This is a genomic window from Arthrobacter sp. 08Y14 (assembly GCF_002929455.1).
Classification (GTDB): Bacteria; Actinomycetota; Actinomycetes; order Actinomycetales; family Micrococcaceae; genus Arthrobacter_B; species Arthrobacter_B sunyaminii.
Genome location: NZ_PJIX01000001.1, coordinates 1,271,192 through 1,325,753 on the forward strand (window position 1 = coordinate 1,271,192; position 54,562 = coordinate 1,325,753).

The 54,562-nt window shown below is 65.1% G+C and carries 58 protein-coding genes and 4 tRNA genes (2 of these 62 cut by a window edge); 34 read left to right on the forward strand and 28 right to left on the reverse strand.

The genetic code is table 11. From position 1 onward, the window contains the following. Positions 1–603, reverse strand: partial view of an A/G-specific adenine glycosylase gene (locus CXR03_RS06085; protein WP_104102595.1) — the 5' portion only. Its footprint begins 387 nt before the window's first position; 603 of the gene's 990 nt are visible here — the first part of the coding sequence; the start codon lies at positions 601–603; its stop codon lies off the left edge, out of view. An 87-nt stretch (positions 604–690) separates the two neighbouring features. On the opposite strand from CXR03_RS06085, the gene CXR03_RS06090 reads away from it, so the two are divergent. After that, positions 691–1,377, forward strand: coding sequence for a hypothetical protein (locus tag CXR03_RS06090; protein WP_104102597.1), 687 nt, complete (start codon positions 691–693; stop codon positions 1,375–1,377). Between the two features lie 33 nt (positions 1,378–1,410). Here the strand turns inward: CXR03_RS06090 and disA are convergent, their stop codons facing one another. The 3 genes from disA to CXR03_RS06105 all read right to left on the reverse strand — a co-directional run bounded on the left by disA (position 1,411) and on the right by CXR03_RS06105 (position 5,184). After that, positions 1,411–2,487 carry a DNA integrity scanning diadenylate cyclase DisA gene (disA, locus tag CXR03_RS06095; RefSeq protein WP_104053770.1) on the reverse strand — a complete coding sequence of 359 codons (1,077 nt, stop codon included), beginning with the start codon at positions 2,485–2,487 and terminating at the stop codon, positions 1,411–1,413. A gap of 130 nt (positions 2,488–2,617) precedes the next feature. Continuing rightward, positions 2,618–3,985 (reverse strand): DNA repair protein RadA, encoded by a 1,368-nt coding sequence (gene radA, locus CXR03_RS06100; RefSeq protein ID WP_104102599.1) that lies wholly within the window; start codon positions 3,983–3,985, stop codon positions 2,618–2,620. A 68-nt stretch (positions 3,986–4,053) separates the two neighbouring features. Continuing rightward, the gene (locus tag CXR03_RS06105) at positions 4,054–5,184 is read right to left on the reverse strand and encodes an aromatic acid exporter family protein (protein WP_258073509.1); all 1,131 of its coding nucleotides are present in this window, start codon (positions 5,182–5,184) and stop codon (positions 4,054–4,056) included. 266 nt (positions 5,185–5,450) lie between these two features. Between CXR03_RS06105 and pstS the strand changes: the two genes are divergently transcribed. The 4 genes from pstS to pstB all read left to right on the forward strand — a co-directional run bounded on the left by pstS (position 5,451) and on the right by pstB (position 9,646). Further along, complete coding sequence (gene pstS / locus CXR03_RS06110; RefSeq protein WP_104102600.1) at positions 5,451–6,575, forward strand: phosphate ABC transporter substrate-binding protein PstS; 1,125 nt, start codon at positions 5,451–5,453, stop codon at positions 6,573–6,575. Positions 6,576–6,764: 189 nt separating this feature from the next. Next, positions 6,765–7,697: a phosphate ABC transporter permease subunit PstC gene (gene pstC, locus CXR03_RS06115; RefSeq protein ID WP_104102602.1), complete on the forward strand. Its 933-nt coding sequence runs from the start codon at positions 6,765–6,767 to the stop codon at positions 7,695–7,697. Beyond that, positions 7,697–8,800, forward strand: a complete 1,104-nt coding sequence (gene pstA / locus CXR03_RS06120; protein WP_104102603.1) for a phosphate ABC transporter permease PstA — start codon at positions 7,697–7,699, stop codon at positions 8,798–8,800. Before pstC ends, pstA begins: the two co-directional genes overlap by 1 nt. A gap of 66 nt (positions 8,801–8,866) precedes the next feature. Further along, complete coding sequence (gene pstB / locus CXR03_RS06125) at positions 8,867–9,646, forward strand: phosphate ABC transporter ATP-binding protein PstB (RefSeq protein WP_104053574.1); 780 nt, start codon at positions 8,867–8,869, stop codon at positions 9,644–9,646. Positions 9,647–9,686: 40 nt separating this feature from the next. Here the strand turns inward: pstB and CXR03_RS06130 are convergent, their stop codons facing one another. The 3 genes from CXR03_RS06130 to CXR03_RS06140 all read right to left on the reverse strand — a co-directional run bounded on the left by CXR03_RS06130 (position 9,687) and on the right by CXR03_RS06140 (position 12,188). Beyond that, on the reverse strand, positions 9,687–10,697 hold the full coding sequence (locus CXR03_RS06130) for an inorganic phosphate transporter (protein WP_104102605.1): 1,011 nt from the start codon (positions 10,695–10,697) through the stop codon (positions 9,687–9,689). Then, entirely contained in the window at positions 10,698–11,315 is a 618-nt protein-coding gene (locus CXR03_RS06135) for a DUF47 domain-containing protein (protein WP_104102606.1), read from the reverse strand. 228 nt (positions 11,316–11,543) lie between these two features. Continuing rightward, positions 11,544–12,188 (reverse strand): hypothetical protein, encoded by a 645-nt coding sequence (locus tag CXR03_RS06140; protein ID WP_104053577.1) that lies wholly within the window; start codon positions 12,186–12,188, stop codon positions 11,544–11,546. Positions 12,189–12,403: 215 nt separating this feature from the next. On the opposite strand from CXR03_RS06140, the gene CXR03_RS06145 reads away from it, so the two are divergent. Further along, positions 12,404–12,479: transfer RNA gene (locus CXR03_RS06145), tRNA-Lys, on the forward strand. Positions 12,480–12,606: 127 nt separating this feature from the next. Here CXR03_RS06145 and CXR03_RS18785 read toward each other — a convergent pair. Together CXR03_RS18785 and CXR03_RS06155 are read right to left on the reverse strand one after the other, a co-directional pair. Then, complete coding sequence (locus tag CXR03_RS18785; protein WP_104102608.1) at positions 12,607–12,990, reverse strand: CDGSH iron-sulfur domain-containing protein; 384 nt, start codon at positions 12,988–12,990, stop codon at positions 12,607–12,609. Next, a complete protein-coding gene (locus CXR03_RS06155) occupies positions 12,987–14,069 on the reverse strand; it encodes an iron-containing redox enzyme family protein (RefSeq protein WP_104102609.1) in 1,083 nt (360 codons plus the stop codon). Before CXR03_RS06155 ends, CXR03_RS18785 begins: the two co-directional genes overlap by 4 nt. Positions 14,070–14,337: 268 nt before the next feature. Here CXR03_RS06155 and CXR03_RS06160 point away from each other — a divergent pair, with 268 nt between their 5' ends. The 4 genes from CXR03_RS06160 (at position 14,338) to CXR03_RS06175 (ending at position 16,937) form a co-directional block, all read left to right on the forward strand. Beyond that, positions 14,338–14,907, forward strand: a complete 570-nt coding sequence (locus CXR03_RS06160) for a hypothetical protein (RefSeq protein ID WP_146070463.1) — start codon at positions 14,338–14,340, stop codon at positions 14,905–14,907. A gap of 48 nt (positions 14,908–14,955) precedes the next feature. Next, a complete protein-coding gene (locus CXR03_RS06165) occupies positions 14,956–15,270 on the forward strand; it encodes a GNAT family N-acetyltransferase (RefSeq protein WP_104102612.1) in 315 nt (104 codons plus the stop codon). 282 nt (positions 15,271–15,552) lie between these two features. After that, complete coding sequence (locus CXR03_RS06170) at positions 15,553–16,206, forward strand: hypothetical protein (RefSeq protein ID WP_308470577.1); 654 nt, start codon at positions 15,553–15,555, stop codon at positions 16,204–16,206. Then, positions 16,203–16,937 (forward strand): hypothetical protein, encoded by a 735-nt coding sequence (locus CXR03_RS06175; RefSeq protein WP_104102614.1) that lies wholly within the window; start codon positions 16,203–16,205, stop codon positions 16,935–16,937. The genes CXR03_RS06170 and CXR03_RS06175 overlap by 4 nt, the downstream gene beginning before the upstream one ends. Before the next feature lie 146 nt (positions 16,938–17,083). On the opposite strand, the gene CXR03_RS06180 is transcribed toward CXR03_RS06175, so the two are convergent. Genes CXR03_RS06180 through CXR03_RS06195 form a run of 4 tightly spaced genes read right to left on the reverse strand, consistent with a single transcriptional unit; the run spans position 17,084 to position 22,355 of the window. Further along, positions 17,084–17,359: an HPr family phosphocarrier protein gene (locus tag CXR03_RS06180; protein ID WP_104053585.1), complete on the reverse strand. Its 276-nt coding sequence runs from the start codon at positions 17,357–17,359 to the stop codon at positions 17,084–17,086. A 59-nt stretch (positions 17,360–17,418) separates the two neighbouring features. Then, on the reverse strand, positions 17,419–19,131 hold the full coding sequence (ptsP, locus tag CXR03_RS06185; protein ID WP_104102616.1) for a phosphoenolpyruvate--protein phosphotransferase: 1,713 nt from the start codon (positions 19,129–19,131) through the stop codon (positions 17,419–17,421). Positions 19,132–19,164: 33 nt separating this feature from the next. Next, positions 19,165–21,327 carry a fructose-specific PTS transporter subunit EIIC gene (locus CXR03_RS06190; RefSeq protein ID WP_104102617.1) on the reverse strand — a complete coding sequence of 721 codons (2,163 nt, stop codon included), beginning with the start codon at positions 21,325–21,327 and terminating at the stop codon, positions 19,165–19,167. Continuing rightward, positions 21,327–22,355: a 1-phosphofructokinase family hexose kinase gene (locus tag CXR03_RS06195; protein ID WP_104102618.1), complete on the reverse strand. Its 1,029-nt coding sequence runs from the start codon at positions 22,353–22,355 to the stop codon at positions 21,327–21,329. The genes CXR03_RS06190 and CXR03_RS06195 overlap by 1 nt, the downstream gene beginning before the upstream one ends. A gap of 168 nt (positions 22,356–22,523) precedes the next feature. Here CXR03_RS06195 and CXR03_RS06200 point away from each other — a divergent pair, with 168 nt between their 5' ends. The 3 genes from CXR03_RS06200 (at position 22,524) to CXR03_RS06210 (ending at position 24,497) form a co-directional block, all read left to right on the forward strand. Then, entirely contained in the window at positions 22,524–23,180 is a 657-nt protein-coding gene (locus tag CXR03_RS06200) for an alpha/beta hydrolase (protein ID WP_104102620.1), read from the forward strand. Positions 23,181–23,321: 141 nt separating this feature from the next. Continuing rightward, positions 23,322–23,588, forward strand: a complete 267-nt coding sequence (locus CXR03_RS06205; protein WP_104102621.1) for a GlsB/YeaQ/YmgE family stress response membrane protein — start codon at positions 23,322–23,324, stop codon at positions 23,586–23,588. Between the two features lie 186 nt (positions 23,589–23,774). After that, on the forward strand, positions 23,775–24,497 hold the full coding sequence (locus CXR03_RS06210; RefSeq protein WP_104102623.1) for a hypothetical protein: 723 nt from the start codon (positions 23,775–23,777) through the stop codon (positions 24,495–24,497). A gap of 40 nt (positions 24,498–24,537) precedes the next feature. Here CXR03_RS06210 and CXR03_RS06215 read toward each other — a convergent pair whose 3' ends face one another. Next, positions 24,538–25,794 carry a DUF445 domain-containing protein gene (locus tag CXR03_RS06215; protein ID WP_104102624.1) on the reverse strand — a complete coding sequence of 419 codons (1,257 nt, stop codon included), beginning with the start codon at positions 25,792–25,794 and terminating at the stop codon, positions 24,538–24,540. 243 nt (positions 25,795–26,037) lie between these two features. Here CXR03_RS06215 and CXR03_RS06220 point away from each other — a divergent pair, with 243 nt between their 5' ends. From CXR03_RS06220 to CXR03_RS06230, 3 genes are read left to right on the forward strand one after another with little or no spacing between them, the layout of a single operon-like run. After that, a complete protein-coding gene (locus tag CXR03_RS06220; protein ID WP_104102626.1) occupies positions 26,038–27,873 on the forward strand; it encodes a glycoside hydrolase family 15 protein in 1,836 nt (611 codons plus the stop codon). Further along, positions 27,873–28,268, forward strand: a complete 396-nt coding sequence (locus tag CXR03_RS06225) for a hypothetical protein (protein ID WP_104102627.1) — start codon at positions 27,873–27,875, stop codon at positions 28,266–28,268. Before CXR03_RS06220 ends, CXR03_RS06225 begins: the two co-directional genes overlap by 1 nt. A gap of 9 nt (positions 28,269–28,277) precedes the next feature. Continuing rightward, positions 28,278–28,787: a metallophosphoesterase gene (locus CXR03_RS06230; RefSeq protein ID WP_104102629.1), complete on the forward strand. Its 510-nt coding sequence runs from the start codon at positions 28,278–28,280 to the stop codon at positions 28,785–28,787. A gap of 11 nt (positions 28,788–28,798) precedes the next feature. Here the strand turns inward: CXR03_RS06230 and CXR03_RS06235 are convergent, their stop codons facing one another. From CXR03_RS06235 to pta, 4 genes are all read right to left on the reverse strand, one after another. Next, the gene (locus tag CXR03_RS06235) at positions 28,799–29,983 is read right to left on the reverse strand and encodes a zinc-dependent alcohol dehydrogenase (protein WP_104053596.1); all 1,185 of its coding nucleotides are present in this window, start codon (positions 29,981–29,983) and stop codon (positions 28,799–28,801) included. A gap of 187 nt (positions 29,984–30,170) precedes the next feature. Next, on the reverse strand, positions 30,171–30,683 hold the full coding sequence (locus CXR03_RS06240) for a hypothetical protein (protein WP_104102631.1): 513 nt from the start codon (positions 30,681–30,683) through the stop codon (positions 30,171–30,173). A 94-nt stretch (positions 30,684–30,777) separates the two neighbouring features. Next, complete coding sequence (locus CXR03_RS06245) at positions 30,778–31,953, reverse strand: acetate/propionate family kinase (RefSeq protein WP_104102632.1); 1,176 nt, start codon at positions 31,951–31,953, stop codon at positions 30,778–30,780. Continuing rightward, positions 31,953–34,025 (reverse strand): phosphate acetyltransferase, encoded by a 2,073-nt coding sequence (gene pta / locus CXR03_RS06250; protein WP_104102634.1) that lies wholly within the window; start codon positions 34,023–34,025, stop codon positions 31,953–31,955. The genes CXR03_RS06245 and pta overlap by 1 nt, the downstream gene beginning before the upstream one ends. A gap of 267 nt (positions 34,026–34,292) precedes the next feature. Here pta and CXR03_RS06255 point away from each other — a divergent pair, with 267 nt between their 5' ends. The 3 genes from CXR03_RS06255 (at position 34,293) to CXR03_RS06265 (ending at position 37,300) form a co-directional block, all read left to right on the forward strand. After that, positions 34,293–35,843 (forward strand): APC family permease, encoded by a 1,551-nt coding sequence (locus CXR03_RS06255; RefSeq protein ID WP_104102636.1) that lies wholly within the window; start codon positions 34,293–34,295, stop codon positions 35,841–35,843. A gap of 102 nt (positions 35,844–35,945) precedes the next feature. Next, complete coding sequence (locus tag CXR03_RS06260) at positions 35,946–36,311, forward strand: thiamine-binding protein (protein WP_104102637.1); 366 nt, start codon at positions 35,946–35,948, stop codon at positions 36,309–36,311. Between the two features lie 119 nt (positions 36,312–36,430). Continuing rightward, entirely contained in the window at positions 36,431–37,300 is an 870-nt protein-coding gene (locus CXR03_RS06265) for a spermidine synthase (protein WP_104102639.1), read from the forward strand. A 98-nt stretch (positions 37,301–37,398) separates the two neighbouring features. Here the strand turns inward: CXR03_RS06265 and CXR03_RS06270 are convergent, their stop codons facing one another. Both CXR03_RS06270 and CXR03_RS06275 read right to left on the reverse strand, forming a co-directional pair. Further along, a complete protein-coding gene (locus CXR03_RS06270) occupies positions 37,399–38,829 on the reverse strand; it encodes an NCS2 family permease (RefSeq protein ID WP_104102640.1) in 1,431 nt (476 codons plus the stop codon). A 143-nt stretch (positions 38,830–38,972) separates the two neighbouring features. Further along, positions 38,973–39,614: an FAD-binding protein gene (locus tag CXR03_RS06275; protein WP_104102642.1), complete on the reverse strand. Its 642-nt coding sequence runs from the start codon at positions 39,612–39,614 to the stop codon at positions 38,973–38,975. Between the two features lie 297 nt (positions 39,615–39,911). Between CXR03_RS06275 and CXR03_RS06280 the strand changes: the two genes are divergently transcribed. After that, positions 39,912–40,904, forward strand: a complete 993-nt coding sequence (locus CXR03_RS06280; protein WP_104102643.1) for a universal stress protein — start codon at positions 39,912–39,914, stop codon at positions 40,902–40,904. 22 nt (positions 40,905–40,926) lie between these two features. On the opposite strand, the gene CXR03_RS06285 is transcribed toward CXR03_RS06280, so the two are convergent. Beyond that, positions 40,927–41,856, reverse strand: coding sequence for a cation diffusion facilitator family transporter (locus tag CXR03_RS06285; protein ID WP_104102645.1), 930 nt, complete (start codon positions 41,854–41,856; stop codon positions 40,927–40,929). A 33-nt stretch (positions 41,857–41,889) separates the two neighbouring features. Continuing rightward, the gene (locus CXR03_RS06290; RefSeq protein WP_104102646.1) at positions 41,890–42,249 is read right to left on the reverse strand and encodes a metallopeptidase family protein; all 360 of its coding nucleotides are present in this window, start codon (positions 42,247–42,249) and stop codon (positions 41,890–41,892) included. A gap of 158 nt (positions 42,250–42,407) precedes the next feature. Between CXR03_RS06290 and CXR03_RS06295 the strand changes: the two genes are divergently transcribed. From CXR03_RS06295 to CXR03_RS06335, 9 genes are all read left to right on the forward strand, one after another. Beyond that, a tRNA-Glu gene (locus CXR03_RS06295) sits at positions 42,408–42,480 on the forward strand. Between the two features lie 59 nt (positions 42,481–42,539). Then, positions 42,540–42,613: transfer RNA gene (locus CXR03_RS06300), tRNA-Asp, on the forward strand. A 58-nt stretch (positions 42,614–42,671) separates the two neighbouring features. After that, positions 42,672–42,747 (forward strand) — tRNA-Phe (locus tag CXR03_RS06305). Between the two features lie 261 nt (positions 42,748–43,008). After that, on the forward strand, positions 43,009–43,455 hold the full coding sequence (locus tag CXR03_RS06310; RefSeq protein ID WP_181034504.1) for a pyridoxamine 5'-phosphate oxidase family protein: 447 nt from the start codon (positions 43,009–43,011) through the stop codon (positions 43,453–43,455). A 56-nt stretch (positions 43,456–43,511) separates the two neighbouring features. Beyond that, positions 43,512–44,066, forward strand: coding sequence for an Asp23/Gls24 family envelope stress response protein (locus CXR03_RS06315; RefSeq protein WP_258073510.1), 555 nt, complete (start codon positions 43,512–43,514; stop codon positions 44,064–44,066). A 71-nt stretch (positions 44,067–44,137) separates the two neighbouring features. Further along, positions 44,138–44,329 (forward strand): DUF2273 domain-containing protein, encoded by a 192-nt coding sequence (locus tag CXR03_RS06320; RefSeq protein ID WP_104053608.1) that lies wholly within the window; start codon positions 44,138–44,140, stop codon positions 44,327–44,329. Beyond that, positions 44,326–44,721 (forward strand): hypothetical protein, encoded by a 396-nt coding sequence (locus CXR03_RS06325; protein WP_258073511.1) that lies wholly within the window; start codon positions 44,326–44,328, stop codon positions 44,719–44,721. Before CXR03_RS06320 ends, CXR03_RS06325 begins: the two co-directional genes overlap by 4 nt. Next, positions 44,718–45,302 (forward strand): DUF6286 domain-containing protein, encoded by a 585-nt coding sequence (locus CXR03_RS06330; protein WP_104102649.1) that lies wholly within the window; start codon positions 44,718–44,720, stop codon positions 45,300–45,302. Before CXR03_RS06325 ends, CXR03_RS06330 begins: the two co-directional genes overlap by 4 nt. Beyond that, complete coding sequence (locus tag CXR03_RS06335; RefSeq protein WP_104102651.1) at positions 45,299–45,910, forward strand: hypothetical protein; 612 nt, start codon at positions 45,299–45,301, stop codon at positions 45,908–45,910. Before CXR03_RS06330 ends, CXR03_RS06335 begins: the two co-directional genes overlap by 4 nt. Before the next feature lie 27 nt (positions 45,911–45,937). Here CXR03_RS06335 and CXR03_RS06340 read toward each other — a convergent pair whose 3' ends face one another. From CXR03_RS06340 to nadE, 3 genes are read right to left on the reverse strand one after another with little or no spacing between them, the layout of a single operon-like run. Beyond that, positions 45,938–46,792 (reverse strand): hypothetical protein, encoded by an 855-nt coding sequence (locus tag CXR03_RS06340; protein WP_258073512.1) that lies wholly within the window; start codon positions 46,790–46,792, stop codon positions 45,938–45,940. A gap of 2 nt (positions 46,793–46,794) precedes the next feature. After that, on the reverse strand, positions 46,795–47,598 hold the full coding sequence (locus CXR03_RS06345; protein ID WP_104102652.1) for an exodeoxyribonuclease III: 804 nt from the start codon (positions 47,596–47,598) through the stop codon (positions 46,795–46,797). Positions 47,599–47,640: 42 nt separating this feature from the next. Continuing rightward, complete coding sequence (nadE, locus tag CXR03_RS06350) at positions 47,641–48,465, reverse strand: ammonia-dependent NAD(+) synthetase (RefSeq protein ID WP_104102654.1); 825 nt, start codon at positions 48,463–48,465, stop codon at positions 47,641–47,643. Positions 48,466–48,532: 67 nt separating this feature from the next. Between nadE and pyrE the strand changes: the two genes are divergently transcribed. Next, positions 48,533–49,102 carry an orotate phosphoribosyltransferase gene (gene pyrE, locus CXR03_RS06355; protein WP_104102655.1) on the forward strand — a complete coding sequence of 190 codons (570 nt, stop codon included), beginning with the start codon at positions 48,533–48,535 and terminating at the stop codon, positions 49,100–49,102. A 54-nt stretch (positions 49,103–49,156) separates the two neighbouring features. Further along, complete coding sequence (locus CXR03_RS06360) at positions 49,157–50,158, forward strand: alpha/beta fold hydrolase (RefSeq protein WP_104102657.1); 1,002 nt, start codon at positions 49,157–49,159, stop codon at positions 50,156–50,158. Between the two features lie 28 nt (positions 50,159–50,186). On the opposite strand, the gene CXR03_RS06365 is transcribed toward CXR03_RS06360, so the two are convergent. Beyond that, positions 50,187–50,939 carry an HAD-IIA family hydrolase gene (locus CXR03_RS06365; RefSeq protein ID WP_104102880.1) on the reverse strand — a complete coding sequence of 251 codons (753 nt, stop codon included), beginning with the start codon at positions 50,937–50,939 and terminating at the stop codon, positions 50,187–50,189. A gap of 156 nt (positions 50,940–51,095) precedes the next feature. On the opposite strand from CXR03_RS06365, the gene CXR03_RS06370 reads away from it, so the two are divergent. The 3 genes from CXR03_RS06370 to CXR03_RS06380 all read left to right on the forward strand — a co-directional run bounded on the left by CXR03_RS06370 (position 51,096) and on the right by CXR03_RS06380 (position 53,360). Beyond that, a complete protein-coding gene (locus CXR03_RS06370; RefSeq protein WP_258073536.1) occupies positions 51,096–51,749 on the forward strand; it encodes an RNA methyltransferase in 654 nt (217 codons plus the stop codon). A 163-nt stretch (positions 51,750–51,912) separates the two neighbouring features. Next, on the forward strand, positions 51,913–52,932 hold the full coding sequence (gene fbaA / locus CXR03_RS06375) for a class II fructose-bisphosphate aldolase (RefSeq protein WP_104053615.1): 1,020 nt from the start codon (positions 51,913–51,915) through the stop codon (positions 52,930–52,932). Continuing rightward, positions 52,932–53,360 (forward strand): DUF3151 domain-containing protein, encoded by a 429-nt coding sequence (locus CXR03_RS06380; RefSeq protein ID WP_104102660.1) that lies wholly within the window; start codon positions 52,932–52,934, stop codon positions 53,358–53,360. The genes fbaA and CXR03_RS06380 overlap by 1 nt, the downstream gene beginning before the upstream one ends. An 89-nt stretch (positions 53,361–53,449) precedes the next feature. Here the strand turns inward: CXR03_RS06380 and CXR03_RS06385 are convergent, their stop codons facing one another. Next, positions 53,450–53,950, reverse strand: coding sequence for a DUF427 domain-containing protein (locus CXR03_RS06385; RefSeq protein ID WP_104102662.1), 501 nt, complete (start codon positions 53,948–53,950; stop codon positions 53,450–53,452). 119 nt (positions 53,951–54,069) lie between these two features. Then, on the reverse strand, positions 54,070–54,562 hold the 3' portion of the coding sequence (locus tag CXR03_RS06390; protein ID WP_104102663.1) for a hypothetical protein. 101 nt of this gene lie beyond the right edge of the window; only the last 493 of its 594 coding nucleotides appear in the window; its start codon lies beyond the right edge, outside the window; its stop codon occupies positions 54,070–54,072.

A 54,562-nucleotide genomic window follows, 5' to 3' on the forward strand; every position in this document is an offset into this window, starting at 1 on the left:
CCGGGCAGTGCACACAAGAGCGCCCAGCTCCATGACGGACGCATTCCAGGCGACGGAGGCGGCGTCGTCGTCGGGCAGCAGCGCCACGGCCAGGCGCATTTCAGCGGCATTCAGCGCCGGCGCAGGCAGCGCTTTGCCCGAAAGTGCCCGGGCATGGACCCGGCGGATATTGGTGTCCACCACTGTTTCCCTGCGGCCGAAGGCAAAAGAGGCAACCGCCGCAGCGGTGTAGGTGCCCACGCCGGGCAGAGTAAGGAGTTCCTCCCGGGTTGCGGGAACGGAACCGTTGAAGCGGTCCGTCATGGCGGCGGCAGCGGCATGCAGTCGAAGCGCACGCCGGGGGTACCCCAGCCGGCCCCAGGCGCGAACCGCTTCCCCGCTCGGCTCGGCGGCCAGGGCGGACGGTTCCGGCCAGCGCTTCATCCATTGCTCCCACACCGGCAATACCCGGACCACGGGGGTCTGCTGCAGCATGATCTCACTGACGAACACACCCCACGGGCTGCACCCGGGACGCCGCCACGGCAGATCGCGTGCATTGGCCGTGAACCAGCTGATGATTTCCGTATGCAGCTGCGGTGCCTGCTGCAGGCCCGGTTCCATGCATTCTCCCTTGGTTATGACCAGCAATACTCTACTAACCGGCGTGGTGCGGCAGGTAATCCGGGGCCGGGTACCTAGCCTTAAGGCATGGTTGGGAACGAAACATCTAACAGGGCTCCAGAGCGGCCCAGCGCGGCTGTCTACCGGCGGCGCAGGATCGTCGCAGGAATCCTGGTGCTCCTGGTCCTGATAGGCCTTGTCGCAGGCATCAGCGCAGTGGCCAACATGCTGCGGGGAGACGACAGCGCTTCCGCCACGCAGACAACTGAGGAAGCCACTTTGCCCGGGCCGGACAGCCAGCAGTCCGGAGCCATGCCCGCCGGCACTGCTGCTCCGACAGCTCCGGCCGCGAGCCCGGCAGCCACAGCGAGCGCAACCGCCGCACCGGCGCTGTGTCCGCCGGCCTCCGTGGGAGTCAGCGCCACCACCGACGCTTTGAGCTACGCCGCCGGCGTTGCCCCCATGCTGACCATGACGGTCACCAACACCGGGGCTGAGGCGTGCGACGTCAACGTGGGCACCAGCCAAATGGAGTTCATCATCACCAGCGGCTCAGACCGGATCTTTTCCTCCGCCGACTGCCAGCAGGCCGGTGAGGATCTGTTCAAGACCATTAAGCCCAACACCGTGGAAACGGCAAAGTTCAGCTGGGACCGCCAGCGCTCCGCCCCCGGGTGTTCGGAAGTTGCCAGCAATCCCAACCCGGGAACCTACTCGTTCACCGCGCGTCTGGGGAACATCAGCAGCGAACGGACCACTTTCGAACTCGAGTGACCGGACCGCTGGATAATAAAGCCGGCCGAAGCGCTACATGAAACGGTCGAGCAGGCTGGTCTCGGCAATGCGGGAGAGTCCCTCGCGCACGGTGCGGGCGCGCTGCTCGCCGATGCCGTCCACCGTCATTAGGTCATCAATGTTGGCGGCCATCAGGTTCTGCAGGCCGCCGAAATGGTCCACCAGCCGGTTGGAGACCGCCGGCGGCACGGACTTGATGTTGCTGAGCAGCCGGTAGCCGCGGGGCTGCACCACGGCCTCCAATGAATCCTGGCCGGGTTGGAAGCCCACAACGGCGGCAATCTTGCTCAGGTCCACCATGTCGGAGGAACTGAGGTTCTGCAGCGTGGCCACCTGGTCTTCGGGCCGCTGGCTGCCGTCCTGCAGGTCCGCGTAGTCGCGGACGATCATCTCACTGCCCGGACCCAAGCCGGCGGTGAGTTCCTCGAGCTGCAGCGACAGCAGGCGGCCGTCCACCCCGAGTTCGAGGACATACTGGGAGATTTCCTCGGAAATGCGGCGCACCATTTCCTGGCGCTGCAGGGTGACGGCAACATCCCGGACCGTGACCATGGCTTCGATTTCCAGAGCGGAGAGGGAGTTGGTGACCTGGTCCAGGCGCGCCCGGTAGCGTTCCAGAGTGGCCAGGGCCTGGTTGGCGCGGGCCAGCACCGGCTCGGAACCCTCCAGTACGTGCCGCAGTCCGCCGACGTAGAGCTGGATGATCTGCATGGACTGGCTGACTGAGATGACGGGGAAACCGGTTTCGATGGCTACCCGCTCCGCTGTGCGGTGCCGGGTTCCGGATTCGTGCGTCTCGATAGTGTGGTCCGGCACCAGCTGCACTGCTGCGCGCAGAATGGTCTTGGCGTCCTTGTCGCAGACAATGGCGCCGTCCATTTTGGCCAGTTCCCGCAGGCGGGTGGGCGAAAAATCGATGCCGATGTCGAAGCCGCCGGAGCAGATGGAGTCAACGGTGCGGTCAAATCCCATGACGATCAGCGCGCCGGTGCGGCCGCGGAGAATGCGCTCCAGGCCATCGCGGAGTTCGGTTCCCGGCGCAACCCGTGCCAGGGTGGCCTTCAATGAATCTTCGGGACTTCGTGCCACGGTCACTTCCTTCCGGCCGTCGGGCCCACGGGCGTTCTGGGCGGACATTGCACAGACACTTTCCCTATAGTAGTGGTCCCGCACGGGACAATGACCACCTTTGTGCCGTCCGCCGCAGGTGCGCGCCGTCCTAGAACAGGAGCTTGAGTGCCTCCGTCAGGGTGGAAACCTCCCGGACGTGGAAACCGGCCGGAACCGCGCCGGGGCCGTTGGGTGAAGCCGGAACCACCGCGTGCGTGAAACCGAGGCGTTCTGCTTCCTGGATCCGCCGGGCTATGCCGGGGATGGGCCGCACTTCTCCGGCGAGGCCAACCTCCCCAAAGGCAATCAGCTGGGCGGGAAGGGGTTTGTTCATCTTGGCGGAGGCAACGGCAAGGGCCACTGCCAGATCAGTGGCCGGCTCGCTGAGCTTGACCCCGCCCACGGTGGCTACGTAACTGTCATCCTTGGCCAGATTCATGGACGCCCGCTGCTGCAGCACGGCCAGGAGCATGGCGACCCGGGACGAATCCAGTCCACTGGTGGCACGCCGGGCCTGCGCGTTGCTGGTTTCGGCCAACAATGCCTGGACCTCGGCCACCAGGGGCCGCTTTCCTTCCAGCGTGACGGTAATGCAGGTGCCGGACACGGGTTCCTTGGTCCGGGACACAAACAGCCCGGACGGATCCGCGAGGCCCACAATGCCTTCCTCCGTCAGGTCGAAGCAGCCCACTTCATCGGTGGGACCGTAGCGGTTTTTCACGGCCCGCAGCAGGCGCAGGCGGGAGTGACGGTCGCCGTCGAACTGGCAGACCACATCCACGAGGTGTTCCAGCAGCCGGGGCCCGGCGATGGAGCCGTCCTTGGTCACGTGCCCCACGAGCAGGGTGGTCATGTTCCGTTCCTTGGCCGCCGCAATCAGGGAGGCTGCCACTTCGCGGACCTGGCTGACCCCGCCGGCGCTGCCGTCCACTGCGGAGCTGCTCAGGGTTTGCACGGAGTCGACGATCAGCAGGGCGGGCTTGACCTGTTCCACCTGGCCAAGCGCCTGGCCCAGATCGGTTTCAGCGCTCAGGTACAGAAAATCCGACACCGCACCGATACGCTCGGCACGCAGTTTTACCTGTGCCGTGGATTCTTCACCGGTGACGTACAGGACCTCCCGTCCGAGGTTCCCCACTTTGGCTGCCACATCCAGCAGCAGCGTGGACTTTCCCACACCCGGTTCACCGGCAAGCAGGATAACGGCACCCGGGACCAGCCCGCCGCCCAGAACGCGGTCCAGCTCATCCACTCCCGTGGCCTGATAAGCGGCAGTGGTGGAGTCCACGTCCGCAATGCGCTGCGCCGGGCGGGCAACGGTGGCTGCCGCCGTGGTGCGGGCAATGACTTCCCCGGCTTCCTCCACAGTGCCCCAGGCCTGGCATTCACCGCAGCGGCCCACCCACTTGGCGGTGGTCCAGCCGCACTCGGCGCATCGGTAGTTGGCGGTTTTTGCGCGGGTTGTCTTCGTGGCCATAAAAACAGGCTATCCCGCCGCACTGACACTTCCGCGCCGGACCCCCGCGGCCTGGGGACCACACCGGATCACACCTCGGACAGGCAGCTCACTGCTTCCTCGTGGCTGAGTCCCGTGGACTCGAGCAGATCCACCACAAGCGGCCGGAATAACATGATCAGCGCGTCTCCCTGGATGTTGGTGATGCCCAGCGAGCCGGGGTTCAGCTGCGCACCCACGGCGGAGAGTTCGTTGCGCGCCTGGCGAAGATGCCGCTCCCTCGCACCCGCCGACTCACCGCCGGCCAGCGCGCGGGCGAGGATGTCGACGGCGTCGGCCGTGTCGTTGACAACTTCGGTGACGCGCTCAATAGCCTCGTCATCAAGGGATGCGTGGTTGATGACCGACGTGGTGCGGCGGGCGAAGACCCGGCTGTTGCGCACTGCGAGGTCCAGGTAGCCGATGGATCCGCGCAGGTCACCGAGCTCGGCCAGATGCCGCCGGTAGGCCGGGGAGATTCGGGCAATCTCCCGGGCGTCACGCACGCTGCGCGTGAGCAGATCCAGCTGGGGCTGCGTGTTGCGGGCACGCACCAGGGCGTGCCAGGCAATGGTGGAATCACTCTTTGCCACAGCTTCGGCGCACTGCCGCAGCACCGCGGAGAGCTCGTGCAGCAGATCGCGGACATTGGACTTTGGCTCCCGCCGGGGATCGCGGGGAGCCAGCATAGTGACCAGTAGGGCAAACAATCCGCCCACGAGGGCATCTGCGCTGCGCGTAAACACGCCGCCGTCGGGAGCGGGAAGGAGTACCACCAGCAGCGACTGAAGGCCCAGCTGAGTGGTGAAAATGACGCCCCGGTCCAGGAAGCGGGCCAGCATGACGGAGAGAAAGAGTACGACGGCGGCCTGCCACAGTCCGGTGCCCAGTGTGTGCAGCAGAAGTTCACCGATGGTGATTCCCAGGGTGCAGCCAATGCCAACCTCCAGTACCCGGCGGGTACGCGGTTCCCGGGAAAAGCCCAGCGATATGAGCGCGGCAGTGGCCGCGAAGAGCGGTCCCTCATGGCCGAGCACATACTCGGCAAAGCCGTACGCCCCGACGGCGCAGATGGTCATCTGCAGTGCGGGGATGATCGAATCGCGGCTTCGGCGCAGCCCAACCTTTACCCGGTTGCGCAGGAACCCCCGGCTTTGGGCAATGCGGTCACGTGGGGGCATGCCAACAGTCTAGGGGCAGAGCAGTGCGCCCTCCATCCGAAGAGCACTGCGGCGTACTTCGGTGACGGGGCAAATCCGGCGGGACAACACCTGCACCTTATGGACGCGGGTGTGCCGGCCAGAGTTTCCTCCGCCGCTTGGCCCCGTTCACCTTTCGTTAACCTTCTCCGTCCACCATCGATGGAGGGGCGGCAGAACGTCCCGGTGTGACGGCGCGTGCCGGGACACCTGCTCTACGGAAAACGAGCCCTTGAAAGGGGCCAGACGTGTCGGTAATTCGCATAGTTCGTTCCGCAGCACTGCTGTCAGCCGCCGCGCTCGCCTTGTCGGCGTGCGGCAGCGACAGCGCCATCGCCCCGGCCGGCGGCAGCACGCCGTCGTCCTCATCGGAAAGCACCCTTACCGGGACGCTTTCCGGGTCCGGCGCCTCCTCCCAGGACTCTGCCATGCAGGCCTGGATCGCGGGGTTCACCGCAGCGAACCCGGACACAGCAGTGCAGTACTCTCCGGACGGATCGGGAGCCGGCCGCAAGGCGCTGCTGGCCGGCGGTGTGCAGTTTGCCGGTTCGGATGCCCATTTGAAGGACGAGGAAGTGGAAGCCTCCATCGAGGCGTGCGGCCCGGACGGTGCGCTGCACATTCCCGCCTACATCTCGCCCATCGCCATCGCCTTCAACTTGGACGGCGTGGATGAACTCAACCTGGATGCCGAGACGATTGCGGGTATCTTCCGCGGTGAAATCAGCACCTGGAATGACCCGGCGATCGCGGGCCAGAATGAGGGTGCGCAGTTGCCCGATACGCCCATCACGGTTATTCACCGCTCTGACGAGTCGGGAACCACCGAGAATTTCACCGAGTACCTCGCGGCTGCAGCGCCGGCCGTGTGGAACACCGAGGCCAGCGGTGAATGGCCGGCCGAGCTGGGCGGCCAGGAGAATGCCCAGGGCACCAGCGGCGTCGTGTCTGCTGCCGGCGCCACTGACGGAGCCATCACGTACGCGGACGCCTCAGCCGTCGAGGGCATGGGGACGGTAGCGGTAAAGGTTGGCGCAGAGTACGTCCCCTACAGTTCCGAGGCCGCGGCGAAGGCGGTGGAAGCCTCCACTCCGGTGACCGGCGAGGGCCGCCCCGACGGCGACATGGCCATGGATTTGGTCCGCGACACCACCGAATCCGGTGCCTACCCTGTGGTCCTGGTCTCCTACCACATCTACTGCACCACCTACCCGGACTCTGAAACCGCAGATTTGTTGAAGGCCTTCGGCTCCTACGTGGTCAGTGAGGAGGGCCAGGCAGCTGCGGCGGACGCAGCAGGCAACGCGGAACTTTCCCAGCCGCTTCGCGAGAAGGCCGAAGCCGCACTGGCAAGCATCAGCGTCGCGAAGTAGCCCGTGCCTCCGGTGGCGGCGGAGCTTCCGCCGCCACCGGGGGGAACGCTTCCTGTTCGCACCGTCCGCCGGGCCGTGGGACAGTAAATGGGGGGATTGCGGAGGCAGACTGTGGCCCCGCGTCATAGGGATCAGTGCAGGGTCAGTAGAGTTTAAGAAGTTGCCAGTGAAGAACCGAAGGGTTGTGCAGTGTCCAGCAAGTCCATAGAAGGCACCGGTGGTGCCGGCCGTGCCGGAGACAAGGTGTTCTCAGGAATCACGCTCCTGGCCGGTTGCCTCATCCTTCTTGTCCTGTTTTCCGTGGCTGTGTTCCTGCTCTGGCAGGCGCTGCCCACGTTTACCGCCGATTCCGCGGACATCAGCGGCGGCGAGGGTTTCTTCACCTACATCTGGCCGCTGGTCATCGGCACCGTCATCGCTGCAGCCATCGCCCTGCTGATCGCGACGCCGGTGGGCATCGGCGTCGCGCTGTTCATCTCGCACTACGCGCCGCGCCGCATGGCTCAGGGCCTGGGTTACCTCATTGACCTGCTGGCGGCCATCCCGTCAGTTGTGTACGGAGCCTGGGGGATGATGGTGCTGGCACCGGCCCTGGTGGGTCCCTACACCTGGCTGGCTGACAATGCCGGCTGGATCCCGATCTTCTCCGGTCCGGCCAGCCAGACCGGCAAGACCATGCTGACGGCGGGGATCGTGCTGTCCGTCATGGTGCTGCCGATCATCACCTCGCTGACCCGTGAAATCTTCCTGCAAACCCCGAAACTGCATGAGGAAGCAGCCCTGGCCATGGGTGCCACCCGCTGGGAAATGGTCCGCATGGCGGTGTTCCCCTTCGCCCGCCCTGGTGTCATCAGCGCCGTCATGCTGGGTCTGGGACGCGCCCTGGGTGAAACCATGGCCGTGGCCCTGGTTCTCTCCTCCGGCGGCCTGATTGCCAGCCTGATCCGTCCGGGCAACCAGACGATCGCCGCGGAAATTGCCCTGAACTTCCCCGAGGCGTACGGGCTGCGCCTGTCCGAGCTGATCGCCGCCGGCCTGGTGCTGTTCCTGATCACCCTGGCCGTGAACGTGATTGCGCGCTGGATCATCAGCCGCCATAAAGAATTCTCCGGAGCCAACTGATGCAGACACAAACACTCAGCCGCCGTCCGGCGACACTGACCAAAAACCAGCTCCCGCCGTACGCCGTATGGGTGGTGCTGGGTGCGGCAGTCATCCTGGGCGCGGCCCTGTCGGCCCTGATCGGCTTCGGCATCGCAAGCTTCACCATCTTCACAGCGGTGATCTTTGTGCTCGGCGCCACCGTCATGACCTGGATCGTCGAGGGGCGCCGGCGCGCGGTGGACCGCTTTGCCACCTACCTGATCTGCGGCTCCTTCCTGCTGGCACTGGTTCCCCTGGTCTCCGTGATCTTTACTGTGCTGTCCAAGGGCCTGGCCGGACTGAGCCCGGACTTCCTGTTCACCTCCATGGGCGGAATGACCGGCGCCGTGGACAACAACAGTGCCGAAACGGGCGGTCCGGTGCTGGGCGGGGCATACCACGGCATTGTGGGCACCCTGCTGATCACCCTCTGGGCCACCATCATTTCCGTGCCGATCGGCCTGCTGACCGCCGTTTACCTCGTGGAATACAGCAACGGCGGCCCGCTGTCCCGTGCCATCACCTTCTTTGTGGACGTCATGACCGGAATCCCGTCCATTGTTGCCGGCCTGTTCGCCGCAGCCTTCTTCGCCCTGGTGTTCGGACCGGGCGTGCGTACCGGCTTTGTGGCCGCCGTCGCCCTCTCCGTCCTGATGATCCCCGTGGTGGTGCGATCCACCGAGGAAATGCTCAAGATCGTGCCGAATGAGCTGCGGGAGGCCTCGTACGCCCTGGGCGTGCGCAAGTGGCGCACCATCCTCAAGGTGGTGGTGCCGACGGCGATTTCCGGCATCGCCTCGGGTGTCACCCTGGCCATTGCCCGCGTCATCGGCGAGACAGCCCCGCTGCTGGTCACCGCAGGGTTTGTGAACACCATCAACATGAACGTGTTTGCGGGCTGGATGAGCACCCTGCCCACCTACATTTACCGGCAGCTAATGAGTCCCACTTCACCCACCAACACCGATCCCAGCACACAGCGTGCCTGGGCGGCGGCACTGCTGCTGATCATCATGGTGATGCTGTTGAATCTGGGTGCCCGTCTGATCGCCCGGATGTTTGCTCCCAAGACCGGACGCTGACCGGAACCACCCCCTGCGGAGGCACCGCTGCCCCGCCCCCGAAGAACCTCGAACAAAAGGAATCACATGTCCAAGCGAATCGACGTCAAGGACCTCAACGTCTACTACGGCGACTTCCTGGCCGTAGAAAACGTCAATATCAACATTGAGGCCCGCTCCGTCACGGCGTTCATCGGACCCTCGGGCTGCGGAAAGTCCACTTTCCTGCGGACCCTGAACCGCATGCATGAAGTCCTTCCCGGTGCCCGCGTGGAGGGCGAAGTCCTGCTGGACGGGGAGAACCTCTACGGTCCCGGCGTGGACCCTGTTACCGTGCGCAGCCACATCGGCATGGTGTTCCAGCGCCCCAACCCGTTCCCCACCATGTCCATCCGGGACAACGTCCTGGCCGGCGTGAAGCTGAACAACAAGCGCATCTCCAAATCCGATGCGGACAACCTCGTGGAGAAGTCACTCACCGGGGCCAACCTGTGGAAGGAGGTCCGGGACCGCCTGGACAAGCCCGGCTCCGGCCTCTCCGGCGGCCAGCAGCAGCGCCTGTGCATCGCCCGCGCCATCGCCGTCTCACCCGAGGTCATCCTCATGGACGAGCCGTGCTCGGCCCTGGACCCGATCTCCACTCTCGCCATCGAGGACCTCATCGAGGAACTCAAGAGTGACTACACCGTGGTGATCGTGACCCACAATATGCAGCAGGCAGCCCGGGTCTCGGACAAGACCGCGTTCTTTAACATTGCCGGCACCGGCAAGCCGGGCAAGCTCATCGAGTATGACGACACCACGGTCATCTTCAACAACCCGTCCCAGAAGGCCACGGAGGACTACGTCTCCGGACGCTTCGGATAGAGGCCGTTCCCGGCTCCCCGGCGCTTTCCCGCCCGGCAGGTCAGAGCAGCGGGCTGATGGCCAGGAAAAGAATCCCGGCCAGCAGTGCGGTGACCGGTGCTGTGACCAGCCACGTCACCAGGATTTCCCGCAGCGGAATGAAGCGGACAGTGGAGAACCGCTGGTTGGCGCCGGCGCCCACAATCGCCGAAGTCATGGTCTGCGTGCTGGAGAGCGGGATCTGAAGCCATACGGCGCCCAGGAAAAGCATGGAGGAGCTGACCGCCGTCGCGCTCATGCCGCGCAGCGGGTCAATGCGCACCAGACGGCTGCCGAGTGTGCGGCTGATCCGCCAGCCGCCGAACAGGCTGCCCGCGGCCAGTGCCACGCCGGAAAAGATTTGTACCCAGAGTGGAATGCCGGTGGTGCCGGAGAATCCGGCGGCCACCAGCGCCAGGACAATCACCGCCATTGTCCGCTGCCCGTCCTGCATGCCGTGCCCCAGGGAAAACGCCGAGGTGAACACTGACTGGGCAATCCGGTTCCCCGCGTCTCCGCGCCGCGGCGAGCTGTAGCGCATGAGCCATGTGGTCGGAAAAACCAGCAGGTAGGCCAGCACAAAGGCAATAACGGGGGAGAGCAGCAGCGGCAGGACAATCTGCTGCAGGAGCACCTGATAGGACTCGGCGATGTTGGGGCCTCCCACCAGGGTGGACGCGGCTCCCGAGCCGACTATGCCGCCCACCAGGGCGTGCGTTGAGGACGAGGGCATGCGCCGCCACCAGGTCCACAGCCCCCAGCCGCACGCCGCCAGCAAACCCGCGATGAGGATGCCCAGGCCGGGGGTTCCCGCCGGCAGCTGGATGAACCGATCCGCCAGAACCAGGGCCAGCGCTGTGCTCAGCAGCGCGCCGGTCAGGTTGAAAACGGAGGCAAGCACGACGGCGACGGTGGGAGTCAGTGCGCGGGTGCGCACCGAGGTGGCTACGGAGTTTGAAACGTCATGGAACCCGTTGATGAAGGCGTAGGCACCTGCAAAGAGAACCACGGCGGCCAGCAGAACCGGCTCCACCTAGGATTCCCGCACCAGGATGCCGCCCACGGCGGTGGCGCACTGCCGCAGTGAAGCGGTGGTTCCGGCCAACTGGTCGGCGAGGTCCCTGTGCCGGGCATACGTGAGCGGCTTGTGGTCGCGCAGGAGTTCGGACACCCAGATGCGGTGGGTGCGCTCGGAGCGCTTGGACAGGCGCAGCATCTCAATCCAGTAGTCGTCGAGGTCTTCCAGTGAAGCCAGGCGGCGCATGGCACTTGCCGTCAGCTCGGCCTGCCGGCCAATGACTTCAAGCTGTTCGGCAGCACGTTTTGAAATGCCTGTCAGCCGGTACAGCGAGATGATTTCGGCTGCGGCGTCGAGGTTTTCCATTGCTGACATCAGCATGAGGGAAAGGTCGTAGAGGTCCTCGCGGGGGAGCGGGTTGATGAAGCTTGACCTCATCTGCGTCATAAGCGCGAAATGCAGGTCAGTGGATTCAGCCTCCAGCTGATGCATGTGCTCGGCGAGGCGTTCATAGTCAGCCGGTTCTGCGCCGAGGACCTCCGAGAGGGTCCCTGCGCCGCGGATCAGGACGCCGCCCATCTGGGAAAGGAGCTCGAGCCCCGCGTTTTCCTGGGGAAAGAGCCGCAGCCTCACAGGGCAACCCGGGGTTGCCGGCCAGAGTGGGGGTCCTGCGCGAAGTAGGTCACGAGCCCAAGATTATCGGCTGTGAAGGAAGATCCAAAAGCGGTGCCGGACCGGGAGCGCCTCTCGGCGGAAGGCCGCTCGAAGCGGCTCTAAGTTGAAGCCCGGGGGTTCCGCGGTCCAGCACCACTTTTAGTTTTCTACTCTTCGCCGACGTTGTCAACATGAGCTCCGGGCGGCCTAATCCAGCTCTCCCCGGCGCCACGCAGCCGCTGAATACTCCAGATCTTCGGCTGTGCGCATCAACTGGCGGGCATTGCGGGTGAGCTGCGTCGCCTTGTCCGTGCTGCCTGCTTCCGCTGAATCTGCATGATGGGTCTGGCCCAGAGCCACCACGCGGCAGAATGCCGCGAAGCGCTCCAGGGCTACGTCAAACTCTCCTTCGAAAGCCCCGGAGAGGATGGTGTCAGCCATGGCCTTGACCTCATCAGCGCCCAGGGGTTCCGCCACTCCGGCCACCACCTTGGACACCTGGGCAACGTCTTTGCCTGCGGCGTAGTAGGCGGCGACCCGTTCCGGATTCTGCTGAGTGGCTGCGCGGAGGGCGTAGAGGCGCCACAGGGCACCCGGCAGCGAGCGGGCGGGGCTTTCCGCCCACATCTCCGCTATGGATTCCAGGCCCTGCCGGTCCGCCAGTTTCACCAGGCGGCGGGTGATCTCCGGATCGGAGCTCTCCCTGCCGTGGTGGACCAGTGCCTGGGCTGCCAGGTGGGCCGCCTCGGATACTCGGGCCGGATCCGCGCCTCCGGGGATGTTGGCGAAGTCCAGCGGAGCGTACAGCTTGGGTTTGTGATGCCGTGGGGGCATTTCATTGGACTCACTCATAATTTGAGAATACTCCGCCCCGGGAACGGGCGTCGAGGAGCACCTCCGCCGCCGGGAGCGGGGCCGGCGCGGCTGCTCCCGGGGCGAAACGCAAAGTGTGCGCCACGATGTTTCGTGAGATACGTCCCCCGTGCGATAAAGTGGAGAAGTCGATTCGTCGACGGCTGGATTGCCAGGGGAAACCCGGGCGGTAACAGTTGTCCCGATACGACTGGGGGCCTTTAGCTCAGTTGGTAGAGCATCGGACTTTTAATCCGTGGGTCGTGGGTTCGAGCCCCACAGGGCCCACCAGAAGATGGGCCGGCAAGCCGTCAGCGGCGGGCCGGGACTTCGGCAGCACCCCGGTTTTCGGACCGGGGTGCTTTTTCTTTGCCGGGAGCACTCCCGGGCCGGGGCGGTCAGCCGCCGGCTCACCGGCTCAGGAGGACTGGCTGCCGTCGCCTTCCCCGGCACCCTCTTCGTTGCCCGTTTCCCCGGCAGGCCGGCTGCGCTCGGCCACGGGGGCAGGCACGGGCCGGCGGCGGGCGGTGTCAAACTTCATCAGCTTGTGCGTTCCGTCGCAGTAGGGCTTGATGGAGGATCCGCCGCACCTGCACAGTGCCACGGTTTCCCGGTCACGCGGAACAAGTTCGCCGTCGGGAGTGATGATTTCAAAGTCCCCGCGCACCAGCAGCGGCCCGTTGGGATAGGTGACCACGGAGGCCGCTGCGGGCCGTTTCCCGGATTCCGCAGCTTCAGACTGTGGATGTGCATCGTTGCCGGGACACCCGGCACACCCGTCTCCAGCGGGTGCCTCGCTCACGGGGTCACTCCGGACGCCAGGGCAAAGCCGTCCAGGGCTGCTGTTGTTGCCCCGGAGGGCTGCACACGCAGGGCGGTTCGGCCTTCTTTCCAGGCCGTGAGTTGATCCTCGCCCATCATGGCATCCAGGGCCAGAACCGTTGCGGCGCCGAACATCACATCAGCCAGCAGGGAAGGTTCAGCCTCAACAAGTCCCCCGGCCAGGTCCCGTGCAGCAATCTGTTCGTGAACGGCGTCGGCCTCCACATGCTCATCGAAGTAATAGGTGACGGTGTCATCGAATCCGAGCCGGCGGAAGCCCCGTGCATAGAAGGAGTTCGGGATGGAGGAGGTCATTTCAAAGGCGGCCAGGTGGCCTGCGATAGCCCCGCGCAGGCGGCGGTTCAGGCCGAACAGGGACATGGCGTTTGATGAGGCAAGGGTCAGGGCGGGGACGGCGTCGAGGTACCAGCCGTACTCGGTCTCCAGGTCCAGGCCCTTCATGGTGACCGCAAAGAGATCGGAATGCATGCGTTCGGGACGTCCGCCGCCGTATTCGTCCGCCTGGATTTCGATCAGGGCCGCCTTGGCGCGGCCCACCGGCAGCCGGGGAATGGCCCAGCTGTGGGGGTCGGCTTCCTTCAGCTGGTAGACGGAACGGAGGATCAGAAACTCCTCCAGCTGCTCACGGGTTGCCTTGGCGGCGACGAAGCGGGAAACGCTGGGCCCGTCGTCGTCGGCGGCCATCCGGAACAGCTCCGCTGCAACTGCTTCCGAGGTGGGTTCGGGGAGCGCAGGAACAGGAACAGTGCGGCGAAGGGCCGCCTCGAAAGTCTTCTCGAGGTCCAGGCGAAGACCCACAAGGCCGGGATGCCACTCCAGCGTGTCCGGCACCGTGTCCAGCCCGCTGTAGTGCAGCTCGTACAGGCAAAACAAAGTCAGCTGGAGGTCGTCATCGCGGAGGATGTCGGCAGTGCCGCGGCAGGCGCGGCGGGCGGCTTCGGCCAGATCCGTAAGCGCGCCGGCGGACGGGGCCTCCGGGGCCGTGAGCAGGTCAAGAAGGGCGGCACTGACTGGTCCGCGGGGTGCGGGGATTCTCATTCTTATCCTTTGTACTCCGGGTCAAGGGTCCCAGGTAGACGCCGTGGGCGGACAGCAAATCAAAGACATCAGCATACTTGGTAAACCGTTTGGGCCGGAATTCGTCCCGCCCGCGGCCGGCTGTGCGGACATTGACCTTTCCGCTCATCCGGCGTGAGATGGAAGCGTACGGTCGGCTGCGCATGAAAATGATCGCCAACCTGTGCGGAAGACAACGATGGCTGCGGAAAAGAGGAAACCCATGCCGCTGATTGACGCAGGAGGTTCAATGCTTGTTCCGGCACTGCTGCTGATGATTGCGGCCATGATTCTGACCGCAGTCCGGATTGATGCGGCGCTTGCACGCGGGGACGGCGAGAAACTGTTCTGGGTGGGTCTGACGGGGTCTCTGACAGCCCTGCTGGCCGTGGCCTGGGCGGTTGCCGGCAGCCCCGGCAGCGGACCGTGGGTGGGTTTGGCTGCAGTGGGCGGGGCAGCCGGTGCTGTCCGTTGGGTGCAGGTGCGCCACCGGCAGCGTAAAGCGGCCCGGCAACAGGACGCCCGCCGGCAGCAGATTGCAGCTCTGGAGCGCCGCCACGATGCCGTGCTGAAGAGCTGGAGTTCTTATGAGCTGGACGGCTGGAAGGCTCTGGAGAAACCGGGACTCACAGACGCGGCCAGGCCCGAGACCAAAAACCTGATGCGTGCCATGAAGAGCGCTGCTGCGCTCCGGCCGCCGGTGGAAGGTTCCGGTGCGGTGGATGATGAGTTCATCAGGGACTACGGAACGGCCGTTGCCGGTCTGGAAAATGCGTGGGTCAGCGCAGAGAGCTCAGCCGGAGGCGGCCACGCGGCCTAGCCTTCCGGGGTCTGGACGAAACGCGGCTTCGATGTCAGGCTCAGGGGCATGAGCGGGCACATAAGGGACGACATTGTGGTCTCCCGAAACGACGACCAAGACCGGTACGAGCTTCGCGTGGGCGGTGAACTGGCAGGCACGGCGGAGTACGAGGACGCCCCGGACGCAGTGGCCCTGACCCATACGGTGGTCCGGGAGGAATTCCGGCACCAGGGTTATTCATCCATGCTGGTGAAGTTCGCGGCGGAGGACATTATTGCGGCGGGGCGGCGGATAAAGCCGTACTGCTCCTACGCGGCGTCATATCTCGGCAAGCATCATGAGCTGAGCCACCATGTTTCATGGCCGCAGGAGGCGCGCTAATCGCGTCGCCGCCCGCTGCCGGTTGGGCGGCAGCGGGATGAGAAGGAATCCGCTGAGCGGCTGGCCCAATGATGAGGGTTGGCTTGAATCACCCTTAAATGAAGCTGGCTCCCCGCTCTGCATATGGGGGGAACGCAGAAGGGGGAGCCAGTGAAAATAGTATAGTGGCATCAGTCCGGAGAAACCAATTGGGGGGAATCGCCTGTGGCTGTGTCTGCCAAAGCTTTCCAGAACTGGCGATCCATGACTGCCCCGTGGGAGTCCACGGCTGATCTTTGCCGCATGGCCGGCATCAAACGCTCTACCCTGGCGCAGCAGCTGGTCCGCGGGAAGGTGTCTGAGACCACGGTTGTCCGTGTAGCACGGGCCTGTGATCAGAACCCGGTTGAAGCTCTGTCCTTCTTCGAGGAGTACCGTGATCTCTTGGCGGGCTCCCGTCCGCCCACAGCCAGCGAGCTCATCAGCCAGGTGACGTATGTCTGCGTCCTGCAGCTGCTGGTGGCGCGGAGCCTGCACCCCAATCCGTCGCCCGCAGATCTGCCGGGCCTGGGACCCTTTCCGCACCGGAACTCCGTGCGCGCCTGGTTTGAGGCGGTTGATCCGGGGGACCTGCGCCAGCGTCTGAGTGCCGTAAGCGGCGTGGCACCCCAAAACCTCTCAGCGCAGCTGACGGCCGGCCGGCTCGCCCCGGAGCTAGCCGTTCAAGCCGCCAGGATTGCAGGTGTGTCCCTGACCGGCGGCCTGGTGGCCACGGGCCTGCTGACCCCGGATGAGTGCGGCTGGCCCATCGGTGGCCGCGAACGTGCGCTTGCTGAACTTTCCGACGCTGACCTGGTGTTTCTTGCACGGGACCGGCTGGATACCCTGGGCAAAATGGTGAGAAAGCTCGAGCACGACGAAGACAACAACTCTGCACTTTTGGAGCAATTGGGATGATATTGCAGTGGATAGCCCTTGGCGTCAGCGTTTTCTTTGCCCTGCTGCGGCTACCCGGAGCCGTCCGCGGGGAGAACCGGGAAATGTTCTTTGCCCTGATTCTCCTTGCCGCGGCAATGGGACTAAGTATTCCGGCTATTTATCTTCCCGTGGATTCCGTGCTGGGAGGCGTGAATGTCGCCAACTTGCTTATTCGATACTGTATTTTTGCCGTCCTGCTGATTCTGGGCATGAAAGGTGCGGCGGCCTTCAATGCCCCACGGGCGCAACGGCTCATAGCCGGTCCGGTGGGCCTCGCTGTTGTGGGCGTCGCGTCTGCGGCCGTGGCAGTGCTCTTTGTCCTCAGTGATCTTCCGGAATCCTCCACGGCTCTGGCGGCATACTGGGACCAGGACACGGTGAATGCCTATGGTGACATTTCCCGGCTCTATCAGGCGTACGTGGTTTCCTGTCTGGTTCCGCCTTTGTTTCTCTGTGCTGCTGACTCCGCGCGCCGGCCGGACATTCGGCTGAGTGCAGGGCTCTTATCGCTGGGGCTCGGCGTGGTTTTCGTCCATTCGCTGCTGATCCTGTCGGTCTGGAATCTGCAGCTTGTGGTCTGGGACCGCATACTTCCCTATTCCGCCGTCATAGTGATTTCCATTGGGTTGGCACTCATTTGGAACTCTCGGCGGGTCGCTAAAAGGAGGGCCCCGCAGGGGTCACTGGCCAAGGTGTACGGCAGCAGGTAAAGAATCGGTATCGCTCGTTCACAATTTCATGATCATGTGCCAGAATAATGATTATGTAACATCCGCTGCCTGTGGGGGGTCAGCGTGACGTTACGACCGAAGCCAGCGGATAACTCCGCTGGCTTCGCTGTATCCGGAATTCCCTATTAGGCGTCGAGATCCGTTTCCAGGATTTTTACCAGGGCATCGAGGGCCTCGTCGGCCCCGTCACCCTCGGCCCGCAGCACCACAACGTCGCCGTTGGAAGCACCCAAACTCATGAGCGACAGCATGCTGGCCGCGTCCATTGCCTCCTCGGCGGGTTCCCCCTCCATTGCAATGGTTACGTCGACGGGCTGGGCCGCAGCTGCCTCGGCGAAGATGGAGGCGGGACGGGCGTGCAGGCCAACTCTGCTGGCGATTGTGGCTTTACGTTCTGGCATGGTGTGTGTTTCCTTCCGTTTGTACTCTCAGTACGCGTGGTGGATGAGTCAGGGTGAGGTTACAGACCCAGCTCCTCGAGGACGGGAAGACGGCTGCGGACCGCGGAACGTGCCTCTGCTGCAGTGTGCGCGCTCAGGGCGACTGACGCCAGCTCCTGCGCCTCAGCGAGGGACACGGTGGCCAGGACTGCTCCCACGGAAGCGAGTGCCCGAGGGGTCATGGACAGCGTGTTGACTCCCAGCCCTGTCAGCACGATGGCGAGGGCAGGGTCTGCCGCCGCTTCACCGCAGACGCCCACATTCTTGGTTCCGGCAGTGGCCTGGCCCGGCTCAGCCGCTGCTTCCGCCGCGCGCGCTCCTTCAACCGTTCGCCCGATCAACTGGAGCACAGCCGGTTGCCAGGGGTCATTCAGGGTGGCCAGGGTGCCGAGCTGCCGGTCGGCTGCCATGGTGTACTGCGTGAGGTCGTTAGTGCCCAGCGAAGCGAAACGGACCCGGGAAAGGACGGCCTCAGCCATGAGTGCGGCTGCCGGGACTTCGATCATCACTCCGGGCATCGCGAGTCCTGCGCCCGTGCACTGGACCGCAAAATCCGCAGCCTCCTCGGCGGTTGAAATCATCGGAGCCATGACCCACACATCGGCTTCGTGTGCGCCGGCCGCAATGGCAATCGCTTCCAGCTGGCGGCCGAGGACGCCGGGGGAGGACCTGTCGGTACGGAATCCCCGAACGCCCAGGGCCGGATTGGGTTCGGTGGCATCAGTCAGGAACGGCAAGGGCTTGTCCGCACCGGCATCCAAGGTGCGGACCACCACTTTCCGTCCGGGAAAAGCCTCAAAAACGGCCCCGTAAGCCGTGACCTGTTCCTCTTGGGTGGGCTCCGAATCGCGGCCAAGGAAGCAGAATTCGGTGCGCAGCAAACCGATACCTTCCGCACCGGCCGCCGCCGCAGCCTTTGCGTCCTTGCCGGAACCCACGTTGGCGAGGAGGGGAACCCGGTGACCGTCCGACGTCGTTCCCGTACCGCTGAAGGGTGGCAGGGACACGCGTGAGGCGTACTTGGAAGCGGCTTCCCGTTCCGAAGCGCCCGGTTCCGCCACGACGGTTCCGGTGGCCCCGTCGACGTAGAGCTCGGTGCCGTCGCTGAGTGAATCCGCGTCTGGGGCTCCCACCACCGCCGGCAGCCCCAGGGCGCGTGCCAGGATGGCGGTGTGGGATTGTGGTCCGCCGCCGGAGGTGACAAGGCCAACAACCTTGGCCGGGTCCAGGGTGGCCGTGTCAGCGGGGGCGAGTTCCTCGGCAACCAGGATGAACGGGGTGTCGGACGCGGGAATCCCCGGCGCGGGGAGCCCGTCCAGTTCAGCCACGATGCGCGCCCGGACGTCCAGGACGTCCTGCGTGCGCTCAGCCATGTAGCCGCCCAGGCTCTGCAGCATGGCGGCAACCTCCAGTCCCGCCTCCCAAATGGCCCGGTCCGCGGCCATGCCGGCATTAATGTGTTTGCCGGCAGCCTTAAGCAGCATGGGGTCTGTGGCCATCATGGCCGTTGCATCCAGTACGGCCTTGGCATCTCCGCTGGCCGTTTCAGCCCGGTGGCGCAGGTCTGCCCGGACTTCTTCGGCCGCGTCCTTCAGCCGGGCCTTTTCTCCGTCCACCGTGCTGTCTGCCCCGAATCTGGCATCAGCTTCGGGCTCGGGCACCGGAGGCGGCATCCGCAGCGATGGGCCAAGCACCCGCCCGGCGCTGACTCCGATTCCCTTGATGGTCCGCATCAGTGTGCCTCTCTGTGTGTGGGTAGTGGGCTGCTAGGCAATGACGGGTTCCTCCACACGTTTGGGGGCCGTCCAGCGTTTGAGCGCCACATAGATCAATCCTGAGGCCACCATTCCCGCGAGGATAGCCACAATGAACATCAGGATGTTGCCGATGGCGAAGAACACGAAAATTCCGCCGTGCGGTGCCTGGGACGTCACGCCGGTGCCCATGCAGATGGCGCCGGCAACGGCTCCGCCAACCATGCAGGACGGAATGACACGGAAGGGGTCTGCCGCGGCAAAGGGAATGGCGCCTTCAGAGATGAAGGCGGCACCGAGCAGCCAGGCGGCCTTGCCGTTCTCCCGAAGAGCCATCGTGAACTGCTGTTTGTCCACCACGGTTGCCAGGGCCATGCCCAGCGGAGGAACCATGCCGGCGGCCATGACCGCGGCCATGATTTGCCAGGGTGCCTGGTTCTCGAAGCTTCCTTCGCCGAGTCCCGCCACTGCAAACGCGTACGCCACCTTGTTGATGGGGCCGCCGAGGTCAGATCCCATCATGAGTCCCAAAATGATGCCCAGCACAATGGCGGTCACTCCGCCGAGGCCGTACAGCCAGTCATTCAGGGCCTGGGTCAGGGCGGCTATGGGACCGCCCAGGACAAGGATCATCAGTCCGGAGGCTATCAGCGAGCTGATGAGCGGAATGATCACTACGGGCATCAGACCCCGCAGCCACGAGGGTACCGACCAGCTGCCGACCCACCGCGCAACGTAGCCGGCCAGCAGGCCGCCGACGAGTCCGCCAAGGAAGCCGGCGTCCATGAACAGGGCCACTGCACCGGCAGTGAACCCCGGAGCGATGCCCGGCCGGTCAGCCAGGGCGTAGGCAATGTAACCGGCCAGGGCGGGCACCAGGAATCCCAGGGACAGATTGCCGATCTTCCAGAAGACTGCACCAAGATAGGTCAGCAGGCCCTGATCGCCCGGATTGAAGAGGGTGCCGCCGTTCAGGATGATGTCACCGGTCAGATCGCCGTCGTCGTTGGACAGCGACAGCTCATAACCTCCGAGGAGGAAGCCCAGGGCAATGAGCAGGCCGCCGCCGGCAACAAACGGAATCATGTAGCTGACGCCGGTGAGCAGAGCCCGCTTCAGCTGCCCGCCGAATCCCTCACCACCGCCGCTGCTTTGCGGATCGCGCTCCTCGCCGCCTCCTCCGCCGCCCGCAACACGCCGGGCATTGGGATCCTTGGCGGCGGCAAGCGCTTCATCGATCATGACGCCGGGTTCGTCGATGCCCCGCTTGACCGGACCGGCCACCACGGGAAGGCCGGCAAACCGGCCCTTGTCCCGGACATCGACGTCGGTGGCGAAGATGACAGCCTCCGCGTTGCGGATGACCGAAGGGTCCAAGGGGGTTGACCCCGCGGATCCCTGTGTTTCCACCTGCAGGTCAATACCCCGTTCGGCGGCCACCGCAGCCAAAGAATCCGCCGCCATATAGGTGTGGGCAATGCCTGTGGGGCAGGCGGTGACAGCGACCAGATGGAGGGTTTTCCCGCCGTCGCCGGCTGCACCTGTATCGCCGTTGTCCGCGGTGGGCTCCGATGCCGGAGCTCCTGCCGCATGGGCGCCGTCCGGACTCCCGGACGCGGCTCCAGCACCTGTGGCGCCGGCGCCTGCCGCCGTGGCCCCGGTGACCGGAGCCTGATTCGCGGCGCCCGAAGCCGTTCCTGTGGATTGTGACTCCGGGACAGGCCCCAGCCCCAGTGCTCCGTCCACCAGCTCAACTATTTCCTGGGGGGAGGCGGCTGTCCGCAGCGCACTGGTGAAGTTTTTCTTAATCAGAGAACGTGCCAGCTTGGAGAGCAGCTGCAGGTGTTCCTGGTCAGCGCCTTCCGGTGCGGCAATGAAAAAGACAATGTCCGCCGGGCCATCCTTGGCTCCCCAGTCCACCGGTGGCTGGATTCGGGCCATGGCCAGCGTGGCCTTCGTGACTGCCGAGGAGCGGCAGTGAGGAATGGCTATTCCGCCGGGAACCCCCGTTGCTGTCTTGGATTCCCGGGCCATGGCATCTGAGTACAGCCCGTCAAAGCCGGTGGCGCGTCCCGCTGAGACCACCTGCTGGACCAGGTAGCGGATCACCTCGGACCGTTCGGTTCCCAGATTCTGGTCAAGGGTGACCAACTCCGGTGTGATGAGATCCGACATTAGTTTTCCTCCTTAGATTCCGCCTGAGCGGTTGCGGAGCCGGGGGTGTTGGCGGGGAGGGGTATCTCCGTCACGGTCACGGCGCCGGGATCAGTCTGCGCAAGCGTGGGGACGGTGGTGCCCGGAAGGGATGCGGCTGCGGCGCCGTGTGCCACGGCCTGGCGCAGACAGTCGCTTGGCGGGGCGCCGGCGACGTCGGCGAGCAAGTACCCGGCCAGGGAGGAGTCGCCGGCGCCTACGGTGGACCGGGCCGCGACCGGCGGGCGGGTGGCCTGCCAGGCTCCCCCAGCCGTGATGAGCAGGGCGCCTTTGGCGCCCAGAGTTGCCAGGACGGCTCCGACGCCCCGGGCGATAAGGGTCCGTGCCGCCTGTACGGCCAAAAGCGGATCTGCTTCGAGTTCGTCTTCGCTTCCTACGCCGGTCACCTCGGCCAGCTCCTCTGCGTTGGGCTTAAGCAGGTCCGGCGTGGCGCCGTGCATCAGCGCGCCAAGGAGCGGAGGGCCTGAGGAATCAACGGCAATGCGCGGAGCGGCGTCGCCAAATTGACTGCGGACGGCATGTGCCACCAGTGCATACAGGTCCGGGGACGCCCCGGGAGGCAACGACCCGGCAAGCACCAGCCACGACGCAGCGACGCCGTTCCCGCCGGCAGCACAGGTGTCCACCAGCAGGCTGATGAGGGCTTCCTGGTCAGAAGGGTCCAGTGCTGGGCCCGGGACGTTGATCTTGGTGGTGGTTCCATCCGGTTCCGTCAGGGTGATGTTGCTGCGGAGCGCGGACCGGATGGGTAGGTTTGCGTAACTGACGCCGGCGCTGCGCAGGGCGGAAAGGACAGGGTCATTGTCGCCGCCGGGCAGGACGGCGATTGACTGCAGCCCGGATGCGGTGAGGGCGCGGGATACGTTGACTCCTTTGCCTCCGGGATCCCCGCTGATGGCGGCTGCGCGCTGGACAGCCCCGCGGACCAGCGGTCCCGGCAACTCGATGGTCCGGTCCAAACTGGGATTGACGGTGAGGGTGACGATCATTGATGGTTTCGGCATGGACACCCGCAATCTGCGCCACCTCATGAAGCGGCGTACGCCACGTCCGGTGTGCTGAACCAACGCTATTTAGGTTGACCAGCGATTGCAATGGGGGGCGTTTCCAGCGCTCTCCCAAAGCCCAAACGGGCCTGTCCGGAATAGTGTGGGTGCATGCGCAACGTCCTTTGGTCCGCCCCTGCCGACGCCCGCCCCGGCACCCACCTCCTCGTGATGCTGCATGGCTACGGAACGGATGAACACAGCTTGGCAACGTTGTTTCCGTCAATTCCCGCGGGCATTACGGCTGCTTCGCTGCGAGGCACCTTTCCAGTGGGGGACTCGCACGGCTGGTTCCTCCTGGATCCGTATCTGCAGTCCGACACCGCCGAGGTGCTGGAGGCCGCGGCAGCCGTTTTCACCTGGCTGGACCGGACCATGGCAGGGGAATCCTTCACCGGAGTTTCGCTGCTGGGGTTTTCCCAGGGCATGGCGATGGCCACCACCCTGCTCCGTCTGCGGCCCGGAAGGTTTGAATCCGTTGTGGGACTGTCCGGGTTCGTGGCTGAGAACGAACTGCTGGCCATGGCAGAACCGCTTTCGGAGCCGGTCCCCTACTTCTGGGGACGGGACCGGGATGACTGGGTGATCAATGAAGACGCGATTCTTGGGACGCAGAATTGGCTGGAAAAAAATACCGCGCTAACCGCCCGCACATACCCCGGGATGGGGCACAATATTGGTGCCGACGAGCTTCGTGACGTGAGTCTCTTCCTGAGGCGTTATGTAGTGGCCCAGCCCCGCCCTGACGCGGAAGACAAACGGGGCTAACATCTATCGGCAAGGAACCAAAATCGATTTCAACTACTACCTAAGCATGCTTATGAAGTACAGTGGAGGAAAGCGCGGCCCACAGGTCGCTCGGCAAAACAACGAAATCATCACTCGTTCACACAGCAAGGAGTAATCATCATGGGTTTCATTGCTTTCCTTATTCTTGGTCTTATCGCAGGTGCAATCGCTAAGGCAATCCTTCCGGGTCGCCAGGGCGGCGGCTGGATCGCTACTCTGGTCCTCGGCGTCATCGGCGCCCTGCTTGGCGGCTGGATTGGCGGCGCCATCTTCGGTGTCGAGCTGGAAGAATTCTTCTCCATCCAGACGTGGCTTGTTGCCATCATCGGCTCCATCATCGTTCTCGCTATCTACGGCTTCGTTACTCGCAAGAGCAGCCGCGCCTAGTTTGTGAGTCTGTGCTCCGGCGCAGAGTTCTGCAGCAGACTGCAGATAAAAAGCGGGACCGGCGGATTATTCCGCGGGTCCCGCTTTTTACGTACCTGCCTCACGTAGGCTTAAACGGGCTGGTGCCCTGCACCGGAACATGTGTCGAAAAGGAGCGTTGCCGTGGGATTTCTATCCAACCGTGCCATGAAGGCTGCCGGGGGAACCGTCTTTGAAAAGGACGGGACACCCAAAGCTTCGGTGCTCCGGGCAATGGAGCGGGCCGTGGAGGTCCAGCGTCCCTTGGTGCTCGCAAATATCAGACGGCTGCAGCGCAAGCATCCCCAGGCGACACCGGCGGAACTGGTGTCGATCGTGGAGAAGCACTACCTGAACACCGTGACCGGAGGCGGAGCCGCAGTGGGCGCGACCGCCGTCGTGCCCGCCATCGGCACTGCCGCAGCTTTGGGGCTCTCGGCGGCGGCAACGGTGGGTTTCCTTGAGGCAACGGCGCTCTACGCGCAGTCAGTCGCCGAACTGCACGGGGTGCACCTCTCAGATCCGGAACGTTCGCGGACCATGGTCATGGCCATCATGCTTGGCGAAGAGGGAACCGCCATGATGCAGTCCGTTGCCGGGCGTGGAGGCAAGCCCTGGGCCAGCTCCCTGGGCAGAATGCCGTCCGGCGTGATGGGATCCGTTGGATCATCCATTCGAAAGCAGTTCATGAAACGCGTTATTGCCCGGCAGGGAACGGCCCTGCTTGGCCGCGCGCTGCCCCTGGGGATCGGAGCGGTTGTGGGCGGAGCCGGCAACCACGCCATGGGCAAGGGTGTCATCAAGGCCGCCCGGCGTGCGTTGGGCCCGGTGCCGGAAACAATCAGCGGCGAACTGGCCGAGGATTTGCAGCAGGTGCCTGAGAAGCCCTAGCGGAACAGGCCGGGGCGGGCGTGTGCGCCCGCCGCCCGGCCTAACCGAAGACCGCGTGCGCGACGGTGAAGATGGCCAGCCCCGCCAGGGACCCCACCACGGTGCCGTTGATTCGAATAAACTGCAGGTCCTTGCCCACCTGAAGCTCGATCTTCTCGGACGTCTCCTGCGCGTCCCAGTGCTCCACCGTTTCAGTGATCACGCCGGCTATGTCGCTGCTGTAGGTCTTCACCAGGTAACCGGCGGCATCGGCGATCCAGGTATTCACCTTTGCGGCGAGCTCGGGATCGGTGGCAAGCCGGTGACCGAAGTCCTGCACTGCAGCCTTGAAATTCTGCGTCAGCTCGCTGTCCGGGTCATCCACGGCGGTGGTCAGGGCGTTCTTGATCGTGGCCCACGTCTGGGTGATGAGCTGCTGGACCCGGGGATCATCCAGCACCTGTTCCTTGATCGCGTCAGCCTTGGCCATGACGGCGGGATCGTCCTGCAGGTCCCGGGCCAGACCCTTGAGGTAGTTGTCCAGGGCACGGCGCATCTCATGGTTCTGATCTTCCTGCACGGCCCGCAGGAAGCGTCCCACTTCCACCTGCACACGGTCGCCCACCAGGTCATCCACAAACGAGGGCACCCAGGACGGGGACCGCTGGGCCACCAGTTCGGAGATGACATCCGGGTTCGCTTCCACCCAGTCATTGATGCTGTCCACCACCAGATTCACGAGCTGGTGGTGGTGCCCCTCTTCGAAGACCCGTTCCGCCACCCGGCCCATGGGCGGGCCCCACGGCGGATCCACCACGTGCCGGCGGAACATGGACTCCAAAACCGTTTTGACGGCGTCGTCGTCCAGGACCCGCAGGATTCCGCGGATGGCGGCGGAACCCTCGGTGGCTACGCGGGCGGCGCTTTCCGGGCGTTCCAGCCAGGCGCCGGCCTTCTGCGCCAGCTGCATGGAGCCCAGTTTTTGGGTGATGACCTCTTCGGAGAGGAAGTTGCTCTCCACGAACTGGCCGAGAGAGGCGCCGATCTGATCCTTCTTGCGCGGAATGATCGCCGTGTGCGGAATCTTCACTCCCATGGGGTGCTTGAAAAGCGCGGTGACTGCAAACCAGTCCGCCAAGGCGCCCACCATGCCGCCCTCGGCGGCAGCCCGAACATACTGCAGCCAGGGGTAGCGCTCCTGCAGGGCAAAGGAGATGACGAAGACGACGGCGAGCACCACCAGCAGTCCGGTCGCCACCATTTTCATTCGGCGCAGCCCTGCCGCCCGCTGGGCATCATCCAGTACCGGAAGGCTCATGCCGACGCTCCGTTTCCGTCGTTACGCATGTTCCCCGGCCGGAGAACCGAAGATGAAATCGAAGACAAAAGCAAAACCGCTCCTCGTGCTTGTGCCGGTTCGTGTGCCGCGGGCCGGTCGGACGCCGCGGCAGGAACCGTCCAGCCAATGTAATCAGTCTGCTGTGCAAGGTACCGTGTCGGCAAACGCCGTCCCCGGGGAACATGCTGGGAGCGGCGCCGGCCGTGTGGTTGAGTGGGGCTCATGGCTTCCCCGATTGAGGATTATGCGCTGGTTTCAGACCTGCACACCGGTGCCCTGATTTCCCGGCGGGGAAGCATCGACTGGCTGTGCCTGCCGCGGTTCGACTCGCCGTCGGTCTTTGGTGCATTGCTGGGAACCGAGAACCATGGCCGGTGGCTGCTGGCTCCGGAGGGAGATGCCGCCGTCGTGAGCCGAAGCTATCTTGGGCCCACCTTTATCCTGCAGACACACTGGGCAACTGACACCGGCGCTGTGCTGGTCACTGAGTTCATGCCGGTGGGTGACGGTCGGGCTTCGATTGTGCGCCGGGTGGAGGGAATCAGCGGAACTGTGGATATGCGCCAGGAGCTGGAAGTGCGGTTCAACTACGGAACCGTCCTGCCGTGGATGCGCCGTGACCCCGATCCGCACGGAGAGCGTCTGCTGGCGATAGCTGGACCGAATGCACTGGTGCTGCGCGGCGACAATCTGCCCCGGGCGGTGGACCACCAGCACGTTGGGCGCTTCACTGTGGGTGCCGACGAGCGCGTGGACATGGAACTGACCTGGCATCTCTCCCACCATGAAGTGCCTCCGCTGACGGACATCGACACCGCGCTGGCTTCCACCACCGATTATTGGGAAAGGTGGGCGGACCACTGCGATCCCGCGCAGCAGTATGTTGGACCCGTCCAGCGCTCGCTGCTGGTACTGCGCGCGCTGACGCATGAGTCCACCGGCGGCATTGTGGCGGCTCCCACCACCTCGCTTCCGGAGGTTGCGGGCGGGGAACGCAACTGGGATTACCGCTACTGCTGGCTCCGGGACGCGGCGCTGACCCTCGAAGCCATGCTGGGTCACGGCTACGCGGATGAGGCACTGCGCTGGCGCAACTGGCTGCTGCGTGCCGTGGCCGGTGACCCGGAGGACCTGCAGATCATGTACGCGGTGGACGGTGCCCGTGAACTTCCCGAACGCATCCTGCCCCAGTTCACCGGGTATGGAGGATCCGTTCCGGTGCGCGTGGGGAACGGGGCGGTTTCCCAGTACCAGGCCGACGTCGTCGGCGAAGTGATGGTTGCCCTGGCCAAGCTTCGGGACGCGGGTGTGGCGGAGGATAGTTTCTCCTGGCCCCTGCAACGGGCTCTGATGACCTTCCTGGAGCGCCACCTCGAGGATAAGGACCACGGAATCTGGGAAATGCGGGGAGAGCCCCAGCACTTCACCCATTCGCGGGTCATGATGTGGGCGGCGTTTGACCGGGCGGCCGCCGCCGTCCGGTCCCATGGCCTGGATGGTCCGGTGGAGCTGTGGGACGCCCTGCGGGACGGACTGCGTGAGGAGATCCTGAACCGCGGCTTCAACGAAGAATTGAATACCTTCACGCAGTATTACGGCAGCAGGGAAGTGGACGCGGCTCTGCTGCAGCTTCCCCAAGTGGGTTTCCTGGCCTACAACGACGAACGCATGCTGGGCACGGTGGCCAGGCTTGAGCAGGACCTGTGCACCGACTCCGGCCTGCTGCTGCGCTATGCCACGCACAGCGGGATTGACGGCTTGGAGCCCGGCGAGAACCCCTTCCTGGCCTGCAGTTTCTGGCTCGTTGAACAGTATGCCGCCACCGGGCGGACCGGGGAGGCACGCGCCCTCATGGACCAATTGGTGGCATACTCCAACGAGCTGGGCCTGCTCAGCGAGGAATATGATCCGGTGCACAATACGATGGCCGGAAACTTTCCGCAGGCTTTTTCCCACCTTGCCCTGGTCCGAGCCGCGGACGCGCTGAACACCGCGGCGCCGCTGACGGATGCTCCTGCCGGGCCTTCCGCCATCTTCAACCCCACCGAAAGAAGCTAATGAACCGCCAAAGTTCCTCAGCGGCCGCCATGGCGGCGCTGCTGTCAGTCAGCGCCGTCAATCATTTCCGCAACCCGAAGTTCTACAACACGGTGGTTCCCCGCAGTATCAGCACGGACACTGACGGCCGGCTCGGTGTGCTGACCCGCCGGCAGTGGACCCACCTGAGCGGGGTGCTGGAGTTTGCCGCCGCGGCCGGGCTGCTGCTGCCGGCCACCCGCCGGGCGGCCGCCACGGGAACCACCCTGATGTACATCGCCTTCATCGCCGGACACCTCAGTGCCCTGCAGCGTGCCTTCGGTCCCCGCGGATCGGACCGGGAGAAGGCCATCCACCTGGCCCGGCTGCCCCTGCAGCTGCCCCTGATCCGCTGGGCCTGGAGCCTGCGCGGCTAGGAAGCGGACATGGCAACGAATTTGCTGGTGCTGTCGGACAGCCATTTGCCCAAGCGGGCGCGGGAACTGCCCGCGCAGCTGTGGGCGGATATCGAGGCAGCTGATGCCGTGGTCCACGCCGGTGACTGGGTCAGCGAAGACGCACTGGATGAAATGCTGCAGCGCTCGCGAAAACTGATTGCCTGCTACGGCAATAACGACGGCGGTGCGCTGCCGTCCCGGCTGCCTTTGGTTGCCACGGCCACGGTTGAACAGGTGCGGCTGGCCGTCATCCATGAAACAGGTCCTGCCGCAGGGCGGGAAAAACGCCTGGATGAGCAGTTTCCCGACACTGATCTGCTGATCTTCGGGCACAGCCACATTCCGTGGGACACCGTGACCCCGGCCGGAATGCGGCTGCTGAATCCCGGCTCGCCCACGGACCGCAGGCGCCAGCCCTTCTGCACCTACATGCGCCTCACAGTAGAGGGGGAAGCCGTCACCGTGGAGCTGGTGCGGCTTCCCCCTCGAAAGGCTTAGTTGCTGCCGGTTTAGTTGGCGCCGGGCGTGAAGACGACCTTGATGCAGCCGTCATCCTTCTTCTGGAACTTCTTGTACAGGTCCGGTGCTTCCTCCAGTCCGGCACGGTGGGTGGTCAGGTCCATGACTCCTAGCGGATCGGAGGGATCTTCGACCAGCGGAATCAGGTCATCCACCCAGCGCTTGACGTTGGCCTGGCCCATGCGCATGTTGATCTGCTTGTCGAACATCTCCATCAGCGGCATCGGGCTGGCCATGCCGCCGTACACGCCGCTCAGGGACACCGTGCCGCCGCGGCGCACAGCGTCAATGGAGCCGTGCAGGGCGGAGAGCCGGTCGGTTCCGGCTGTTTCCATGGCCTTCTGTGCCAGCTTGTCGGGCAGGAAGCCGACGGCGGTTTGGGCGATGGCGCCCACCGGCGAACCATGGGCTTCCATGCCCACGGCATCAACCACGGAGTCCGGTCCGCGGCCGTCCGTCATCTCGCGCAGTTCATCGGCAACGTCCTTGGTCAGGTCCAGCACCTCTGCGCCGTGCTTGGCAGCCAGCGCCCGCCGTTCAGCCACCGGCTCCACCGCGATGACGCGGTAGCCGAGGTGGGTGCCGATCCGGGCTGCGAACTGGCCCACCGGGCCGAGGCCGTACACGGCCAGCGTTCCGCCGTCGGGCACATTGGCGTACTGGACGCCCTGCCAGGCGGTGGGAAGGATGTCGGACAGGAACAGGTAGCGCTCGTCCGGCAGTTCGGAACCTACCTTGATGGGGCCGTAGTCCGCGTGCGGCACGCGCAGGTACTCGGCCTGAGCCCCGGGTACGGAGCCGTAGAGCTCGGAGTAGCCGAAGAGCGGAGCGCCGGATCCCTTCTCCCGGACCTGGGTGACTTCGCACTGGGTCTGCAGGCCGCGGCGGCACATGAAACAGGAGCCGCAGGCAATCTGGAAGGGAATCACCACACGGTCACCGCGCTTGAGGTTGGTGACGCCGGGACCGACCTCTTCAACGATGCCCATCGGTTCGTGGCCGATGATGTCGCCCTGGTTCATGTACGGGCCCAGGACCTCATACAGATGCAGGTCAGATCCGCACAGGGCCGTGGACGTGATGCGGATGATGGCATCGGTGGGTTCCTGGATCACCGGATCCGGTACCTCGATGACACTGACGTTCCGCTTTCCCTGCCAAGTTACTGCCTTCATGTGCAAACCTCCTGCTGATTGCGTTGGATGCTTTGAAAGTGCGTGGAACCCATTGTGGCAAATAGTAAGGGTGCTGACAAAATGCTGCCACGGCGCGCCGGATTCAATGCTCGATGTGAGGGCACCTATGCGCAGCGGATATCGGCAGTCGGATCTCGAATCAGCGGCGGGCCACGAACCAACAGACCTAGGGGGTGCTCCGGGGCGGGACCCTGCGAGGGGATGCCGGTGTCGCGAGGACGCGGGGGTCCCGGCGGAGAAAGGCCATTTCCAGGGCTTCCTCGTTGGTTAGTGCACGTCCCGAGGGCAATGAGCGCGATGCCGGCAATTCCGGACCCAAACGGCACACTGGAAGGGCGGGCGGAACAATGATTTCCACCGGCTGCACAGCCGCATAACCCGCTGCGGGGCGCCCCCCGTCGGCAGGCCCGGACCGGACGCCGGCATCCACGGCGGCATCAGCGCCCGCGCGCAACCGCGTCAAAGCGTCCCTTTCCACGTGTTCGGCCCTGGCGAGATTCACCCGGACGGCGGCTCCCAGGGATCCGGTGTGGGTCAGGATGTTCACCAGCGTGCTGTAGGTGGAAGCGGTAAGGCAGCCCCGAACCTCTAAACAGGCCAGACGCAGCTGTGTATCGATTCGCACCAGGACCCGAAGCCCGTGGCCGTTTGAGGACTGGTCCCGTGATTCACTGAGCATCGAATCCTCCGCACGCTTGTATTAGGCGGCGTCTGCTTAACCGGGTAACCGACGTTATCCCACGTGAGACGGTCTGTCTGCCCCCTCGGAGTGGTTACTGGCCCGGCACCTGCGAACTGGGCGCTGCACCCGCAGGCGAGGCGCTGTTCCGGGCCACGGTTTCCGCCGTTGCTTCGGCAATCGCTTCCTCTTCGTCGGTGGGCACCACCAGAACGGGAATGGACGAGCCGGCACGGCTGATCAGCCGTGCCCCCGATTCACGCCGCCGGTTTGCTTCCTGATCCAGTTCAATCCCGAGAGCGCCGAGCTTGTTCACTGTCAGCTCGCGGAAGTCCCAGGAGTTCTCTCCGATTCCGGCGGTGAACACCACCGCCTGCGCGCCTCCCACAGCCACATGGTAGGCACCGATGTACTTGGCGAGCCGGTACGCGGCAACGTCCAGGGCCGTGGCGGCGGTTGTGTTCCCGGCTGCCGCCGCCTCCTCCAGAGTCCGCATATCCGAGGCTCCACCCAGGGCCAAAAGACCAGACTCCCGGTTCAGGAGATCATCAAGGGTCTTCGCGTCATACCCTTCCCGGAGCAGGAACACCAGGATGGACGGATCAACGTCACCGCTGCGCGTGCCCATCACCAGTCCCTCCAGCGGGGTGAACCCCATGGAGGTGTCGATGCTCCGGCCGTCCTTGATGGCCGCCACCGAGGCCCCGTTGCCGAGGTGGGCGATAACGGCGTTGAACTCCTCAGGGTTGATCCCCAAAAAACGTGCCGCAGCCGGAGCCACAAAACCGTAACTGGTCCCGTGGAAGCCGTATCTGCGGATGCCGTACTTGCGGTAGAGGCTGTTGGGGAGGGCGTAGCGCCAGGCATGCTCGGGCAGGGTCCGGTGGAACGCGGTGTCGAAAACTGCCACCTGGGGAGTGTCCGGCCATTTGTCATGCACGGCGCGGATGCCGCGGGCGCTGGCCGGATTGTGCAGGGGTGCCAGCGGGCTAAGGCGCTCAATGGAACGGACAATTTCATTGTCAATCAGGACCGGCTCGCTGAAGCGCTCGCCACCGTGCACCACCCGGTGGCCGACGGCGTCAACTTCGCGGCCGCCGAGAGCTTCGGGCAGGCGGCGGGCCAGCTCCTCCAGCGCAGCGCCGTGGTCCGGCACTGCTTCTTCACCGATGCGGTCGATGATGCCCTTGACCAGGAGCTCACCGGTTGCGGTGTCCCGCACCTGGTATTTCAACGACGAGGATCCGGAATTGATGACGAGTACCAGCATCAGCCCTCCTGGGCCTGGACCGCGGTGATGGCCACGGTGTTGACAATGTCTTCAACGGTGCAGCCGCGGGAAAGGTCATTGACCGGTTTCCGCAGTCCCTGCAGGATTGGCCCGACGGCCACCGCTCCGGCCGACTGCTGCACCGCCTTGTAGGTGTTGTTGCCGGTGTTGAGATCGGGAAAAATGAAGACGGTGGCCTGCCCGGCCACGCTGGAACCGGGCAGTTTCGAGGCGGCCGTGGTGGCGTCCACTGCGGCGTCGTACTGGATGGGTCCTTCCACCGGCAGGTCCGGCCGGCGGCTGCGGACCAGTTCGGTAGCCTCGCGGACCATTTCAACCGATTCACCGTGTCCCGAAGCTCCGGTGGAATAGGACAGCATGGCCACCCGGGGCGTCACGCCGAACCGGGCGGCAGTGTCCGCGGAGGCCAGGGCAATGTCCGCCAGCTGCTTGGCATCCGGCTCCGGGTTGACAGCGCAGTCACCGTACACCAGCACCCGGTCCTGCAGCAGCATGAGGAAGACCGAGGAGACGATGTCCACCCCCTCCTTGGTGCGGATGAATTCCAGTGCCGGCCGGATGGTGTTGGCAGTGGTGTGGGCCGCTCCGGAGACCATCCCGTCCACCCGTCCCAGCTGGACCATCATGGTGCCAAAGTATGCCCCATGAAGCATACGTTCGCGGGCGTCCTCGAGGGTCACGCCCTTCTTGGCCCGCAGGGCCGCGTATTCGCGGGCAAAGTCGTCCCGCAGTCCACTGGTTGCCGGGTTGATGATGGTGGTGCCGCTGAGGTCAACGCCTTCGCTGGCCGCCAGTTCCCTCACCTGGCCTTCGGGCCCCAGGATGGTCAAGGCGCACACGTCCCGGCGCTGCAGGATCTCGGCGGCGCGGAGCACCCGGGCGTCCAGGCCCTCCGGCAGGACGATGTGCTTGCGCTGCGCCCGGGCGCGCACGATCAGCTGGTTCAGGAACCGAAGCGGCGTGGTTTTTTCCGGGCGGGGCAGCTCCAGTCGCTCCAGGAGCTCATGCTCGTCCACGTGCCGGGTCCAGACGCCGAGGGCGGCGGCGACCTTCCGGCGCTGGCCGGAGGCAATCTCGCCGCGCACCCGGCTGACTTTCCGCGCGGCCGTGTATGTGTCGTCGTCGACGGCAAACACGGGAAACGGTGCCTGCGACAGCAGGGCCAGGATGCCCGCATCAATGGGCAGGCCGCCGGTCAGCACCATGCCGCTGGGAACCGGAAACTCGGGCGAAACGGCGGAGGCCAGCGCAGCCACCATGACGTCCGCCCGGTCGCTGGGGGCAATGACCAGGTTGCCGTGGTCCAGCTGGGAGATAAAGTTCCCCACCGTCATGGCGGCGACCTTGATGCCGACGACGTCGCGTTCCAAGGATGCGCTGCCGGCCACCTGGCGCGCGTGCAGGGCCTTGGCGACCTCGGACATGGAGGGTTGGGAAATCTCGTTCAGTTCGGGCATCACATACACCGGCCGGCCGGAGGCTCCCGGGCGTACGGCGGCCCGGATTTCATCCACGGCGTCCTGCTCCGCCCGGTTGACCATCATGGCGAGGAGGTCACAGTGTGCGTCGTGCAGCTCCCGCCTGGCCACGTCCACCGCATCGGCCGTTTCCGGCACCGTCATTTCCCGCGCGTTGACAACCGCCAGCACCACAGCGCCCAGGTTGTTCGCGAGGCGGGCGTTCAGGACAAACTCAAGGGCGACGTCGTGCCCGGAAAGGTCGGTGCCCTCGATGATCACCACGTCGCAGTGGGCTGCGACTTCGTTGTAGATCGTCAGGCACCGGGAATCCACTTCACCTCGTTCGCCGGCCACAAGCAGGGAGCGGACCTCGCGGCGGGTGAGCCCGCCCCGGCTTGTCTCGGCGGTCAGGTTGAAGTTGCGCTGCATCAGCCGCACCATGGGATCCTGTGCCGGTTCGGAGCCTTCCACGATTGGCCGGAAGAACCCTACGCGGTCGGCATGGCGCAGCAGCATGTCGGCAAGGCCGAGGGTGACAAGGGACTTGCCGGACCCCGGGGTCATGGCACTGACATAGATTCCGAGGGCCATGGTTGTTGTCCGATCTGTGGGCTTCAGGGCCGTGCCGCTGCGCTGGACACCGGAAGCGCACAAGGTGTGACCAGCGACACTGTTCCATCTTCCCAAAAGCACCGGGCAGTGGCTAGCAGGCAGGCCGCCGGAGCCCGCCGCATACCGTTTCCCCCGTCCTGGCTGGACTGTAACGTCTCAGCATGTGGGATTAAACTGGAGAGCGCCGGTCTGCGGCCTACGATTGATCGGTCAGTTTTACCGAATACCTCGAGTACAAGGACCACCGTGAGTCTCTTCCGAACCAAACCCATTGAGGATTCCCTAGCGGATGCCGACGAACCCGGACGGCGGCTGAAACGCTCCCTGACCACCTGGGATCTCATGATTATGGGGGTGGCTGTGGCCGTGGGTGCCGGGATTTTCTCGGTGGGCGCCAAGGCGGCCGCCGATTTCTCCGGTCCGGCGGTGACCCTCTCCTTTGTCCTCGCTGCGCTCACCTGTGCGCTGGCCATCATGTGTTACGCCGAGTTCGCCACCGCCATTCCGGTGGCCGGCTCCGCCTACGTCTTCACCTACGCCACCATGGGCGAACTTGTGGCCTGGATTATCGGCTGGAACCTGATCCTGGAACTGTTCACTGCCGCGGCCGTGATCGCCAAGTACTGGGGCATCTACCTCAGTGAGGTGTTCCGGCTGCTCGGCTGGGACGTTCCGGCCACCATCGACCTCGGTCCGGTGGACCTGACCTGGGGCCCGCTCCTGATCGTCGCGGTCTTCACCGTACTGCTGGTGATGGGCACCAAGCTGTCCGCCCAGGTCAGCAACGTCTTCACGCTGATCAAGATCGGCGTGGTGCTGTTTGTCATCGTCGCCGGCTTCTTCTACGTCAAGGCCGAGAACTACACGCCCTTCATTCCGGATTCCGTACCCACCGGAGGCACGGGCGCCGAAAGCGTTATGCAGCAGTCGCTGTTCTCCTTCCTGACCGGTGCGGCGCCGGCCCAGTACGGTGCACTTGGCGTGTTTGCCGGTGCCGCCATTGTTTTCTTCGCCTTTATCGGATTCGACGTCGTGGCGACGTCCGCCGAAGAAGTGAAGGACCCGGGCAAAACCCTTCCCCGGGGCATCTTCGCCGGACTGGCAGTGGTCACCCTGCTCTACATCGGCGTATCCCTGGCCCTGACCGGCATGGTTTCCTACACCGATCTCGCTGCCGCCGAAGCGCCCAACCTCGCCACTGCCTTCAGCCTGGTGGGCAACACCTGGGCGGCGCAGGTCATAGCCATTGGCTCACTGATTGGCCTCACCACCGTGATCATGGTGCTTCTCATGGGCCTGGCCCGCGTGGTGCTGGCCATGAGCCGCGACGGCCTGCTGCCCCGCTCCCTCTCCCGCACCAGCGACAAGCACGCCACCCCGGCCCGCCTGCAGATCCTGTGCGGCACCCTGGTGGCGCTCGTGGCCGGCTTCACGCAGGTTGATGTGCTGGAAGAGATGATCAACATCGGCACGCTGTCCGCGTTTGTGGTGGTCAGCCTCGGTGTGCTCGTACTGCGCCGCAAGCGCCCGGATCTCAAGCCTTCCTTCCGGGTGCCTTTTGGGCCCGTGCTGCCCGTGCTTTCAGCCCTGCTGTGCCTGTACCTGATGGCCAACCTGGCCGTGGAAACATGGATCTACTTCGCCGGCTGGCTCCTCATCGGATTCCTGGTGTACTTCGCGTACGGCCAGCGGAATTCGCGCATGAATGAGAAGTTTGCCGAGGTCCGGCAGGCGGAACGGGATCAGCGCGCGGACCGGCTGGCCCGCGAACAGGACTCTCGCGTAACGGAGGCCTGAGCGCGCCCGGCTCGCCTGCGGGTTGACCTGCGGGTTGGACCCGTTGGCGGGCCGGCGGCCGGCGGGCTTGCTTTCAGAGGCGCCGGTGGCAGACTGGGCCACATGCTAGTTGCCTTCTCAGTAGCCCCGTCCGGCGTTGGTCCGGACACTCCCGCGGGTCCCGCGGCGGTTGACGCGTCAGTGCACGACGCCGTCGCCGCGGCAGTCCGGATTGTGCGCGAGTCCGGCCTGCCCAACCGCACCGATTCCATGTTCACCACCCTTGAGGGGGAGTGGGACGAGGTGATGGAGGTGATCCGCCGTGCCACGGAAGCGGTGGGCCGTTACGGCAGCCGCGTGTCCCTGGTGCTCAAAGCCGACATCCGGCCCGGCCACACCGGTGAGCTTGCCGGCAAGGTGGAACGCTTGGAGGCGGCTCTGGAACGCTCCCGGGGAACGGACACCGGGAACGGTGGCCGGCAGTCCTAGGGCCCCGCGGCGGGCGGCAGCACCTCAGGCACTTAAACTGAGAGCATGACCAATACCTCCCGCGCGACGACGCCGACCGGCTGCCTCCGGACCATTCCGGCTCTCCGGATGGCTGCCTGATGGGCCGCCAGCGGCCCGGAAAGAACCCGGCTCACTCTGCGGATACAGGTGAAGCGCCCTCCGGCGGGCCGGTGGCCGGAACCTACCCGGTGGACACCGGAACCTGTGAATTGATCCCGGACCAGTTCAACCCCCACGGCTGGATCCTGAAGGTCAACGGAGTGCACAGCTCCCACATCGACGTCGCCGATCCGCGCCTGCTGGACTTTGAATACATGCGCTGGATCGCTGCGCTTGTGGACACGCACTGGGAAGCCGACGCGAAGCTGCGCGCCCTGCACCTTGGTGGCGCCGCATGCTCCATGGCCCGCTACTTTGCCGCCGGTTTCCCCAATGCCCGCCAGGTGGTGGTGGAACTGGACGGCCGCCTCGCCGAGCTGGTGCGTGCCTGGTTTGACCTGCCGCGTGCACCGCTGATGCGGCTGCGCGTGGGGGAAGCCCGCGAGGTCACCGAAACCCTGCACGACGGCAGCCGCGACCTGGTGATCCGTGATGTCTTCGCCGGTGCCAAAACTCCGGAGCGTCTCACCACCCTCGAATTCACCGCCCAGGCGGCGCGGGTACTGGCACCCGGCGGGCTCTACATCATCAACTGCGGCGACACCCCGGATCTGCGCGGAGCACGCCGCGAAGCCGCCGCAGTGTGCCGGGTGTTTGCGCACACCGCCGTCGTCGCGGATCCCGCGATGCTCAAGGGCCGGCGTTACGGCAACATGATTATTGCCGGCAGCGACGCACCGTTTGCCGGGCACCCGTCCCTGCCGCGCACACTGCTGGGCGGGGGCGTTCCGGCCCACCTCTGGGATGACGCCCAGGTGCGCGCCTTTGCCGCCGGTACGCGGCCCCTGACGGACGATCAGGCAACCTGACGGATTTCGGCAGCGAAAAGGCCGCCTGCGGTGCGCAATGCACCGCGGGCGGCCTTTCATCATTTGCTCCGAAACATGACTGCTTCGGGAACGGGAAACTAGACCCCGAGGGCCGAGGAAATGGCTCCCACGGAGAAGAAGAGCACAAACGCTGCCGCCACAACCCACATCAGGGGATGCACTTCGCGGGCACGGCCCTGGAACAGGCGGATGAGCGCGAAGGCAATGAAGCCGGCACCCAGGCCGTTCGCGATGGAGTAGGTGAACGGCATCAGGGCGATGGTCAGGAACGCAGGCACGGCAATGCCAATGTCGCTCCAGTCGATCTTGCCGACCTGGGAAACCATGAGGTATCCCACCACCACCAGCGCGGGGGCCACGGCTTCAAACGGGACCAGGTAGATCAGCGGGGTCAGGAACATCGCCACGATGAACAGCAGGCCGGTGACCACGGAGGCCAGGCCGGTGCGGGCACCTTCCGCGATGCCGGAGCCGGACTCCACGAAGATCTGGTTGGACGAAACGCCGGCGGCACCGCCGACAACGGCGCCGGCGGCATCCACCAGGAGAACCTTCTCCACGTTGGGGATGTTGCCGTCCTTGTCGATGGAGCCGGCCTCGGTGGCCAGGCCAACCATGGTGCCCATGGCGTCAAAGAAGATGCTCAGCAGGATCACAAAAGCCAGCAGCGATGCGGCGACAACGCCGAGTGTCTCAAAGGAACCAAAAACACTGACTTGTCCCAGCAGGGACAGATCAGGGGCAGCCCACTCCGGCGCGCTGGGGGTGACCAGCGACCAGCCAGTGGCGACGCCGGCGCCCTGCGAACCGGGGGACGCCACCTGTTCAATGATGACGGCGAGGATGGTGGAGGCCACAATGCCGATGAGGATGGCGCCCTTGACGTTGCGGGACATCAGCCCGATGGTCAGGATCAGGCCGAACACGAAGACCAGGCTGGGCCAGCCGATGAGCTGCCCGCCGGTGCCCAGCTCCACGGGAACCGTGGTGCCGGCTGCGTCGGGGACCCGGCGGACAAAGCCGGCGTTCACAAATCCGAGCAGTGCGATGAACAGGCCGATGCCCACAACAATCGCCGTCTTGAGGCCGGCGGGAACGGCTTTGAAGACGGCCGTGCGGAACCCGGTCAGGACGAGGATGAACATCGTGATGCCGGAGAGCACCACCAGGCCCATGACATCGGGCCAGGTCAGACCCTCATTGGTAGCCACAGTGGCGGCGACGAAGGCATTGACGCCCAGGCCCGTGGCCAGGGCGAAGGGGTGCTTTGCCCAAGCGCCCATGATGATGGTCAGCACGCCGGCCACCAGGGCGGTGGCCGCGGCAACTGCCGGTCCGGCCAGGGTATTTCCTGCAGAGTCCGGGCCGCCGAGGATCAGCGGGTTCAGCACCACGATGTAGCTCATGGCAAAAAATGTGGCCAAGCCACCCCGAACCTCGCGGGAGACGGACGAACCCCGCTTGGAGATCTCGAAATACCGGTCCAGCTTTGAACCTTGTTTGAGCATGACGCTTCCTCTGAATGGGTCTTGGCTTGTGAGGGGAATCCCGCGATTCGATCTTATCGCGCGCCATTGATCGCATTACCGGGAGGACATATAAGGGTGGAGCGCCCGTAACGTGAGATTCATCGCGTCCGTCCGCATTGGAACTAAGCGCTGCCGGTCCGAACCCCGGAACCAGAGTCGAAAGCCGCGCCGCGCTGAGCCACTTCCTGTCCCGCGCGCTTGGCCTGGCGGACCAGTTCGCGGGTGGACGAAGTAACCGCTTCCCCCGCGCCCACAACGTAGAGGCCCGCACTGCGCAGGGCCTTGCGCCGTTCCGCTCCGGCAGCGAATCCGAGTGAGCGGAGCAGCTTGAGCACTGCCGGGCGCCCGCATCCGGCCAGCACCACGGCATCGGCCAGCAGCAGGCCCTCGGGGGTGCGGACCGCCCACTTGACGGCTGTCCGAGTCACCGGTGCGGGAATCTTGGAACCCCGCAGCAGGCCCACTGCCTGGACAGAAGTGCCGCGGCGGATATCCAAGGAATGGCCCGTCGCGTAACCGTGCAGCAGGCGCAGCAGCTCGGCCCGTCCCGGCAGGCCTGCGGCATCCGTAAGCGGCACATGGACCGGTTGGCTGTCATGCGCAAGGCCGTCCAGGACAACGGATTCAACACCCCGGCGGTTCAATTCACTCACTACTGCCAGGCCGGTCAGCCCGCTGCCAATGACGACGGCGCTGGTCACTTCCGTGTGGATTCCCGCCTCCGGGGGTACTGCTTTTGCCGTGCCGTTAACCGTGCGGGTCACTGTTCTAACCACCGAGGCAACCCCCTGACGTAGATCAAGGCTGCGGGTCCGGCGCCTCTTCCGGTTCCGCAGATGCCCGCCCCGGACGGATGCGGGCAGGTTTTCCGGTTGTGATGCCCCGAAGCATATCCGCCTTTCCCGGTGCCGTGTAGTGCCTCTTTCGGTGTGTTCCGGAAGCCGTCTCTCTCTGGGGCGAGGCACTGTAGGCTACCCACTAAAGCGGTGTTTTGCGGCGTTCCTCCGGGGCGCCGGCGGCCGTGGGCGGAGCGAGAGGGGTGCGGAACTGTGGGCAGTTCAATGTGGAGCGAAGACAGTGGGCTGGAGGCATCGACGGGCATCGTGGTGGGTGTGGACGGCTCCGACCAAAGCCTGTGTGCCCTCGTGTGGGCAGCGAAGGAGGCTCAGCGGCGCAGAAGCCCGCTGCATGTCGTCACCGCATACACCGTGCCCATCTTTGCGGCCTCGTCCATGGACGCCGGCTACTCGACCATGGATGATGCCATCATCCGTGAGGGTGCACAGTCCGTCCTGGATAAGGCCCTGGAGCGCATCAGCCAGTACAGCATTGAGGTTTTTCCGCGGGTCGAAACCGGAGATGCGTCCGCCGTCCTGCTGGAGCTGTCCGAGGAAGCGGAGTTGATGGTGGTGGGGTCCAGGGGCCGCGGCGGCTTCGTGGGGCGCCTGCTGGGGTCGGTCTCCAGCGCCCTGCCGGCGCACGCCAAATGCCCCACGGTGGTGGTTCCCCTGCGCACGGCGGGACGGCTCCCCGAAGCCGGGGTCCGGCCGCCGTCCGGATCACCCACTACGCAGACCGTTGAGGACGTGGTGGTGGTGGGCGTGGACGGCTCCGAACAGGGGCGTGCGGCGTCCCTCGTTGCCGCTGAGCAGGCCATGGGCCGCGGACTGCCGCTGCAAATCCTCTGCGCGCTGCCGCCCTTCAGCGGCTCCCTTGCCTGGGTTCCCGCCCCGCTGGACCTTGAAGCGCTGCACGAGGAAATCTCTGAGCAGCTGCGGGCAGGCCAGGCCTGGCTGCAAAGCCACTTCCCTGATCTGCCGATGTCCGTGCAGCTGCTCGACGGTCCTCCCGCCGAGATTATGATCGACCGGACGGCGGACGTGGAACTGCTCGTCATGGGCACGCGCGGGCGCGGAGGGTTCGCCGGCATGCTGATGGGCTCCACCAGCCAAAGCGTGCTGCATCATGCCAAGGGCCCGGTAATGGTGGTTCCCGATCACGAGGATCCGCGGCTGGCGGACCGGGCGAACTTCGGTTCCCTTCCGGAGGAATAGCCCGGGCCGGGATACCCGGGGGTCAGGCGTGCTGCTGTCCCTCGTGCACGGCGTGCGTGGCCGGCTCCAGCTGGAACGTGCAGTGCTCGGTGTCAAAGTGCTCACTGAGGCACGTGGTCAGCCGGTCCAGCAGCTGGTCCATCCGCTCGGAGGTGAGATGGTCGTCGTCGACCACCACGTGTGCAGAGAACACCGGAACACCCGAGGTGATGGTCCAGATGTGGATGTCATGCGCATCCGAGATGCCGTCCACCCGCACAATGTGGTCCCGGATCATTTCGGTGTCCACCCCCTGCGGAGTGGCTTCGAGCAGGACATCGATGACTTCCTTCAGCAGCGACCACGCCCGCGGCAGGATCATCAGGGCAATCAGGATGGATGCCCAGGTGTCCGCCTGCTGGTAACCCGTGAGCATGATGACGACGGCGGATACCACCACGGCGGCCGACCCCAGCAGGTCGCCCAGGACCTCCAGATAGGCGCCGCGCACGTTCAGGCTCTCCTTGCGGCCGCTTTGCAGGACCAGCAGGGACGCGAGGTTGGCCAGCCCGCCCACAATCGCGGCACCGAGCATGAGGCCGGTGTGCACTTCGGGTTCCGATCCGAAGCGGCGGATCGCCTCCACGAAAATGACGGTGGCAATGACGATCAGCAGCACGGCATTGGCCAGGGCGGCCAGGACTTCCGCGCGCTGGTAACCGTAGGTGCGGCGCTTGGTGGCGGGCCGGGTGGCAATCCAGGCTGCCAGCAGCGCGATTGAAACGCCGGCGGCGTCTGAGAGCATGTGGCCGGCGTCGGCAAGCAAAGCCAGTGAGCCGGAGAGCAGGGCACCCGCTACTTGGAGGACAACAACGCTGATGGTGATCAGGAAAACGATCAGCAGTTTGCGGCGGTGCCGTCCGGTGGCGGTTCCTGCGGGCAGTCCGTGACTGTGGCCGTGATGATCTCCCATGCCTTAAGGCTATCTCCCATGCCTTAAGGCTAACTACCCCCAGCCAAGTTCGTGCAGGCGCTCGTCGTCGATCCCGAAATGATGGGCGACCTCGTGGATAACCGTGATGCGGATTTCATCGACCAACTCATCCCTGGAGGAACACATCCGCATCAGAGGCCCGCGAAAAATGACGATGCGGTCCGGAAGGGAGCCAGCATCCCACCACGAATCCCGTTCCGTCAGGGGGGTGCCTTCGTACAGGCCCAGCAACTCGGTGGCGGGGTCCTCTCCGGGGCCCGGGATGTACTCGTCCTCGATGAAGATCGCGACGTTGTTCATGGCGGCGGCCAGGTCCGCGGGGATGGTATCGATGGCGTCATCCACTGCGGTCTCGAAGTCTTCGGGAAGCATCTCTATGGGCACCTAAGCCACTCTAGCGGGGCGGTCTGAGGCCCGGTTACGGCAGCCGTTTTGCTGTTTGCCCAAACAGGCCCTATAGTTTTATGAGTCCACAGGGGCGCAAACGAACGGAAACTTCCGCTCCAAAGCGTTCCCCGTGTGTTCTAAAGGCCCCCATCGTCTAGCGGCCTAGGACACCGCCCTTTCACGGCGGCGGCACGGGTTCGAATCCCGTTGGGGGTACTCAGGAGTGGTAATCGGACCGGCAAAATGCTGGTAGAGTTTACACTCGTGAAAAGCAAGGCCCTGTAGCGCAGTTGGTTAGCGCGCCGCCCTGTCACGGCGGAGGTCGCGGGTTCGAGTCCCGTCAGGGTCGCTCAGATTTTCTGAAGCGATTTGGAAGATCTCGGTGATCATCGGTTGCGATGATGCCCGGCTCTGTAGCTCAGTTGGTAGAGCGTTCGACTGAAAATCGAAAGGTCACCGGATCGACGCCGGTCGGAGCCACCAGCTAAAACCCCGGACTTACGAGTCCGGGGTTTTTCTTTTAACTGTCCGCCGCTGCCGGTGGCGCCTTGATTGCGGCTGCGGCACCCCGGACGTCGCAGCAAAACCCACACCCTATAACTACGTCAATGATTCCCGCCGTTGCCGTGAGCGGCAGGTGCGTGTTCATCAAACCGCCCTCGGAGCCGGAAAAACCCGGCACTTCTCTTCCCAAAATCTGCGGGTTCCCGCTTGAATGGTCCCGAATCTACTTCGGAGGCAATGATGGCGACGGAAGATGCACAGGCTTTTGTGTGGGAAACTGCTGCAACCCACCAGAGTGAGGACCTGACGGAAGCGCAGTGCTGGACGCTGTTGGCGGGCACGGGAACCGGGCGGGTTGCCTACCAGGACAACGGCCGGGTGCTGGTGTTCCCGGTCAACTACGTGGTCCATGACCAAGGCGTGTATTTCCGCACAGCGCGGGACGGCGTGCTGGGAGGGGGACCGGAGCACCAAAACGCATCGTTCCAGATTGACCACCATGATTCCGGGCGCATGGAAGGCTGGTCGGTTCTGCTCAGCGGCCGTGCCGAGCCGGTCACGGACGCGGACCTGCTGACCGAGCTCTGGGGCCGGCGCATGGATGAGCCCTGGGGCGGCGGTCAGCGGGATGTTTTCATCGGCATTGAGCCGGGGCTCCTGACCGGGCGCAGAGTGGGGCGGCTATGACGGCTGCCCGTGCCCTGCCTGCCCAAAGTGCGGACCTGCAGGATACGCTTTGCAGCATGGATGACGCCCAGAACCAGAACATGCCCGCGGCCCAGGCCGGCCTGGCCGGGCAGGGATCCACGGATGCCGCCGCCCATCGGGCCCCCGTGCACGCACCTGCGCCGGACCGCACGGCAAAGCCGGCCCCAGCATCGGTTCCCAACGCAGTTCCGCCAACCGTGGTCGGAGGCAAGACGGCCATCAGCGAGCAGGCAGTGGCCAAAGTTGCCGCCATTGCCGCCCGGTCCGTGGCAGGAGTTTACGCACTGGGCACCGGTTCCGGGCGTGCGCTGGGCGCCGTCCGCGACGCGGTGGGTGCATCCAGCGCCACTCAAGGGGTCCACGTCGAAGTGGGCGAGACTGAAGTTGCGGTTGACGTGACCCTCGTTGCTATTTACGGAACCCCGCTGACCCGGATTGCCGACAACGTCCGTACCGCCGTTTATTCTGCGGTGGAATCACTGGTGGGACTGCGGGTGGTGGAAGTGAACGTTGACGTGAATGATGTCCAGATTCCGGGTGCCGCCGAAGGCCGGTCCGACAAGCCAGGCTCAGGGTCCGAGTCCGCTTAGCGGAAGGGCTGCGGCAGTATCCGTTATAGGGTCGAAGAAGAGTTCGGGATCACCGTCATGAGGCAGGAACAATGAAACCAACCGTTACGGGCATGGCGATCGGAGCCGTTCTCGCCTTCACCGCACTGATTTTCGATTTTTGGGGCTTCCTGCTGATGGCACTGTTCATTGCAGCAGGGGCTTTGTGCGGGCGCGCCGCCGAGGGCAAAGTGGATTTCCGCACTGTCCGTGACGCGCTGACCGGACGCCGTTCGTCCTCGTGAGCTCCGCAGTCCTGCCCGCAGTTCCGGCCGCTGAACGCCAAGCAGGTCTCGCCGGACACAACCGGATCAGCACCCAGGCGCTGACCTCCACGGCCAAAGCCGCGGCAGCCGAGTTCTTTCGGGTTCCGCCGGCGCAGATCAGGGTTACCTGGTCCGATGACCAGGGCATGCTCGCCATGTCTCTTGCCCTGCCGGTTGCTCTTCCGCCCCTAAACCGCATCGCGGCTGACCCGTTTCTTGTAAGCCGGGCAGGCGGATCCGTCTGGGACCGCGCCCATGAGGCCAAACCCCTGCTCAGGGACAGGGTTACCGAACTGACCGGCTCGCTCGTTTCCCGCGTGGACATACGCATTACCGGCGTCCACCTCGAGGAAGGAAGCAGGGTCCGGTGAGCAGCAACGACGTTCGCACGCGGCAGATCGTACGCCGTGAAACCCACGCCAGCCGGGCAGCCGCTTCCATAGTGATGGTCATCCTGGCCATTATTTTCTGCCTATACGTCCTGCTGGAAGCAACTCTCCAGGCCCTCGGCCAGGACGCCTGGCTCACAGACCCTGCCGCCCTGGGCGCCTGGCTTTCCCGCCTTCCCGAGAACGCAGACTCCGCCATTCTGGGACTCAGCGGACTACTGATCCTGCTGGCCGGCTTGGTGTTCTTCCTGCAGGCGATCCTGCCGGGCAGGCGTCCGCGCTACTCATTGCCCAACCCGCGCGCCGCCGTCGTGGTGGACGCTGAAGTGCTGGCCTCTTCGCTGGCGCGCCGGACCCGCCTCACTGCCGGCGTCACTGCCGGGCAGGTGCTGGTGACGGTGGGCCGCACCCGTATTGACGTCCGCATCCGGCCGACGTCGGGCATCCCCGTCGATGAAGAGGCGGTGCGCGCTGCCGTGACCGAAGAATTGGAGCTGACCGGCCTGTCGCCCCGCCCCGAGGTTCGCGTGCAGGTGTCTTCCGTGGGGGTGATCGGCCAGTGAACCGCACACCCCGGGCACTGAACCGCATCCTGCTGGGGCTGATCGGCCTGATCCTCATCGGGATCGGCGGCGGCCTGCTCTGGCTCACCCTCGACAGCGGTGCCGCCAGCAGCTGGCAGCGCTTCGCGCCTAGCATGCTGGAGCGGATCCAGGCTTTCGGGGCGGACACCGCCCTCCCGGGCCAGTCGCAGAGCTGGATCTGGGTGCTGCTGGCCGTAGCCATGCTGGTGGCAATTGTGCTTCTGGTCCTCTGGGCCGCAGCGCAGGGCCGCGGCCGAACCGGAACCCTGGTGTCAGAATACGACGACGACGGCGCACCGGGCCGGGTGGCGATCAGCGGCGCGGTGGCGGAGCAGGCCCTGCGCTCGGCGCTGCAGGAAGATCCCGATGTGGCGGCTGCCGCCGTCAGCACCTATGACGTGCGGGGCAGCTCGGCCCTGCGGATTCGCATCAATCCCCGGCAAGGTGCGGCACCCCACCTGATCGCCGCCGACGCCACGCGCCTGGTGGAGGCGCTGGACGCCGCACTGGGCCGGGAGCCGGCGGTACTGATCAGTATCGACGCGGGCCGCAAGCTGCGTTTCAACCGCGAGGACCGCGTCCGCTAGGTAACCCGGCGCGCCTAGCTGGCGCTCTTAGCTGGCGCGGGCCAGCTGGCGGATCGGAATCCAGCGGTTAGCCAGCCTCCGGTAAGAGGCGGCAGCTCCAGTCATGTCACCGTCTGCGAGGGATTCGATGCCCAGGCGGACGTCCGAGGGCGAATCGTCGGGGAACACCAGGTCCGCTACCGAGCCGTAGTCCAGCTCCAGCACTGCGTCCTCGGAGAAGATCTCCAGCCAGTTCGTCAGCTCGTCCAGCTCATCCAGCAGATCCAGTTCGGGTGCGGCGAGCGCCAGGGACGCAGAGGCGGCGCGTGCCCGCTCCAGGCACTGGGTTACGGGTGCTGCGAGCCGGACGGTCTGCACCTTGCCGTCGTCCTCCACCACCTCGCTGTGGTCATCCTCGTGGAGCAGCACAAACCAGCCGAACGGAACCCCCCATGTGGCGGATCGGGTGTGCAGGCGGGCCAGGGAGTCCGCAAAGGAGTCGGGATCAATTCGAGCGGCGTGCGCTTCGCGGGCCACCTCCGGTACCAGGACATCGACCAGGGGTCCGCGGATACTCTCGCCCAGCGACTCGGCGGCCAGCGAAGCCCGGACCGCCAGCTGGTTGGGGCAGTACAGCCGCCGCGTTGAGCCCTGATGGTCCGGATAATGCAGCACCCGCACCAGATCAGTGGAACTGTGAGGAAAAGGATCCGACACGGCACGGACCAAACGCCGCACGGCGTCGCTGCGTTCCAGGACCTCGGTCTCGTGGCGTCCACGTGCCCGCTGCTCGAGGATGGCCAGCTGCTGGTCATCGTCAAACACGTCCAGCGGCTCATAGACACGCAAATGCGACACGTAGGGGAACGTGTGGTGCATGGGATCTCCGGGCCGCGGACTCATGGTCAGTCCAGCTCCACGATGACGGGGGCGTGGTCCGATGCGCCCTTGCCCTTGCGTTCCTCGCGGTCAATGGATGCGCCGGTGACCCGGGCGGCAAGTGCGGGGGAGGCCAGGACGAAGTCGATGCGCATGCCTTCCTTCTTGGGGAACCGCAGCTGGGTGTAGTCCCAGTACGTGTACACGCCGGGTCCCGGAGTGTAGGGCCGGACGACGTCGGTGAATCCGGCGTCCAGGAAAGCCTGAAATGCTGCCCGCTCGGGCGCCGTGACGTGGGTGGCGTTCTGGGCTCGGAACCAGTCGATGTCCCACACATCGTCATCCTGCGGGGCGATGTTCCAGTCGCCCATCAGCGCCAGGGGCAGGTCCGGGTTGTCCTTCACCCAGCCTGCGGCCTGATCCTTGAGGATGTCCAGCCACTGCAGCTTGTACGGCATGTGGGGGTCTCCCACGGCCCGGCCGTTGGGAACATACAGGCTCCACACCCGCACGCCGTTGCAGGTTGCTCCGATGGCGCGCGCCTCGGTGGCGGTGGTGGCTTCGGTTTTGCCGAAGGCGGGCTGCCCCGGGAAGGTGCGCTCGACGTCGTCGAGCCCCACCCGGGAGGCGATGGCCACGCCGTTCCACTGGTTCACACCGAAGTGCGCCACTTCGTAATCGTTGTTCTCAAAAATCTCCCAGGGGAAATTCTCGTCCTTGGCCTTGGTTTCCTGAATCGCCAGGACGTCGACGTCGGAGCGCTGCAGCCACGCCTCAACGCGGTCTGCACGGGCACGGATGGAGTTCACGTTCCAGGTAGCAATCTTCACCCTTGCTACGTTACCGAATGCGGCGCCGGTTCAGGGCATGCCTCAGGGCTTCCACCACGTGTCCAGAATGCTGACGGGCACGGTGCGCTTGTGCCGGGTCATCAGGAACCGGCGTTCAATCTTCTCCGCAGCCTCCTCCGGAACATCGCGGCCTTCCAGATAGTCATCGATGGTGTCGTAGGAAATACCCAGTTCGGTTTCATCGGTCTGGCCGGGGGCGTCATCCAGCAGGTCCGCGGTGGGAGCCTTGTGGATCAGGGCGTCCGGAGCCCCGAGCTCGGCCAGCAGCTGCCGGTTCTGGCGCTTGTTCAGGCCGAACAGCGGCAGGACATCGGCGCCGCCGTCACCGTACTTGGTGAAGAAGCCGGTGACGGATTCTGCGCCGTGGTCCGTGCCGATGACCAGCAGGTTGTGCTGGCCGGCCACCGCATACTGCGCCGTCATCCGGGCGCGGGCCTTGATGTTGCCCTTGTTGAAGTCACTGATCCGCTCGCCGGTCATTTTGACGTACTCGTCTTCATAGCCGTCCACGGCGGGCGCCACGTTGTAGACCCAGGAGAGGGTGGGCTGGATGAATTCCAGGGCGGCCTGGGCGTCAGCTTCGTCATGCTGGACCTGGTAAGGCAGGCGCAGGGCGATGAACTGTGCCTCGGTGCCCCCGGCGTTGAGTTCGTCCACGGCCAGCTGGGCCAGGCGGCCGGCAAGGGTGGAGTCGATGCCGCCGCTGATTCCCAGGACAAAACCGCCGGTGTGTGAGGCGGCCATGTAGGCCTTGAGGAAATCCACCCGACGGCGGATTTCAGCAGCGGGTTCAATGGTGGGCTGCACGCCCATTTCCGTGATGATTTCAGCTTGTAGTTGGCGCATGGGTTCCAGCCTATATCTCCCGTCACATCTGCGTCCGGGAAAGGGGCACTCGGCTAGGATGGAGGCCATGACTGCGCCCGTTTTGCCTGCTGCCCGTGCCCGCCTCCTGGATCTGATCGGTGAGCTGGCGGTGGTCCGCGGAAAGGTCACGCTGTCCTCAGGCGCCGAGGCTGATTACTACATTGATTTGCGCCGCGTCACCCTGCACCATGAGGCCTCCCAGCTGGTGGGCGAGGTGATGCTGGACCTGATCGACGCGGCAGGCATTTCCTTTGAGAGCGCCGGCGGACTGACCATGGGTGCTGATCCGGTGGCCACGGCGGTGATGAATGCCGGAGCCCGCGCCGGCCGTCCCATCGACGCCTTCGTGGTGCGCAAGGCGCAGAAGTCCTACGGCATGGGCCGCCAGGTTGAGGGCCCCGACGTTGCCGGACGCAACGTGGTGGTCCTGGAGGACACCTCCACCACCGGCGGCTCGGCGCTCACCGCGGTGGAGGGCGTCCGCCGTGCCGGCGGAAACGTGGTTGCCGTTGCCGTCATCGTGGACCGGGACACAGGATCGAAGGAGCGCATTGAAGCCGAAGCCGGCGTGCCCTACCTGTATGCCTTCGGCAAGGATGAACTGGGCCTGGAGTAAGGCCGCGTCCACCACGGCGGGATCCGCAGTGCCGGGCACGGGGACCGGGCTGCCGTGAGCGGGGATCCGGCAGAGTTCCTGCGGTCCGCCGAAGACCTCAAGCGGTTCTCCCGGCGCCGTTTTTTGGCCGGAAGCGCACTGGGGCTGACCCTGGCCGCGGATCTGTTGATCACTCAGCGGATCCAGCGCTACCGGGAGGATCTGGAAATCCTCCGGGTCCGGGACGAGACCGCGGAGCGGCGGTTTCCCACGGCCTCCTGGTTCCTGTTTCCCGGATACAAGACCAGCTGGGAAGAAACGGTCTGGATCCTGAACTCCCTGCGCCCCGTGCTGGCCTCCCGCGGACAGCTGGCCGGCGTCGGCTACTCCAACCGGGGCCTGGACGTCGATGACATTGTGGCCGCCGTCTACCGCTACATCCGCAACCATCAGCTGCGGCGCATCTACTTTTACGGCCACAGCTTCGGCGGCATGCTCGCCGTCCAGGTGGCGGCCCGGCTGCTCGAGCGCGGAGTCGCCGTCGAGCTCGTCATCCTGGACTCCAGCCCGGCCGGACCACAGGACGTCCTGGACCGTGCCATGTTCGAAGGAGTGGTGGCCCTGTACGACGCCGGCTACCGGATTCCCAGCGTGGTCCGCGGCGGCTACGAACTCGGCGAGCGGGTCCTGCACAAGGACGAGCGGACGTGGCGGACCGTCGTGGATCAGACCCTGGAACAGCTCTCGCCGCTGGCGCCGTCCACCACGCTGATCCAGTCCGAGGCGTCCTACATCTTCCACTACGACGCCCGGCGCTACGCAGGCGCCCTGGGCGGAACCTCGCTGGCGTTCATCGGCAATCCGGATGACAGGACGGTCAACTACTACAGCGCCAAGTATGAATGGGCGGCGGTGTTCCCGCGCAACCTGGTGTCCAATGATCTGGTGACCGGAGGAGCCAGCCCGGCGCACGCCAGCCCGCAGTGGAATCCCGTGATTTATCAGCGGGTGTTGCGCGAAGTGCTCCGGCAGTACTCGCCGCCGGAACAGGGAGGCGGCCTGAAATCGGTGTTCTGAGGTTGCATGCGGGCGCCCGCTGGGCGGGTCAGACGGTGCTGATCAGGTCCGAGACTGAGTTGACGATCTGGGTGGGCCGGAACGGATAGCTGTTGACGTCCTCGCGCTGCGTGATGCCGCTAAGCACCAGGACCGTGGTCAGGCCTGCTTCGATGCCCGCAATGATGTCGGTGTCCATCCGGTCCCCGATCATGGCTGTCGATTCCGAATGCGCGTCGATCTTGCGCATCGCGGAACGGAACATCATGGGGTTGGGCTTGCCGACAATATAGGGCTTCATGTTGGTGGCCGCCGTGATCAGGGCCGCGATCGCGCCGGTGGCGGGCAGCGGCCCCTCCGGTGAAGGCCCGGTGACGTCCGGGTTGGTGGCAATGAAGCGTGCGCCGCCCATGATCAGCCGGATGGCCTTGGTGATGGTGCCGAAGGAGTAGGTGCGGGTTTCGCCCAGCACCACGTAATCCGGATTGGTGTCCGTAAGGATCATTCCGGCCTCGTGCAGCGCCGTCGTCAGCCCTGCCTCACCCACCACAAAGCAGCGGCCCGGCACCCCGGCGTTCTTGACCTGGTCCTTCAGGAACTCGGCCGTGGCCAGGGCGGACGTCCACAGGTTTTCCTCGGGAATCTCCAGTCCCGAGGCGTGCAGGCGTGCGGCGAGATCCCGCGGGGTGTAGATCGAGTTGTTGGTCAGGACGAGGAACCGCTTTGACGTGGCCACCCATCGGTCAATGAGCTCGGCTGCGCCCGGAATGGGATTATTCTCGTGAACCAGGACACCGTCCATGTCCGTCAGCCAGCACTCAATGTTCTCGTTTTCGCCCACGCTGTCCCTTTTCTTGCCGTGCGGGCCCGGCTGTGCACGCTGTGCTGCCGGTGACCCGTGATCGTCCGTCCCAGTCTTTCACCTTAGGCTTGTTGGGTGAAAGACAGCGCTGAACAATTGCCGGACCTGCCCGTTGAAACACCCGACACCGCCCCCACACACCAGGTGGGTGTAGGACCGTGGGAAGGCCCGCTGCCGGAAGGGGATCACTGGGATCCGGAGCTCCTGGCCAACGGTGATGCCCGGAACGTCGTGGATGAGTACCGCTACTGGAAACATGACGCCATCGTGGCGGACCTGGACACCAAGCGGCATCCGTTCCATGTGGCGATTGAGAACTGGCAGCATGACTTCAACATCGGCACGGTGGTCCGCACGGCCAACGCGTTCATGGCCAAGGAAGTTCACATTATCGGCCGACGCCGCTGGAACCGCCGGGGCGCCATGGTCACCGACCGCTACCAGCATGTGCGCCACCACCCCACGGTGGAGGACTTTGTGCAGTGGGCGCACGGTGAGGGCCTGCGCATCATCGGAATCGATAACTTTCCGGATTCGGTGCCGCTGGAAACCTACGAACTGCCGCAAAACTGTGTCCTGGTGTTCGGCCAGGAAGGACCGGGACTCAGTGCCGAGGTGCACGCCGCCGCCGACGCCACCCTGTCCATTGCCCAGTTCGGATCCACCCGGTCCATCAACGCAGGCTCCGCTGCGGCCATCGCCATGCACGGCTGGATCCGGCGGCATGTCTTCGGCCAGACCGTGAAGTGAGCAAGGCGCCGCTCCCGGCCGGTCCGTTGTAGGCCCCGGTACAGGGCCGCAGTCCGTTATCCCGTGACACGGCGCACTGCCCGAAGGATACTTATGGCTAGGATGTAGGAAGCCAATGAGGGCCCTGGCCCTGCCGTAGATCGACCTTTCACGAGGAGTCAGCATGCCTATTGCAACCCCTGAGATTTATGCCGAGATGATCGACCGCGCAAAGGCCGGGGGATTCGCATATCCGGCAGTGAACGTCACCTCGTCCCAGACGCTGAACGCCGCCCTTGCAGGGTTCGCCGAGGCCGGATCGGACGGCATTGTCCAGGTGTCCACCGGCGGTGCGGCCTACTGGTCCGGCGCCAAGATCAAGAACATGGTCACCGGCTCACTGGCCTTCGCAGCCTATGCCCGCGAAGTGGCGAAGAGCTATAACGTCAACATTGCCCTGCACACGGACCACTGCCCCAAGGACAAGCTGGACGACTTTGTGCTGCCCCTCCTGGCGGCCTCCGAAGCTGCGGTCAAGCGCGGCGAAGACCCCATCTTCAACTCCCACATGTGGGACGGCTCGGCGGAAACCCTGGAAGACAACCTGCGGATCGCCCAGGAACTGCTGGCCCGCACCCACGCCGCCAAGATGATCCTCGAGGTGGAGATCGGCACCGTGGGCGGAGAGGAAGACGGCGTGGAGAACGCCATCAACGAGAAGCTCTACACCACGGTTGCGGACGGCATGAAGACCATTGAGGCACTCGGCGCCGGCGACAAGGGCCGCTACCTCACCGCTCTCACCTTCGGCAACGTGCACGGCGTCTACAAGCCCGGCGGCGTGAAGCTGCGCCCCGAAATCCTCAAGGACATCCAGGACGCGGTGGGTGAATCCATTGGCCGGGAACGTCCCTTTGACCTGGTCTTCCACGGCGGCTCCGGCTCCTCCGCACAGGAAATCGCCGACGCGGTGTCCTACGGCGTCGTGAAGATGAACATCGATACCGACACCCAGTACGCCTACACCCGCCCCGTGGTGGACCACATGTTCCGGAATTATGACGGCGTGCTGAAGGTTGACGGAGAAGTTGGGAACAAGAAGCAGTATGACCCGCGTGTGTGGGGCGCCTCGGCGGAAGCCGGGATGTCCGCCCGCGTAGTTGAAGCAGCACAGAACCTAGGATCGGCAGGCAAGTCCCTCTAATGTCAGATGAATTCCGCAAGAACCTGCTCGGCCCCGAGCCCACGTACCTGCCCGAGGAGTCCGACGTCGTCGCGCGCCTTGAGGCCGGAGATGAAGCCGTGGACCTGGCCGCGAAGCACCCCACCTCGTCCCAGGTCTGGGCCATTCTGGCCGACGAGGCCTTCGATGAGGGGCGGACCATTGAGTCCTACGCCTATGCGCGGGTTGGCTATCACCGCGGCCTGGATGCCCTGAGGCGTTCGGGCTGGCGCGGTGCCGGTCCCATCCCGTGGGAGCACGTGCCGAACCAGGGATTCCTGCGTGCGCTGTACGCCCTGGGCCGGGCGGCAGCGGCCATTGGCGAGGCCGAGGAAGTCGACCGGATCACCAAGTTCCTGAACGAGTCGGATCCGCAGGCGAAGATCGCCATTGAAGGACGCGAGTCCTGATTCCCCGCTGATCCGTGCCAAAGGCCGGGTGCCCGACTTCGGTTGGGTGCCCGGCCTTTGGCCTGTCCGGGCCGCGCGGGTTATCGCTGTTACCAGCCGCCGGTGCCCGGCGCCCCCTTGAAAGGTCCCGTGATGCGCCCGGTAATCCAGCCGCCGTAGAAGTCGCCGTCCTGTGCACGGACCTCTTCTCCATCCACAGTGCAGCGGTCCATCCTTCCGGGATACACCGCCGCCCGGCTCGCCAGCGGCGCATAGCCGGTCACGGGATCGGGATAGGTCCACGCGGCACGGGCGGCCCGCTCGTTTCCCCCGACGACGTCGAAGTACGCCGCCTTTCCCTTGTACTCGCACCAGGTGGACCCGGGGACAGGAACCAGCGCATCCGGCGCGAAGTCCTCCAGCGGAATGTAGTAGACCGGCGGGTGGCTGGTCTCCAGAACCCGGACGGCTGACGAGGTGTCCGCTATCAGCCTTCCGCCGAGAAACACCTGCACATGCTCCGACGTCGGCTCCAGCCGCGGCGGGCGGGGATAGTCCCAGACGGATTCGGCGGCGCGTTCCTGTTCCGGATGCAGAGGAAGGTGTTCCATGGTCAGCCCTTTCGCCTGCCGGCCGCAGCCGGCTCCTCCCCGGGGTTTCGGATTCTCCGGGTTATGCCGTGATTCGGAGCTGTGGATGTGCGGGATGGGTGTTTCGGGTCAAAAGCTCGTCACGAAACAATGCTGGTAGTCACAGCCACTATCTGCGGTTTCGGCGGCACTGAGCTGAAACCGAACCGGACCGGCGGATCTACAGGTGACAAACCGCCCAGATCCCGGCCGTCCCAGCTGGCCAGTGCTCCCGTGACGGACCGGATGGACCGGACCCCGTAGTACTCGCGCCGTCCGGCGCCCGCAGACCCCGACGTCCGGACACCGGGCACCAGTAGCCCGGCCAGGGGGCTGATGGCGGCCAGCCAGCGCGGATGCACCGCGACAGCGGGCGGAATCCGCTCCAGCAGCTGCCCGAGGAAGGTGCGCGGTCCCAGCTCGGCCCTGAGCCGCAGCGGCCCAGCGCTGACCAGGAGCCGGTCCGCCGTGAGCCGCGAATCGACGTCGAACACGTCCACCGCATCAAAGGAATAAGTACCGGACACGTAGTCCGCAACCTCGGAACTGGGGGCCAGGAGCAGGCGTGACCCGGCGGCGTTCTCCGCCATGACA

What these genes read in the sequence shown, in the direction of transcription:
- CXR03_RS06090 (WP_104102597.1), top strand. Translation starts at nt 691, where the DNA reads ATGGTTGGGAACGAAACATCTAACAGGGCTCCAGAGCGGCCCAGCGCG.
- radA (WP_104102599.1), bottom strand. Translation starts at nt 3,985, where the DNA reads ATGGCCACGAAGACAACCCGCGCAAAAACCGCCAACTACCGATGCGCC.
- CXR03_RS06105 (WP_258073509.1), bottom strand. Translation starts at nt 5,184, where the DNA reads ATGCCCCCACGTGACCGCATTGCCCAAAGCCGGGGGTTCCTGCGCAAC.
- pstA (WP_104102603.1), top strand. Translation starts at nt 7,697, where the DNA reads ATGCAGACACAAACACTCAGCCGCCGTCCGGCGACACTGACCAAAAAC.
- pstB (WP_104053574.1), top strand. Translation starts at nt 8,867, where the DNA reads ATGTCCAAGCGAATCGACGTCAAGGACCTCAACGTCTACTACGGCGAC.
- CXR03_RS06140 (WP_104053577.1), bottom strand. Translation starts at nt 12,188, where the DNA reads ATGAGTGAGTCCAATGAAATGCCCCCACGGCATCACAAACCCAAGCTG.
- CXR03_RS06155 (WP_104102609.1), bottom strand. Translation starts at nt 14,069, where the DNA reads ATGAGAATCCCCGCACCCCGCGGACCAGTCAGTGCCGCCCTTCTTGAC.
- CXR03_RS06160 (WP_146070463.1), top strand. Translation starts at nt 14,338, where the DNA reads ATGCTTGTTCCGGCACTGCTGCTGATGATTGCGGCCATGATTCTGACC.
- CXR03_RS06165 (WP_104102612.1), top strand. Translation starts at nt 14,956, where the DNA reads ATGAGCGGGCACATAAGGGACGACATTGTGGTCTCCCGAAACGACGAC.
- CXR03_RS06170 (WP_308470577.1), top strand. Translation starts at nt 15,553, where the DNA reads ATGGCCGGCATCAAACGCTCTACCCTGGCGCAGCAGCTGGTCCGCGGG.
- CXR03_RS06175 (WP_104102614.1), top strand. Translation starts at nt 16,203, where the DNA reads ATGATATTGCAGTGGATAGCCCTTGGCGTCAGCGTTTTCTTTGCCCTG.
- CXR03_RS06180 (WP_104053585.1), bottom strand. Translation starts at nt 17,359, where the DNA reads ATGCCAGAACGTAAAGCCACAATCGCCAGCAGAGTTGGCCTGCACGCC.
- ptsP (WP_104102616.1), bottom strand. Translation starts at nt 19,131, where the DNA reads ATGCGGACCATCAAGGGAATCGGAGTCAGCGCCGGGCGGGTGCTTGGC.
- CXR03_RS06190 (WP_104102617.1), bottom strand. Translation starts at nt 21,327, where the DNA reads ATGTCGGATCTCATCACACCGGAGTTGGTCACCCTTGACCAGAATCTG.
- CXR03_RS06195 (WP_104102618.1), bottom strand. Translation starts at nt 22,355, where the DNA reads ATGATCGTCACCCTCACCGTCAATCCCAGTTTGGACCGGACCATCGAG.
- CXR03_RS06200 (WP_104102620.1), top strand. Translation starts at nt 22,524, where the DNA reads ATGCGCAACGTCCTTTGGTCCGCCCCTGCCGACGCCCGCCCCGGCACC.
- CXR03_RS06205 (WP_104102621.1), top strand. Translation starts at nt 23,322, where the DNA reads ATGGGTTTCATTGCTTTCCTTATTCTTGGTCTTATCGCAGGTGCAATC.
- CXR03_RS06210 (WP_104102623.1), top strand. Translation starts at nt 23,775, where the DNA reads ATGAAGGCTGCCGGGGGAACCGTCTTTGAAAAGGACGGGACACCCAAA.
- CXR03_RS06215 (WP_104102624.1), bottom strand. Translation starts at nt 25,794, where the DNA reads ATGAGCCTTCCGGTACTGGATGATGCCCAGCGGGCGGCAGGGCTGCGC.
- CXR03_RS06220 (WP_104102626.1), top strand. Translation starts at nt 26,038, where the DNA reads ATGGCTTCCCCGATTGAGGATTATGCGCTGGTTTCAGACCTGCACACC.
- CXR03_RS06225 (WP_104102627.1), top strand. Translation starts at nt 27,873, where the DNA reads ATGAACCGCCAAAGTTCCTCAGCGGCCGCCATGGCGGCGCTGCTGTCA.
- CXR03_RS06230 (WP_104102629.1), top strand. Translation starts at nt 28,278, where the DNA reads ATGGCAACGAATTTGCTGGTGCTGTCGGACAGCCATTTGCCCAAGCGG.
- CXR03_RS06235 (WP_104053596.1), bottom strand. Translation starts at nt 29,983, where the DNA reads ATGAAGGCAGTAACTTGGCAGGGAAAGCGGAACGTCAGTGTCATCGAG.
- CXR03_RS06240 (WP_104102631.1), bottom strand. Translation starts at nt 30,683, where the DNA reads ATGCTCAGTGAATCACGGGACCAGTCCTCAAACGGCCACGGGCTTCGG.
- CXR03_RS06245 (WP_104102632.1), bottom strand. Translation starts at nt 31,953, where the DNA reads ATGCTGGTACTCGTCATCAATTCCGGATCCTCGTCGTTGAAATACCAG.
- pta (WP_104102634.1), bottom strand. Translation starts at nt 34,025, where the DNA reads ATGGCCCTCGGAATCTATGTCAGTGCCATGACCCCGGGGTCCGGCAAG.
- CXR03_RS06260 (WP_104102637.1), top strand. Translation starts at nt 35,946, where the DNA reads ATGCTAGTTGCCTTCTCAGTAGCCCCGTCCGGCGTTGGTCCGGACACT.
- CXR03_RS06265 (WP_104102639.1), top strand. Translation starts at nt 36,431, where the DNA reads ATGGGCCGCCAGCGGCCCGGAAAGAACCCGGCTCACTCTGCGGATACA.
- CXR03_RS06270 (WP_104102640.1), bottom strand. Translation starts at nt 38,829, where the DNA reads ATGCTCAAACAAGGTTCAAAGCTGGACCGGTATTTCGAGATCTCCAAG.
- CXR03_RS06280 (WP_104102643.1), top strand. Translation starts at nt 39,912, where the DNA reads ATGTGGAGCGAAGACAGTGGGCTGGAGGCATCGACGGGCATCGTGGTG.
- CXR03_RS06285 (WP_104102645.1), bottom strand. Translation starts at nt 41,856, where the DNA reads ATGGGAGATCATCACGGCCACAGTCACGGACTGCCCGCAGGAACCGCC.
- CXR03_RS06290 (WP_104102646.1), bottom strand. Translation starts at nt 42,249, where the DNA reads ATGCTTCCCGAAGACTTCGAGACCGCAGTGGATGACGCCATCGATACC.
- CXR03_RS06310 (WP_181034504.1), top strand. Translation starts at nt 43,009, where the DNA reads ATGGCGACGGAAGATGCACAGGCTTTTGTGTGGGAAACTGCTGCAACC.
- CXR03_RS06315 (WP_258073510.1), top strand. Translation starts at nt 43,512, where the DNA reads ATGGATGACGCCCAGAACCAGAACATGCCCGCGGCCCAGGCCGGCCTG.
- CXR03_RS06320 (WP_104053608.1), top strand. Translation starts at nt 44,138, where the DNA reads ATGAAACCAACCGTTACGGGCATGGCGATCGGAGCCGTTCTCGCCTTC.
- CXR03_RS06340 (WP_258073512.1), bottom strand. Translation starts at nt 46,792, where the DNA reads ATGAGTCCGCGGCCCGGAGATCCCATGCACCACACGTTCCCCTACGTG.
- nadE (WP_104102654.1), bottom strand. Translation starts at nt 48,465, where the DNA reads ATGCGCCAACTACAAGCTGAAATCATCACGGAAATGGGCGTGCAGCCC.
- pyrE (WP_104102655.1), top strand. Translation starts at nt 48,533, where the DNA reads ATGACTGCGCCCGTTTTGCCTGCTGCCCGTGCCCGCCTCCTGGATCTG.
- CXR03_RS06365 (WP_104102880.1), bottom strand. Translation starts at nt 50,939, where the DNA reads ATGGACGGTGTCCTGGTTCACGAGAATAATCCCATTCCGGGCGCAGCC.
- fbaA (WP_104053615.1), top strand. Translation starts at nt 51,913, where the DNA reads ATGCCTATTGCAACCCCTGAGATTTATGCCGAGATGATCGACCGCGCA.
- CXR03_RS06380 (WP_104102660.1), top strand. Translation starts at nt 52,932, where the DNA reads ATGTCAGATGAATTCCGCAAGAACCTGCTCGGCCCCGAGCCCACGTAC.
- CXR03_RS06385 (WP_104102662.1), bottom strand. Translation starts at nt 53,950, where the DNA reads ATGGAACACCTTCCTCTGCATCCGGAACAGGAACGCGCCGCCGAATCC.